Origin of the sequence: Providencia sp. R33, from assembly GCF_019343475.1 — a bacterium.
Classification (GTDB): domain Bacteria; phylum Pseudomonadota; class Gammaproteobacteria; order Enterobacterales; family Enterobacteriaceae; genus Providencia.
In genome coordinates this window covers 57,672-114,328 of the sequence record NZ_CP072453.1, presented here as the reverse complement: position 1 = coordinate 114,328, position 56,657 = coordinate 57,672, and the positions used below count along the sequence as shown (strand labels likewise).

The 56,657-nt window shown below is 42.4% G+C and carries 66 protein-coding genes, 1 tRNA gene, 3 rRNA genes, 1 pseudogene and 1 other annotated feature (1 of these 72 only partly in view); of the genes and pseudogenes, 25 read left to right on the top strand and 46 right to left on the bottom strand.

Annotated features, from left to right (window positions below; translation table 11 throughout):
• Nucleotides 1-356, bottom strand: the 5' portion of a protein-coding gene (locus J6836_RS00645) for a Rha family transcriptional regulator (protein ID WP_219246005.1). Its footprint begins 184 nt before the window's first position; the window shows 356 of its 540 coding nt (coding positions 1-356); the start codon lies at nt 354-356; the stop codon falls past the left edge of the window.
• Nucleotides 357-827: 471 nt separating this feature from the next.
• On the opposite strand from J6836_RS00645, the gene J6836_RS00640 reads away from it, so the two are divergent.
• On the top strand, nt 828-1,043 hold the full coding sequence (locus J6836_RS00640; protein ID WP_219246004.1) for a KTSC domain-containing protein: 216 nt from the start codon (nt 828-830) through the stop codon (nt 1,041-1,043).
• 58 nt (nt 1,044-1,101) lie between these two features.
• Here J6836_RS00640 and J6836_RS00635 read toward each other — a convergent pair whose 3' ends face one another.
• The 19 genes from J6836_RS00635 to J6836_RS00550 form a co-directional block, all read right to left on the bottom strand.
• Nucleotides 1,102-1,551, bottom strand: coding sequence for a lysis protein (locus J6836_RS00635; RefSeq protein WP_219246003.1), 450 nt, complete (start codon nt 1,549-1,551; stop codon nt 1,102-1,104).
• Entirely contained in the window at nt 1,548-1,940 is a 393-nt protein-coding gene (locus J6836_RS00630; RefSeq protein ID WP_349482615.1) for a M15 family metallopeptidase, read from the bottom strand. The genes J6836_RS00635 and J6836_RS00630 overlap by 4 nt, the downstream gene beginning before the upstream one ends.
• On the bottom strand, nt 1,933-2,235 hold the full coding sequence (locus J6836_RS23025; RefSeq protein ID WP_219246001.1) for a hypothetical protein: 303 nt from the start codon (nt 2,233-2,235) through the stop codon (nt 1,933-1,935). Before J6836_RS23025 ends, J6836_RS00630 begins: the two co-directional genes overlap by 8 nt.
• A complete protein-coding gene (locus J6836_RS00620; RefSeq protein ID WP_219246000.1) occupies nt 2,235-2,648 on the bottom strand; it encodes a putative holin in 414 nt (137 codons plus the stop codon). Before J6836_RS00620 ends, J6836_RS23025 begins: the two co-directional genes overlap by 1 nt.
• Nucleotides 2,649-2,965: 317 nt before the next feature.
• Nucleotides 2,966-3,604, bottom strand: a complete 639-nt coding sequence (locus tag J6836_RS00615; RefSeq protein WP_219245999.1) for a DUF1133 family protein — start codon at nt 3,602-3,604, stop codon at nt 2,966-2,968.
• Between the two features lie 211 nt (nt 3,605-3,815).
• A complete protein-coding gene (locus J6836_RS00610; protein ID WP_219245998.1) occupies nt 3,816-4,442 on the bottom strand; it encodes a recombination protein NinG in 627 nt (208 codons plus the stop codon).
• Entirely contained in the window at nt 4,435-4,806 is a 372-nt protein-coding gene (locus J6836_RS00605) for a hypothetical protein (RefSeq protein ID WP_219245997.1), read from the bottom strand. The genes J6836_RS00610 and J6836_RS00605 overlap by 8 nt, the downstream gene beginning before the upstream one ends.
• A gap of 163 nt (nt 4,807-4,969) precedes the next feature.
• Entirely contained in the window at nt 4,970-5,545 is a 576-nt protein-coding gene (locus J6836_RS23020; RefSeq protein ID WP_255586293.1) for an NUMOD4 domain-containing protein, read from the bottom strand.
• Entirely contained in the window at nt 5,538-5,960 is a 423-nt protein-coding gene (locus tag J6836_RS00595) for a recombination protein NinB (protein ID WP_036965318.1), read from the bottom strand. Before J6836_RS00595 ends, J6836_RS23020 begins: the two co-directional genes overlap by 8 nt.
• Nucleotides 5,961-5,969: 9 nt before the next feature.
• Nucleotides 5,970-6,071 (bottom strand): hypothetical protein, encoded by a 102-nt coding sequence (locus J6836_RS23300; RefSeq protein ID WP_442959463.1) that lies wholly within the window; start codon nt 6,069-6,071, stop codon nt 5,970-5,972.
• A gap of 49 nt (nt 6,072-6,120) precedes the next feature.
• Entirely contained in the window at nt 6,121-6,378 is a 258-nt protein-coding gene (locus tag J6836_RS00590) for a Lar family restriction alleviation protein (protein WP_219245996.1), read from the bottom strand.
• A gap of 93 nt (nt 6,379-6,471) precedes the next feature.
• A complete protein-coding gene (locus J6836_RS00585; protein ID WP_180312445.1) occupies nt 6,472-6,699 on the bottom strand; it encodes a hypothetical protein in 228 nt (75 codons plus the stop codon).
• Nucleotides 6,700-7,158: 459 nt separating this feature from the next.
• Nucleotides 7,159-7,383: a hypothetical protein gene (locus J6836_RS00580; RefSeq protein WP_219245995.1), complete on the bottom strand. Its 225-nt coding sequence runs from the start codon at nt 7,381-7,383 to the stop codon at nt 7,159-7,161.
• A 15-nt stretch (nt 7,384-7,398) separates the two neighbouring features.
• Entirely contained in the window at nt 7,399-8,127 is a 729-nt protein-coding gene (locus tag J6836_RS00575; RefSeq protein WP_219245994.1) for an ATP-binding protein, read from the bottom strand.
• Nucleotides 8,127-8,912 carry a hypothetical protein gene (locus J6836_RS23015; protein ID WP_219245993.1) on the bottom strand — a complete coding sequence of 262 codons (786 nt, stop codon included), beginning with the start codon at nt 8,910-8,912 and terminating at the stop codon, nt 8,127-8,129. Before J6836_RS23015 ends, J6836_RS00575 begins: the two co-directional genes overlap by 1 nt.
• Nucleotides 8,890-9,603 (bottom strand): GIY-YIG nuclease family protein, encoded by a 714-nt coding sequence (locus J6836_RS00565; RefSeq protein WP_219245992.1) that lies wholly within the window; start codon nt 9,601-9,603, stop codon nt 8,890-8,892. The genes J6836_RS23015 and J6836_RS00565 overlap by 23 nt, the downstream gene beginning before the upstream one ends.
• Nucleotides 9,604-9,682: 79 nt before the next feature.
• Entirely contained in the window at nt 9,683-9,940 is a 258-nt protein-coding gene (locus tag J6836_RS00560; protein ID WP_210847031.1) for a hypothetical protein, read from the bottom strand.
• On the bottom strand, nt 9,930-10,250 hold the full coding sequence (locus J6836_RS00555; protein WP_219245991.1) for a hypothetical protein: 321 nt from the start codon (nt 10,248-10,250) through the stop codon (nt 9,930-9,932). The genes J6836_RS00560 and J6836_RS00555 overlap by 11 nt, the downstream gene beginning before the upstream one ends.
• 107 nt (nt 10,251-10,357) lie before the next feature.
• Nucleotides 10,358-10,588: a transcriptional regulator gene (locus tag J6836_RS00550; RefSeq protein WP_219245990.1), complete on the bottom strand. Its 231-nt coding sequence runs from the start codon at nt 10,586-10,588 to the stop codon at nt 10,358-10,360.
• Between the two features lie 117 nt (nt 10,589-10,705).
• On the opposite strand from J6836_RS00550, the gene J6836_RS00545 reads away from it, so the two are divergent.
• The 19 genes and pseudogenes from J6836_RS00545 to J6836_RS23295 all read left to right on the top strand — a co-directional run bounded on the left by J6836_RS00545 (nt 10,706) and on the right by J6836_RS23295 (nt 18,781).
• Complete coding sequence (locus tag J6836_RS00545; protein WP_219245989.1) at nt 10,706-11,434, top strand: LexA family transcriptional regulator; 729 nt, start codon at nt 10,706-10,708, stop codon at nt 11,432-11,434.
• A gap of 356 nt (nt 11,435-11,790) precedes the next feature.
• Entirely contained in the window at nt 11,791-11,997 is a 207-nt protein-coding gene (locus J6836_RS00540; RefSeq protein WP_219245988.1) for a hypothetical protein, read from the top strand.
• 2 nt (nt 11,998-11,999) lie between these two features.
• Nucleotides 12,000-12,218 (top strand): hypothetical protein, encoded by a 219-nt coding sequence (locus tag J6836_RS00535; RefSeq protein ID WP_219245987.1) that lies wholly within the window; start codon nt 12,000-12,002, stop codon nt 12,216-12,218.
• Between the two features lie 146 nt (nt 12,219-12,364).
• On the top strand, nt 12,365-13,090 hold the full coding sequence (locus J6836_RS00530; RefSeq protein WP_219245986.1) for a pentapeptide repeat-containing protein: 726 nt from the start codon (nt 12,365-12,367) through the stop codon (nt 13,088-13,090).
• 31 nt (nt 13,091-13,121) lie between these two features.
• Complete coding sequence (locus tag J6836_RS00525; protein WP_063073722.1) at nt 13,122-13,310, top strand: hypothetical protein; 189 nt, start codon at nt 13,122-13,124, stop codon at nt 13,308-13,310.
• 18 nt (nt 13,311-13,328) lie between these two features.
• Nucleotides 13,329-13,949: an Nmad5 family putative nucleotide modification protein gene (locus J6836_RS00520; RefSeq protein WP_219245985.1), complete on the top strand. Its 621-nt coding sequence runs from the start codon at nt 13,329-13,331 to the stop codon at nt 13,947-13,949.
• Between the two features lie 33 nt (nt 13,950-13,982).
• On the top strand, nt 13,983-14,198 hold the full coding sequence (locus J6836_RS00515) for a hypothetical protein (protein WP_109911114.1): 216 nt from the start codon (nt 13,983-13,985) through the stop codon (nt 14,196-14,198).
• A gap of 1 nt (nt 14,199) precedes the next feature.
• Nucleotides 14,200-14,511: a hypothetical protein gene (locus J6836_RS00510; RefSeq protein WP_219245984.1), complete on the top strand. Its 312-nt coding sequence runs from the start codon at nt 14,200-14,202 to the stop codon at nt 14,509-14,511.
• Nucleotides 14,512-14,714: 203 nt separating this feature from the next.
• Nucleotides 14,715-14,891: a hypothetical protein gene (locus J6836_RS00505; protein ID WP_167363358.1), complete on the top strand. Its 177-nt coding sequence runs from the start codon at nt 14,715-14,717 to the stop codon at nt 14,889-14,891.
• Between the two features lie 9 nt (nt 14,892-14,900).
• On the top strand, nt 14,901-15,068 hold the full coding sequence (locus J6836_RS22880; protein WP_219245983.1) for a hypothetical protein: 168 nt from the start codon (nt 14,901-14,903) through the stop codon (nt 15,066-15,068).
• Nucleotides 15,065-15,889: a PD-(D/E)XK nuclease-like domain-containing protein gene (locus J6836_RS00495; protein WP_219245982.1), complete on the top strand. Its 825-nt coding sequence runs from the start codon at nt 15,065-15,067 to the stop codon at nt 15,887-15,889. Before J6836_RS22880 ends, J6836_RS00495 begins: the two co-directional genes overlap by 4 nt.
• The gene (locus J6836_RS00490; RefSeq protein WP_219245981.1) at nt 15,889-16,449 is read left to right on the top strand and encodes a hypothetical protein; all 561 of its coding nucleotides are present in this window, start codon (nt 15,889-15,891) and stop codon (nt 16,447-16,449) included. The genes J6836_RS00495 and J6836_RS00490 overlap by 1 nt, the downstream gene beginning before the upstream one ends.
• Nucleotides 16,442-16,894 carry a single-stranded DNA-binding protein gene (locus J6836_RS00485; RefSeq protein WP_219245980.1) on the top strand — a complete coding sequence of 151 codons (453 nt, stop codon included), beginning with the start codon at nt 16,442-16,444 and terminating at the stop codon, nt 16,892-16,894. Before J6836_RS00490 ends, J6836_RS00485 begins: the two co-directional genes overlap by 8 nt.
• A gap of 12 nt (nt 16,895-16,906) precedes the next feature.
• Nucleotides 16,907-17,461, top strand: coding sequence for a hypothetical protein (locus J6836_RS00480; protein WP_052170000.1), 555 nt, complete (start codon nt 16,907-16,909; stop codon nt 17,459-17,461).
• A gap of 346 nt (nt 17,462-17,807) precedes the next feature.
• Nucleotides 17,808-18,008: a hypothetical protein gene (locus J6836_RS00475; RefSeq protein ID WP_219245979.1), complete on the top strand. Its 201-nt coding sequence runs from the start codon at nt 17,808-17,810 to the stop codon at nt 18,006-18,008.
• 35 nt (nt 18,009-18,043) lie between these two features.
• A complete protein-coding gene (locus J6836_RS00470; protein WP_255586292.1) occupies nt 18,044-18,220 on the top strand; it encodes a hypothetical protein in 177 nt (58 codons plus the stop codon).
• 10 nt (nt 18,221-18,230) lie between these two features.
• Nucleotides 18,231-18,374, top strand: a pseudogene (locus J6836_RS00465) (DNA N-6-adenine-methyltransferase); the annotation flags it as partial.
• Between the two features lie 7 nt (nt 18,375-18,381).
• Nucleotides 18,382-18,609, top strand: coding sequence for a hypothetical protein (locus J6836_RS00460; protein ID WP_123382441.1), 228 nt, complete (start codon nt 18,382-18,384; stop codon nt 18,607-18,609).
• Entirely contained in the window at nt 18,572-18,781 is a 210-nt protein-coding gene (locus tag J6836_RS23295) for a helix-turn-helix transcriptional regulator (protein ID WP_442959462.1), read from the top strand. The genes J6836_RS00460 and J6836_RS23295 overlap by 38 nt, the downstream gene beginning before the upstream one ends.
• On the opposite strand, the gene J6836_RS00450 is transcribed toward J6836_RS23295, so the two are convergent.
• From J6836_RS00450 to cysJ, 12 genes are all read right to left on the bottom strand, one after another.
• The gene (locus tag J6836_RS00450; protein WP_219245977.1) at nt 18,768-19,958 is read right to left on the bottom strand and encodes a tyrosine-type recombinase/integrase; all 1,191 of its coding nucleotides are present in this window, start codon (nt 19,956-19,958) and stop codon (nt 18,768-18,770) included. The two genes, J6836_RS23295 and J6836_RS00450, sit on opposite strands and share 14 nt — an antisense overlap.
• 164 nt (nt 19,959-20,122) lie before the next feature.
• A complete protein-coding gene (truD, locus tag J6836_RS00445; RefSeq protein WP_219245976.1) occupies nt 20,123-21,181 on the bottom strand; it encodes a tRNA pseudouridine(13) synthase TruD in 1,059 nt (352 codons plus the stop codon).
• Entirely contained in the window at nt 21,147-21,659 is a 513-nt protein-coding gene (gene ispF, locus J6836_RS00440) for a 2-C-methyl-D-erythritol 2,4-cyclodiphosphate synthase (RefSeq protein ID WP_206086862.1), read from the bottom strand. The genes truD and ispF overlap by 35 nt, the downstream gene beginning before the upstream one ends.
• Before the next feature lie 9 nt (nt 21,660-21,668).
• Nucleotides 21,669-22,391, bottom strand: a complete 723-nt coding sequence (ispD, locus tag J6836_RS00435) for a 2-C-methyl-D-erythritol 4-phosphate cytidylyltransferase (RefSeq protein WP_219245975.1) — start codon at nt 22,389-22,391, stop codon at nt 21,669-21,671.
• Nucleotides 22,392-22,450: 59 nt separating this feature from the next.
• Complete coding sequence (gene ftsB / locus J6836_RS00430; protein WP_047757167.1) at nt 22,451-22,747, bottom strand: cell division protein FtsB; 297 nt, start codon at nt 22,745-22,747, stop codon at nt 22,451-22,453.
• 170 nt (nt 22,748-22,917) lie between these two features.
• Nucleotides 22,918-23,526 (bottom strand): adenylyl-sulfate kinase, encoded by a 609-nt coding sequence (gene cysC / locus J6836_RS00425; protein ID WP_219245974.1) that lies wholly within the window; start codon nt 23,524-23,526, stop codon nt 22,918-22,920.
• A gap of 4 nt (nt 23,527-23,530) precedes the next feature.
• Nucleotides 23,531-24,973 carry a sulfate adenylyltransferase subunit CysN gene (cysN, locus tag J6836_RS00420; protein WP_219245973.1) on the bottom strand — a complete coding sequence of 481 codons (1,443 nt, stop codon included), beginning with the start codon at nt 24,971-24,973 and terminating at the stop codon, nt 23,531-23,533.
• Between the two features lie 27 nt (nt 24,974-25,000).
• Nucleotides 25,001-25,909, bottom strand: a complete 909-nt coding sequence (gene cysD, locus J6836_RS00415; RefSeq protein ID WP_219245972.1) for a sulfate adenylyltransferase subunit CysD — start codon at nt 25,907-25,909, stop codon at nt 25,001-25,003.
• A 14-nt stretch (nt 25,910-25,923) separates the two neighbouring features.
• The gene (cysG, locus tag J6836_RS00410; protein WP_219245971.1) at nt 25,924-27,336 is read right to left on the bottom strand and encodes a siroheme synthase CysG; all 1,413 of its coding nucleotides are present in this window, start codon (nt 27,334-27,336) and stop codon (nt 25,924-25,926) included.
• A 586-nt stretch (nt 27,337-27,922) separates the two neighbouring features.
• Nucleotides 27,923-28,657 (bottom strand): phosphoadenosine phosphosulfate reductase, encoded by a 735-nt coding sequence (cysH, locus tag J6836_RS00405; protein WP_219245970.1) that lies wholly within the window; start codon nt 28,655-28,657, stop codon nt 27,923-27,925.
• A complete protein-coding gene (gene cysI / locus J6836_RS00400; protein WP_219245969.1) occupies nt 28,654-30,387 on the bottom strand; it encodes an assimilatory sulfite reductase (NADPH) hemoprotein subunit in 1,734 nt (577 codons plus the stop codon). Before cysI ends, cysH begins: the two co-directional genes overlap by 4 nt.
• Entirely contained in the window at nt 30,387-32,192 is a 1,806-nt protein-coding gene (gene cysJ / locus J6836_RS00395; protein WP_219245968.1) for an NADPH-dependent assimilatory sulfite reductase flavoprotein subunit, read from the bottom strand. The genes cysI and cysJ overlap by 1 nt, the downstream gene beginning before the upstream one ends.
• A gap of 364 nt (nt 32,193-32,556) precedes the next feature.
• Between cysJ and queD the strand changes: the two genes are divergently transcribed.
• Nucleotides 32,557-32,922, top strand: a complete 366-nt coding sequence (gene queD, locus J6836_RS00390; protein ID WP_219245967.1) for a 6-carboxytetrahydropterin synthase QueD — start codon at nt 32,557-32,559, stop codon at nt 32,920-32,922.
• 63 nt (nt 32,923-32,985) lie between these two features.
• On the opposite strand, the gene queE is transcribed toward queD, so the two are convergent.
• On the bottom strand, nt 32,986-33,657 hold the full coding sequence (queE, locus tag J6836_RS00385; RefSeq protein ID WP_219245966.1) for a 7-carboxy-7-deazaguanine synthase QueE: 672 nt from the start codon (nt 33,655-33,657) through the stop codon (nt 32,986-32,988).
• Nucleotides 33,658-33,830: 173 nt separating this feature from the next.
• On the opposite strand from queE, the gene J6836_RS00380 reads away from it, so the two are divergent.
• Nucleotides 33,831-35,198: an amino acid permease gene (locus J6836_RS00380; protein ID WP_219245965.1), complete on the top strand. Its 1,368-nt coding sequence runs from the start codon at nt 33,831-33,833 to the stop codon at nt 35,196-35,198.
• A 56-nt stretch (nt 35,199-35,254) separates the two neighbouring features.
• Here the strand turns inward: J6836_RS00380 and megL are convergent, their stop codons facing one another.
• The 12 genes from megL to rluD form a co-directional block, all read right to left on the bottom strand.
• Nucleotides 35,255-36,457, bottom strand: coding sequence for a methionine gamma-lyase (gene megL / locus J6836_RS00375; RefSeq protein ID WP_219245964.1), 1,203 nt, complete (start codon nt 36,455-36,457; stop codon nt 35,255-35,257).
• Nucleotides 36,458-36,472: 15 nt separating this feature from the next.
• Entirely contained in the window at nt 36,473-36,865 is a 393-nt protein-coding gene (locus J6836_RS00370) for a hypothetical protein (protein ID WP_219245963.1), read from the bottom strand.
• Nucleotides 36,866-36,878: 13 nt separating this feature from the next.
• Nucleotides 36,879-38,066, bottom strand: coding sequence for an NAD(P)/FAD-dependent oxidoreductase (locus tag J6836_RS00365; protein WP_219245962.1), 1,188 nt, complete (start codon nt 38,064-38,066; stop codon nt 36,879-36,881).
• A 222-nt stretch (nt 38,067-38,288) separates the two neighbouring features.
• Entirely contained in the window at nt 38,289-38,873 is a 585-nt protein-coding gene (locus J6836_RS00360; protein ID WP_219245961.1) for a DUF1287 domain-containing protein, read from the bottom strand.
• A gap of 60 nt (nt 38,874-38,933) precedes the next feature.
• Entirely contained in the window at nt 38,934-39,725 is a 792-nt protein-coding gene (locus J6836_RS00355; protein WP_219245960.1) for an endonuclease/exonuclease/phosphatase family protein, read from the bottom strand.
• Between the two features lie 1,913 nt (nt 39,726-41,638).
• Nucleotides 41,639-41,754, bottom strand: a 5S ribosomal RNA gene (rrf, locus tag J6836_RS00350).
• Nucleotides 41,755-41,895: 141 nt separating this feature from the next.
• Nucleotides 41,896-44,981, bottom strand: a 23S ribosomal RNA gene (locus J6836_RS00345).
• A gap of 245 nt (nt 44,982-45,226) precedes the next feature.
• Nucleotides 45,227-45,302 (bottom strand) — tRNA-Glu (locus J6836_RS00340).
• A 132-nt stretch (nt 45,303-45,434) separates the two neighbouring features.
• Nucleotides 45,435-46,975 (bottom strand): 16S ribosomal RNA (locus tag J6836_RS00335).
• Together the 16S, 23S and 5S rRNA genes with 1 tRNA gene alongside form the textbook arrangement of a ribosomal RNA operon.
• A gap of 546 nt (nt 46,976-47,521) precedes the next feature.
• On the bottom strand, nt 47,522-50,095 hold the full coding sequence (clpB, locus tag J6836_RS00330) for an ATP-dependent chaperone ClpB (protein ID WP_219245959.1): 2,574 nt from the start codon (nt 50,093-50,095) through the stop codon (nt 47,522-47,524).
• A 124-nt stretch (nt 50,096-50,219) separates the two neighbouring features.
• Nucleotides 50,220-50,954 carry a purine nucleoside phosphorylase YfiH gene (gene yfiH, locus J6836_RS00325; RefSeq protein ID WP_219245958.1) on the bottom strand — a complete coding sequence of 245 codons (735 nt, stop codon included), beginning with the start codon at nt 50,952-50,954 and terminating at the stop codon, nt 50,220-50,222.
• Nucleotides 50,954-51,931, bottom strand: coding sequence for a 23S rRNA pseudouridine(1911/1915/1917) synthase RluD (gene rluD, locus J6836_RS00320; RefSeq protein WP_219245957.1), 978 nt, complete (start codon nt 51,929-51,931; stop codon nt 50,954-50,956). The genes yfiH and rluD overlap by 1 nt, the downstream gene beginning before the upstream one ends.
• A gap of 137 nt (nt 51,932-52,068) precedes the next feature.
• On the opposite strand from rluD, the gene bamD reads away from it, so the two are divergent.
• The 3 genes from bamD (at nt 52,069) to pheA (ending at nt 54,937) form a co-directional block, all read left to right on the top strand.
• Entirely contained in the window at nt 52,069-52,800 is a 732-nt protein-coding gene (gene bamD / locus J6836_RS00315; protein WP_219249321.1) for an outer membrane protein assembly factor BamD, read from the top strand.
• A 349-nt stretch (nt 52,801-53,149) separates the two neighbouring features.
• A complete protein-coding gene (raiA, locus tag J6836_RS00310) occupies nt 53,150-53,479 on the top strand; it encodes a ribosome-associated translation inhibitor RaiA (protein WP_206084780.1) in 330 nt (109 codons plus the stop codon).
• Between the two features lie 141 nt (nt 53,480-53,620).
• Nucleotides 53,621-53,739: a sequence feature (Phe leader region), on the top strand.
• Between the two features lie 25 nt (nt 53,740-53,764).
• Nucleotides 53,765-54,937, top strand: a complete 1,173-nt coding sequence (pheA, locus tag J6836_RS00305) for a bifunctional chorismate mutase/prephenate dehydratase (RefSeq protein WP_219245956.1) — start codon at nt 53,765-53,767, stop codon at nt 54,935-54,937.
• A 48-nt stretch (nt 54,938-54,985) separates the two neighbouring features.
• Here the strand turns inward: pheA and J6836_RS00300 are convergent, their stop codons facing one another.
• A complete protein-coding gene (locus tag J6836_RS00300) occupies nt 54,986-56,551 on the bottom strand; it encodes a methyl-accepting chemotaxis protein (RefSeq protein ID WP_219245955.1) in 1,566 nt (521 codons plus the stop codon).
• Between the last annotated feature and the right edge of the window lie 106 nt (nt 56,552-56,657).

The following is a 56,657-nucleotide window of genomic DNA, read 5'->3' as shown; positions in this document are numbered from 1 at the left end:
TTTTTGGTAATAACATCAGCCATCCAGTTAAATGCATTGATGAATGCTTCTTTAAGCTTTACAGCTTCATCTCCAGTAAAGCCCATTACTAACATCATCCAGCCGTCACGAGTCATCTTGTAAAATGGCTGGGGCTTGCCATTCTGTAAGTTGTTGTTTTCATGGCAAAGCGTAAAATTGCGCTCTGCAAAACTAGGCGAGCACGACCTAATTACTGACCTTGCCTTTCTCAATACATCCTTGTGACTTTTCTTAAATGCTAAAGCCACCTTGAATGTATCTGTTTCTGCATTTGAGCCACTTAGAAATACAAGCTCACGAAAATCAATACCATTAACTACCATTAAATTAGTCATAACGTATTACCTACATTTGAAATGAACCCTCGTTCACATAGAAAATCAGCCCGTCGAAGCTCGCCAGCTATAACTGACTTCCTCGAAGGCTCATATCAAAGTGATTGGATTCGACGTTTTAGAATTGCTCTGTGAATGAGCAGTGAAATGCGTAGAGTTCGCAACCATCATCACGTATCACTACGTTACTTTGGTCACTTACGGCTTACCCGTCAGCAAGATATGGACCACCTCACTTAAGTGCGAAGAAGCCATTAAAAAGCCCCCTAATTGGAGGCTCGTTGTTGTTCAATTTCCCGTATTGCTTTCTTGTCGAGAGTTAAGATTTATTTAACTTTGTGGCAAGAGTCACAAGATCAATGAAGTCCTGACAGAACTCTAGTCGGTGTCCGTGACCGTCAACGAAGTTATATTTATTAAAATGTTCTAATATTTCCTCGGGACTTTTCCCGTTAATAGGAGATTTAGAAATTGAATCGTGTTCCTGTTTCATCTTCAAACCTTCAATCAGTTGGTTATGACCCAGCCACTCATGTGTTAGAAATTGCATTTCACAGCAGTGGCATTTATCAGTATTTAAATGTACCTGCTCATATTCATAGCGGATTAATGAGCGCCCCATCCAAAGGTCAGTATTTTGATGCGCATATCAAAAAGGCTGGCTACCCTTATCGCAAGGTTGGATGATTAAGTTAAAGCGGGGGAATCCTCGCTTTTTCGATTTCTCGAATATCTTTCTTATCGGTTAGCGCTTGCACTCCGCAAAGTACCAATCCCTTAAACCAAGGTATTGCTTTTCGAGAGTTTCAAGCTGTTTAAGGAGATCGAAATAATCTTGCTCAGCGTCTCTCGCCAAGGTGGCGGGTCTGCTAGCATCCACGCTGGAGGTGGAACTGTTTTCGGAGCTTGGACATTCGGCTTTGACCCGCAGGCGCTTAGTGCCATTGCTAACATCAAAACGCAACTGGTCAATTTCAGCTTTTGCATTTGTGAGTTCCGTTGTGTGTTTGGTGTCGAGTTCGTGAAGGGAGTTGATGCGCTTTTCATAGTCTGCGATGATAGCCACTTGCTCGCTGAATTTATCCTTCAATGTTGAGTAATCACCTTTCAGGTCACCGTAACTACCCATTACCCACCAAAGCCAGAAAGCTAGGATAGCGCAAGCACCAGTCAAGACTTTAGTTAGCGTTGTCATGCTGGAATCTCAACATGAGGCGCATCAATGAACTTAGTTTCAATTGGTAGTGACGGGTCATTCTTCCAGTTGATACCAAAGCGCAATTTAACACCTAGCTCATCAGCGGCTTGCTTAACTGCTTTCAATAGCGGCTTAAACTCATCAATCTGCCATTTAGTATTCACGGGGATAATGTCTACTGCATGACCTGTTAAGTGACGACTGTGCATAGTTTGTGATTTCTTTTCTGCAACCAATTGCTTTTGTCGCTCTTGAGTTCGCAGACCTTCAATAACAATGAAATCGACCGGTGTTATTTCCAGAGTGCGACGAATAACTTTCACTAAGTCAGGGTTAACGCCATTAAGGTTATTTTCGCTTCTTTGGCTGAATTTGAAGTTACTCATCATCCACCTTCCTAAATATGTTCACGATATTGCCTTTATGCTTATAAACAAGAAGGCATAAAAACAGGTTGCTCGCTATGCTTGATATGCCCGCTGTTGACCGATAAGGAGGAAGTAACTCCCATATTTTACATACGCATAAAATAATGAAGATGGTCCCCACTACCGAATCTCGGGTGAGCTTGTATTCATGCAAAGCCATTCGAATCGCCATCGAAGCAATGAGCACGATATTGATGTGATTTAAAATATCTTGGTCTGTTAGCGAGTGAAAATAATTAAAGAGAGCGTCCATTATCCACCCCCTTTATTTCGCCAATCTTTAATTGCCTGGGTGATGGAACTGAAGTTTTTATCAATAGAAAGTAAGATTCGACTAAACAGCTTTATCAAATTATCTTTATTGGCAACAATAATAAGAATTGGTATCAATAGTGCCGAAATCGCTATTGCTGTTATCTTTGGACTTACATCCCACTTCCATACTTGAGCAATAAACTCAGAAGCTTCTTTAGCAATTAAAACTCCAGCACCGAAGGCTAAAATAAAATGGAAAATCTTACGTCTGTTATTATCCTTGGAAGCAATTACCGAAGCTGACGCGCCAATAATCGCACCTAGTATCACGTCATAATCAACCCCAACAAGCAGGCCTCCTACAGCACCACCGCCAGTAGCACCAAGGATGATACTTGTTGTTGTGCTCATGTGATTTTTATTCTCTTTGAGTTAATAGATAGCCGCGCACAATCTCTATGCGTCAATTAAGTGTGTGTGATTAGAATTCTGTGGCGGCGTATGAGTGACCATCTTGTTAGTGTTAACAAAATGGTAGAAACAAAAAAGGCCGCACTAGGCGACCTCTTGAATGTGAACTATCCGGAATTTCCGGAGAGTTGAACTTGTAAGGATTACTTACAGGTTGGAATTTTGGCAATAAAAAAGCCCGATATCTCTATCAGGCTTCTGTGCTCTTTGCTTTCATGAGCGAGCATACACTAAATATACAGATTCATAACTTAATTTCAAGTAATTTCCGAAATATTTTTCATTTCAACTCCATACTGTGAGCGCTCTCTCGCTATTTCATCTTGCATGACCATATACAACTTCGCATTAAATAAACTAATACACCAACGTACACGGTCAATGCATTGTTTGATAGTCAGCCAAGGTGCTATTTGTTCCTGCATATAATTTGCGAGAGTTTGCAGAGTATTTCTGCCAAGATAGTAATCAGTGGCGACAGCATAAATAGGATTGGACTTGTCGAACGCTTTCAATATTGCTTTCTCTACAAAATCAGCTTCATCTACATCGTTGGCGCGCTGAAACATGTCGCTGAGAGATTGTTTAGGAAATAATATTGATCTGGCTTTTTCTTCAAGTTCCTGTCCTGTGTAGCCTTCTTTGCTTAACTGGTCGAATACCTTGGTGAATCGCTCTATGTTTTCACCAGACCATCCAGTGATGAAACGCCAGATACCATCACCGCCGCCACCATAACCAAGATAATCACCGCCTTTCATTTCGTCAGCCCATATAGATATGATCGCCCTCGTCCATCTTTCTTGTGGTGGAGTTAATCGCCTTGCTTTGCCTAAATATGACTTCCTTGGCGACTTTGCCAGTTGAAGATAAATATCAGGATTACGCTCTCTCATCTTACCTCCGGCAATACTGTGTGATAGCGGTCTTTTCCTACCGAATACATGATCCTATTACCCAGCCTCTTAGCTGCGCATGTCTCCGTTATTCGCATAATTCCATTGTTAAGCTGAATGACAGAAAGATAGCGCTTCGAATTATTACCAGTTTTTTCAGTTTCAGCACGAAACCTGCACTCTTCAATTGCTGCTACTATGTCAGTGAACATTAAGCTGCCTCCATGAATTGCTTTCGCCTTTTCTCATACCAACGGGCACGCTTCGCAAATATGCGCTTGACCCTTTTTAGGTATTCGATAGTGAATGTTCTTGGTTTATTATCTGACTCAAGGGCTTCTACTTTTTCTATCCCTATCCGCTTTATTAATCGGATCCGATAATCAACAGCATTGCCGCTTAAGTGACGATTGCACCTTGTGCATGATGAATGGACGTTATAAACGTTAAAACTTAGATGTGATGCCGCGCCTCTTGACCTGTAATGACTAGCATCTATCGCACTACCTGTTAGATATCCATCAGAGCCTATTAATCTGCACCCACAGCTAATGCAGAGCTTTCCGTTATCTCTTGCCCTTATGTACTTATTGAAAGCTGCCTGAGCCTCTTTAAGCCAATCAGATTGAGATTTCAGTTTCTCTTTTCTTGCGAGTAGATTCTTGCGATCAATAGACTCTTTCTTCTTGCGTTCTTTCTCTGCAAGCTTATTAGCCTCTTTTGATGCAAATAGTATTGCGCAGGATGTAGAGCAGACTTTTTGAGTTGATAGGTAGGGAGTAAATTCTTTATCGCATTCTTTACAGGTTTTTAGCTTCGGCTTTTTAGCCTTAGCCATATATCGCCGCCTTAAATATCCATGCAGATGCAAATAGACAAGCAAATATGGCAACCATAAATAACTTGGCTCCGAGTGTTACCCTTGATTTCTTTGGTTGAGCTTTCATGATGATTTTACCGTCATCATCAATATCAAATTTATGAATGTTTTCGCGTAATGCCTTTATTAGCCTCTGTTCAGTGGATTGAAGATATATCTCTTCTTCAGGCTTGATAAACGCACCTGCCTTTTGTAGATGGTCGTCGCATTTCTTGCAAACGTTTTGCCATTTCTGCCCAATGAAACTATGTCCGCACCATTTGCATTCAGTGTGGATATATTTGCCTTCTGGATAATCCCTTTCTGATTTTGCAAAACTCACTTTCTCGCCCTCCGCTTCTTGGCTGCTCTGTTTATCTTTGCGTGACCTGTGATGCGCTTAGTTGATGTGGGGTAGCTGTACCAATAGCTATTACGATTGATAGCCCATAAGGCGCTCTGTGATGCTAGTGATGCCATAGCGATTGCCATTTTTGATATGATATTCATCTCTCTTGCTGCTCCTTGAGTTTTATGTATTCCGAATTATTTGCATAACACCACGCCATGCCTCTATGAGACTTCTGCCTTCCTGTAATTGTGTTATGTACTAACGATGGGTTGCAGCCATAAAATCTTGTTGATTGTATGGATGGATACCAGTGCCCAAATCCTTCTCTTGAAATTGATAAGACAGGCGTTTTTTGCTTATCACATAACCCAGTTCTCCATGCATGTTTGTTATTATCCTCATAGGTACACCATTCAAGATTTTCAACGCGATTATTCTTCTTGTTACCATCGATGTGGTTTACTACTGGAAGGTTTTCAGGATTTGGTATGAATGCCAACGCAACTAGTCTATGCACCAATAAGTGTTCGCCTTTTGCTCCAGCGAGCCTGTCGTATTCCCCACTTTTACAAAGACCTAACAATCGCCCTCTCACTTTTCTGTAAGTGAAATTTCTATTTCTACCGCATGTTCTTACATCCATGTCTTTGCTTCTCACTCGTCCCAAGCTACTGACTTGATACTTTTTCTCGAGACTTGGCACATCTCTCCAAATTTCACTTTCACTCATTATCTAGCCTCCTTTTGTGATACTCCGAATTTTCAGGAATTCTTGTTTTTATTCCACGATCAACACACCACACCTCTACTCGCCTTAGATAAAAAGTCATCTCATCAGTAGTTAATAGCTTTGTTGACTTAACTCGCCGCTCCACACCCATTACAGATATTGTTTTTACAGGACAAAAAAGCTCCTTGAGATACTCGTGCATCTCATCCTTGCTTAAATGTTCAGTAGAAATTTCATTTACTGCTTTAGATATGTCATCATTCCACATCCACATGAGCGCATTCTGAGATAGTGAGCGTGTGGACTTCCATGGCTTGATAATGATTCGGTGTGGTTGGTTTGTTGCTAGAACTTCTTTGAGGTGTTGCCATGCTGCGGTTTTGGTTGATTCGTGGAAGAGGAAATCTGCTTCCAAGTTAACCTCCTATGGTCTCCAATTCCACGCCCTTATAGCATCGCGTTTCGTAGCGTAAGTTAGAGTGATAGGCTTTATTCTGCATTCACTACCAGAGCATCCTGCATACACACCCTCCCCATCTGCTACTAGCTCTGCCTTTGCATTACAAAACGGACAATTACTTAGCGTTGCCCAGTTCGGTAACTTCAGGTCGTAAATCACTGTTAGCTCTCCTGTTCCATGCTGCGATTGCTGTTTGCCTTACCGAATCCCAATCAATAGCGTCTGATTCTGCCTCGGATTGCAGCTCAGGCACTCTCTCACCAATCACAGTACAACTACAATCATCATTTTTACACTGAACGTACCATCCTAGACGGTTATCTATTAATTCAGCTTCACTGCCGCAAAACGGGCATTTCTTGAGTTCGTTCATGCTATAACTCCCACCATTGGTATTTTTGCTTAGCTTGTAAAATTAGCTCTTGCCAAATTGCTACGGCTTCTAGTTTTAATTCCCGCTCGTCCATCATTCACCCTCTGGCATTGGTAAATCGCGTAAATACATCCAGTAATCAGCGTCAGGAATTGGTAGCGGCAGCACCGCATCATCAAGAAACCATTGCATTTCGCCTTCTACAGAGTTCCATTCAAGCCTGTAAACACCAGCTAAAACTTCACCGTCACTGATAAGCAAAACTGGCTCGCTATCATCTGGTAATGCCATGTTTGTATTAACCCAATTAGTTCCCTGCATTAGATGCCTCCAATTAACTTATTAAGTTCCAGCCTAAACAACTTTTTAGCTACTCTCATGCAGCGATAAGGCTTGAAAAAGTGTCGGTTATAATCTTTCGTTTGCCTGATGTACTTACACTTTCTTCTGGTTGCCTCGTCCGTGTAAGCCCAGTTCAGCTCCGTTAACGTTGTTCCTTTCATCACTCAACACCTCGCTTAATTGCCCGCCATAAACTCACGCTTACTAACTCGCATGTATGCTTTTCCTCTTGGAAAACACCTGTTCATTTGCCTAATCAATCGCGTTGCTTTTCTTTTGATTGGGTGTTCTGCGGTGTCTACCAGTGGATGGTTTACCCATTGCTGGCTGTCAATTAGCAACTCATAATTTTTGTAGCAGTTATCTAAATCTGAATATGGGTAATCCTTGTGAAATAATATGCTCATCTAGAAGTCCTTATGATTTGGTGTGTTAGGCTTACAAAATAGCCGCGTTCATGAGTTTAATGAGTTGCCTTTTTGATAAGGAAACTTGGAACACCTCTGACAAACCGCGCAGGCAAACCGCATATGCCTTGGCATCTTTCAAGTGATTATCGGGATGGTTTAGGTAATCTATCGCTGATTTTGCTTGTGTCGTGGCTGGAGTATCACTTTGCTTTAGGCGTCTAACGTATGGCTTACCAATTCTGTGTTTAATCATTTTCAATTCCTTTGGTTACTTAACTTGGCTGCGGTAACTTTCCCATCCGAAATTAATCGTTGTCGGGCTACCCATTCTTAAACGGTCAATAACTCGCTCACCGAGAACTTTTGAAAGCTCTGCGAATGCTAGGTTAGTTAGCACCCCAACTGGCTTTTTGTTTGCTAGTCGACGGTCTACAACTTGGAAGATAATTAAATCCTCGTTGAGGTTTCCACGCTGTACACCAACGTCATCAAGCACCAGTAAATCAACTTCGCACAGGTCATCGATTAGTTTCGATTCTGATGTCTTGGCGTCCTTCTGGTAGGTTTCTCGTACTCGCATCATCAGGTCTGGCAATGTAGCGATTAGGATACTCTTACCGTGCTGTATGAGGTGATTTCCGATTGCTGCTGCTAAGTGATTCTTTCCGGTTCCTGCATTGCCGCTAAAGATAAATCCGCCAAAGTTTTTGCCAAAGTTCTCAGCGTAATTTTTGGCTTTGCGTAATGCGGTTTGCTGCTCAGATGTAGTGACTTGGTAGTTATCGAATGTGCAATCGAGGTGAAGCGGGTTAATTCCAGAACGACCCATTATTTTATTCAGTCGAGTAACACGATTTGCATCGGTGATCCGCTTTGAATCAATTTCGCCCTGCTCTCGTTGCCATGCCATGAGTTCTTCAGGCGTTTCAAACTTTGGCTTGATGTGTTCCGGCATCAGTTTTCTAAACCGAGCCAGCGCTTGCATTCCTGTGCTCATCAGAAGTTCTCCGGTATGAATTCTTGGGTTCGACTAGGCGGCATTACTCGCTTAGATGGTGTCCAAGCTGGCTTAGTATTCTTGTTCTGGTAATTCAATTTCTGACTAGCAGTGATAAACCAGTTTTTGGGCTTATCGGCTCTAAACTCAATATCCAGTCGTCTCAACTCGTGTTCGAGGTCGATGTTTGAATACAGACTTTGCCACTCAGTAAAATCTTTTTTGTTTAATCGGATCACCTCACCTTCGAATGCGTACTTGCTAGACATCTGGTGAACACTTGCTGATTTATTTTCAGACCCATCAGGACAAGCCGTGTTTTCGGCTTGGGTGTTTATAGGGTTAAGGGAATCAGGAATCGGGTTAAGGGAATCAGCAGGGATAGTTTGATTCTCTTCTTGTTCTTGCACTGTACTTGTATGATGCTTTTCTGGTGCTCCTTTAATATCAACAGGTTGCGTGTCTTGTTCTGGTATTTCACTAGCCGCTTCTTTCATGTGTGGGTTCTGGTGTTTCTTCCAGTTATTAATCTGGATAAACTCATTTCCATCTACTACATATCTAGTGATAAAGTTTTTGCCATGTAATTGAGCGAGTAATTTGTCACAATCAGCTTCGTCATATGGCAAAACCATAGCTTTAATTTTGCGTGGTTTATCTTCCAGCCGACCTTCTCGATCGGCAACTGTCCATAAGCCTACAAAAAGAATACGAGCCAATGGTTCGCACTCTGCTAAATCATCATTAGTAAAAAAGCCCGGCTTAATATTTCGTGCTCTGGCCATTAATTAACTCCTTAATAAAATCTGGTATCTCACGCTGAGGTCTGTTTTCTACGCTCCTGAAATACTGTTCATCTGCCTGTTCAATAAGGCTAATTTCTCCTTCATTTATATAAAATGAAAAACCTTTGGCTCTTAGCATTAATCGAGCAGATATTCTTAGGAGTATTTCAGCGATTGCATTTTTGTCACCAAAGAAATAGAGACCTTCTTGCTCAAAGATATCTTCAATGTCTAAACGTTTAGATGTATCAGTGCAGATGACATTTGTTAGCATCGCAATTTCTGCTAAATCACTATCTCGACAGTCAAGGCCTGCGTCATTACAGGCCCATTTAATCTTTTCTAGTGGAGCATTAAAAAACTCTCTGGACTCATTAACTCTAAAATCAGAAAGCGTATTATGGATAACGCTCTCATCATCCCTTGGGTTGTGAGAGTAATATGCAGTTTCAACCTTAAAAGGTGTTGGCACCCCTGAGCTTGAGTAAAGCTCTTTAGCTCTTTTCTCAGGGGTTGATGTCGTCATTCCGATTTTATATATGTCTGGCATGCTTGGATTACTCATGACATACACCCAACCGCCAACAGTGAAATCACTCGGTAATTTACCTTGAGTGATCACCTCTTCGTTTGCTATGTATGGGTATGAGTAACGCATTGTTTGGTTCGTTGTTAAAAAATCATCTTCCATGTATAATTACTCCCGTGAATGATTCTTAAATTAATTCTTTGACCGCCTAGTTGGTTGCCGCCTCCTAGGCTTTCGTTTTTTAGAACATTGAAACCTGTTTACTTGCTGGTTTCGCTCTTCGCTTACTTCCTGTTGGCTTCTTGTCGCCATATTTATCTATCCATGTTTTAGCTACGTGATAGCAATCATCAAACATTGCGCCACGTTTACTGGCCTGAGAGCATCTTCTGAAATGAGATAAGCCCTCATCTGCGGCTAATTCCAAAGCCCCCCCCTGATAACCTGAATCAGTGAGTTTTTTAATGATGTTGCTGCGGATAAATTCATCAGGACTCATTGATATTTACCTCCTGTAATGAACCTGTTTTCCATAGCGAAAATTCGGCCATTTGCTTCCACAAAAACCGATATTCTTCTTCGCTAATTTTCTTTTCACCCGGTAAAACAAAATCAGTTACACCTGCCGCTGCTAATGTTTCGCATAGCTCAGGTATCTTTTCAGTTCTACGAGTGATAGTTGAGTCATGTACGCCTAGTGATTTAGCAATGACTGTTTGAGATGTTGTTCTGATAACTTGATGAGCGGTTGCTACCAAGTGATTGCATACAAACCGATTAAACGATTTGCGTGTGTTTGCGTAGTCCATTTGTTAAATTCCTTTTGACGTAGTTAGTCCGTTGCTCACGACCCTGTGAGTTAAGTTTTCTCCCGTTTGCAAGGAGAGCGGATAAGATGTTAAAGAGCGATTACTTTTTAAGCTGCACTAGTTTTTAATTGAGCGAAAACTAGAGCTTCTTTTTTTACTGTTTCGTACTTAAAGTGCTTTGTTGCTTCCTCGATATCCTCAGCTTTTCTAGGGGACGCTCGACGGTTTCCGTAGGCGATAAGATTAAGATATCCAACGCTCGTCCCTGCTAGCTGAGCAAGGAGCTTCCAGTCATCTTGACTGGCTTCTTTTCTCCATCGGAGTAATTCATTGCTCATTGCATTTACCTTTGCCGTTAAAATTAATCAAAGTTTATCTTGATGATAAATATTTATCAATAATTATTTATCATTTTGAGCATTTATCATTTAGATAAAAAATGCAAGTATGGTGATATGGAAAATAAAGACATAAGACGCGCCAACCTGCGCGCCCTGATGAATGAATATATATCTTCAGGTCACACTAAAGCGCAGTTTGCTGACAAGCTGGACATGCCAGCATCACAACTAAGCCAGATAACCAGTGACAGGGCTGTAAGAAATATCGGTGACGCCATTGCTAGAAAAATTGAAACTCTCTTATCTCTTCCTACAGGGTGGCTGGATAGAATCCAAATAGAAAAAGATGATAAAAACACCTCGCCAAGTAGTTTTATATTGCAAAATATATCTAATGATAATACTGTACAAACATACAGGATTGAGCAGTATGATTTGGAATATAGCTGCGGAGGAGGTAGTTTGAACAATGATTACCCTGAGGTTATAAGAGCTGTAGAATTGAATCCTGATGAAGCTAAGCGCATGTTTGGAAACAGAAAAGCCTCATCTCTAGGTATAGTTACTGCTGTTGGGGATAGCATGCTAGGGACTATTGACCCCGGCACATTGGTTATAGTAGATAAAACCGTGAACCGTTTTATCAGTGATGGTATCTATGCGTTTACCTTTATGGACGGATCACATATCAAAAGACTACAACTACTAGGGAATAAGCTAGCTGTAATTAGCGACAATAAAATTTATCAAACTTGGGAAATAAACGAAGAGAATGAAAGCCAACTGAGAATTGAAGGATTTGTCGTTGGTAAATGGGAAATGAATTACACCCGCCTAGGTTAAAATAAACAATCATCAATACATTAACCCGCCTAGTGCGGGTTTTTTCGTTTCTGCAAAAAATAATTTATCAAAATATTATTAAAATAATCAATATGATAAATCCACAACCCACCAGAATGATAAATTATTTATCAAATTGCTATTGACCAAAATTTATCATTGAGATAAATTTAACTCCATCGAAGGCAAGCAACATGAAATATACGCCTTATGCTCTTTAATAATTTAGCTTCCTCCTTGAAAACGGGAGGCCAAAGTGAAGTTAGCTTTGGGATTGGTCATCGCTCCGCTAAGCGTGAATGGTAGATGAGTGCGCTACCACCAATCACCAAAGTTAACTAACTGAGGATTTTATTATGAACTCAAGACAGCGTTATAAATTACGCAGGAAAGAGGAGCGCATGGAACAGCGCAAAGAAGAGTCACGGAAGGTTAATTCATTCGATGTTATGGCGCAGATAATAGTTGAGTTGAAGAAGCTCAAATCAGCACCAGACACACGCAAACAACCACGGCTACGCAAGCCGATTATGAGTGACAGTTCAGTCACAGCAAGGGGATAGATATGAGTTTTCATGATTTATCGAAAGAATCGAAGCAGATAGCAAGAGAAACGCTTGCTGAAATGTTGAAGCTTGAGAGAGCTCAGGCATTTAACCTAAATGATGGCGCAAGTATTGAGCTAGCAAAGTTTGTAAAAGACGCCTTCATTGAATTAGAAACAGAGGTCAATGTGGGCGTTGGTCAAGCACCTATTGAAAGGCACTGGAGCGATTATGGATAGCGATGCAGCCAATAGGTTGAGGAAGAAATGGATGCTTTAGTTAACTAATTACAGTCCATCAAGGTGGGCTGTGGTGAGTTGATTAACGAACAAATCACAAGACCTATCGCAGGTCTTTTTTATTACCTAAATATAGGAAAATAAACATGAATACCGATGAATTAAGAAAGATTCTTGATGAGCACAAAGTGTATGTAGAGTCCTTTGGCGAAAGCGGGTCTAAGGCTAACCTGATAGGCGCTAACCTGATAGACGCTAACCTGATAGGCGCTAACCTGAGAGACGCTGACCTGATAGGCGCTAACCTGAGAGACGCTGACCTGAGAGGCGCTAACCTGAGAGACGCTAACCTGATAGACGCTAACCTGATAGGCGCTAACCTGATAGGCGCTAACCTGAGAGACGCTGACCTGAGAGGCGCTAACCTGAGAGACGCTAACCTGATAGGCGCTAACCTGAGAGACGCTAACCTGATAGGCGCTAACCTGATAGGCGCTAACCTGAGAGACGCTAACCTGATAGGCGCTAACCTGATAGACGCTAACCTGATAGGCGCTAACCTGATAGGCGCTAACCTGAGAGGCGCTAACCTGATAGGCGCTAACCTGAGAGGCGCTGAACTGCCAGATCACACCTACGTAATCATGGGCGAAAAATACCCTATCACTATCACAAACGGTGAATATCTTCGTGCTGGTTGCCAAAATCACACTATTGATGATTGGCGCAAATTCACTAAACGTGAAATAACTGAAATGGACGGTAAGACCGCTCTTAAATTCTACCCCCGCCTGTTGGATATCGCAGATTTTTATCTAGGTAAAGGCAAGCGTCCTGAGTGGTTAAATGCACTATATAGTGAAGAAGAGTGATTGGTGAGTTGATTAATAGATAGGAGCTGCAATGAAATGTAGCAATAAATATTGCCAAGATGGCATTGAGTTTATTACCTGTTGCTCTGGTCGTGAATGTGGCTGCATGGGGCAACCAGTAGCGGCAACCAATTGCAAGGAATGCAATAAAGAGAACAGAGAGCCAACAGACGAGCAAGTTATTCAAGAGATGCAATACCTTGAATGGCTTGGTGATTAATAGATAGGAGATAGAGATATGACACGTTTAACAAATAGCTTGAAAGAAGTTATCACGCAAAACGCATTAGAGAAATCAGGTCTTTTACAGCAGGAAAAAGAGTTAGACCTGAAATATAACAAGTTAGCTTTAGAGGTTCGCATTGAAGCGCTCGGCGGCGAAAGTAAAGCCAAAGAAATGGATGGGCTATATAGCAAGGCTGTTGAGCTTACAGAAAAACTTCGCCAATCAGTAAATGAAGACATTGGTGTTCATTACGTACTAAGACACAGACTTTACGCGTCGTTTGGTGGAATGCGACTTTGGTTGAAGTACGGTAAAAAAGAAAATGGAGATAAGACTTACCTACTCACTCCATGTGATTCTAAGTGCCTGTTTGCAGCCGATCACCCATTAAGCATTAAGTTCTCAGAGTTTGAGGATGAAAAACGAAATATCACCAATAAAGTTAAAGATGTTAAAGCAAATGTAACAGCAGCTTTAAACTCAGTAACTACCGTTAAGCGCCTATTAACCATCTGGCCTGAAGCTAAAGAGCTATTACCGAAAGATGTTGAAAAAGCATCAGTTCAATTACCCGCACTGAAAGTTGAAAAGCTAAATGAAATTATCGGATTACCAACTGAAAAAGCAGCTTAACTAGCATCGTGTTTAGTTAATAACGGAGGGAGTATGACAGAACAATACGAATATGCATCAATTCGCGTAGAAATGGCGAGTGATGCGACTATTAGGGATTATTTTGCCGCTAAGGTTATGCAGGGTGATTTTGCTGCTCAAAGTAATGATGTTGGTATTTATGGTCACCATCTTACTGACGAGCAACTGGCGGATATGTCGAAATTCTACTACCGCATGGCAGATGCAATGTTAAAGGCTAGGGGGTGATATGGAGTTTAAGCACACGCCAGCGCCGTGGCTTATTGAAGAGCGCGACATCAACGGAAAATGGGATGATAAGTATTTTGGCATCCAAACTATGGAGATAGATAGTTGTGAATATATGTATTTACTTGATTCAACAGTTGTTGGATATGAACAATCACTAGCCAACGCTCATCTAATCGCAGCAGCACCAGAGTTATTAGAGGCTTTGATTGAAATGCAACGGAATGGGCGCAAGCAAGGTTGGAATGACATTTACGAGTCATCAATGGAAAAGACACGCTTAGCAATCGCAAAAGCCCTCGGTCAGCAGTAACCCTCCGCACCAACACCAGAGCCTAAATAACAATCGCTATCAATCGATATGTGAGAGTTTCGCACATCCAGAGGTAAGCATGAATATTGATAAGTACAAACTTTGTTTAGCTCAACAGCAAGCATGGCGTGCTCTTTATCTCAAGGATGAGAACGGATGGAGCGAAGCAAACGAAACATTAAAAACAGCATACGGAGTACAGCATGAACGCAAAGCAGAAACACGCAAAACAGCAGATATTCACCCTACTACGTGAGTCTGAAATGACAAATGAGCAAATCGACGACTTAGTTTTCCAGTGGAAAATGAAAGCATCGATGGAGCGTACAAATCTCATTCAGCATGAAATTAATAACCGTGGAGCAAAAGCATTCACGTAAGGGCGCAGCATGAATATTCAACTCAAAGGCCATGACCCCAACTTTGAGATTGGAGAAATGGCTATTGATATTTACAACGAAATTGACGGAGAGGAACTTCGACAATTATCAGAATCAACCAAGGAACGGATATTCAATAAAATACAGGATGTATTGAAAGAAAGGCTAATTCAATGAAAGAAGGAATTATTTACGGGCTGAGTAATGAAGACTATCACAAGGATGATGCGATAGGTTCAACGTCAGTTAAAGCCATTAGTGTTAGCCCTGCAAATCTGTATTTTAACCCATTTAAAGGAAGTAAATCGGCACAGATTGGAACGGCAATTCATGCAGCATTACTGGAGCCTGAAGTATTTGAAAGGGATTTCATACTTGAACCAGAGATAAAAACTCGCTCATCCAAGGAATATAAGGAATTAGCGAGAACCTACAATGCTGACAATATTCTAATAAATGGCGAAGTAGAAACAATCACACGGATGATTGAGTCGGCAAGGATGAATACCGACTTTATGGATTACATGGCGGCAAATGGAAAATCAGAAGTATCGATGTTTGCCACCTGTCCGGTTACTGGGTTAAGACTTAAATGTCGGTTCGATAGATTATCAGACTCCCACCCTTACCCGCTTGATGTCAAAAGTTGCATGGATGCAACTGAGCGAGGTTTTAGTCAGGCATTCGGTAAATATCACTACCATATTCAAGCCGCCTTTTATCTGTACGTTTTAAGGCTAACTACAGGGATTGAGTTAGACCAGTTTTGCTTCTTTGCACTTCAAAATAAACCACCTTATACCAACTGCATGTATTACATCGGCACGGAATCGCTGGAACTTGGTTATAAGCACATGCACGAAGCATTACGCAAAATTAAAGAATGCATTGATGATGAATCACTACGAACTGAAGGAATAGTTCTGCCGCCGAGTGAAATCAATGTTCCTAATTACTTATTCGATGATGAATATTTAGACGATGAGGTGTATCTCTAATGGACTTATCACGCACAATTATTCCAAAATCAGATCAGCTTAACTTTGAAGATGTTCAATCTACCCCAATAACAGCAACTATCAAATCAGTAAGAGAAGGCTCTAAAGACCAGCCGGTATTTATTGACCTCGTTGGTTATGACGGTCGCCCATATAAGCCATCAAAATCAATGCGAAGAGTGTTAATTGGAGCTTGGAGTAGCGACGGTCATTCGTGGGTTGGAAGATCAATAACATTAATTGGAGACCCAACCGTTAAATTCGGTGGCGTTGCAGTTGGTGGTATCAAAATTCACGCAATGAGCCATATAGAAAGCGACCTTTCATTCATGCTCTCAGTCTCACGCGGCAAGCGAGCCGAGCACAGAGTTAAAAAGTTAATGACCAATTTTGATTTGCTATCTGACTTTACTGGTAAGGCGGGTGAAATGACGCCAGAGCAATTAGATAGATCATATAACTGGCTTAAAAACAAATTCTCTGGTGATACCGAAAACTTAGAAAAACTAGAAATAGTTTATCAAAGTACAAAATCTGACATGGAGAAAGCTAATGTCTGATATGAACCAATGCAACTTTACTGGCAGGATTGGCGGGTTGGAATTGCGCTACATTCCTAATGGTTCAGCAATAATGCAGTTTTCAGTAGCTATTGGAGAATCGCGAAAAGATGACAGCGGGCAGTGGATTGATAAAACCACTTGGGTTCGCTGTGAAGCTTGGGGAGGTTCAGCGGAATACATGGATAGAAACGCACAGAAAGGAACTCAGGTGCGTATCACTGCCAAAGTTGAAGTCAAGGAGTGGGAAGATAAGCAAACAGGACAAAAGCGCAGTTCTACTATTTTTAAAACCAAAGAAATCCAAATTCTAGGCAATAGAAAAGAAAGCAACAGCAATCAGGCAGGAAGCCAACAGCCAGCGCGACAACCTCAGCAGCCACAGCAACAAGCGCCGCAGAATGAGCCACCAATGGATTTCGATGACGATATGATCCCGTTCTAGAAGGAATCAAGCATGGATAATACGCAATTATGTATAGAAAGTTACTCTCGGCATAAAAACCTTAAGTTAGTTGGCATGGAGCTAGGTATACCGTGGCAATCGGTATATAGCACGCTAAGGAAGGCGGATTATCCAGTAACTGGTGATAAAGCTAGATATGGGTCAGTTACAGATAGAATAGCGGTTATTGGTGAGCAAAAGTTTAAGAAGGCAGTTCCAATAGCCATAGATAATAATGACTTGAAGTATCAAGCAGATATTGATTTCACCATTGGAAATATAACGATAGATGTTAAAACGTCAAGAATAAGGCGAAAACAGCAAGGGAAAGGCATTAAAAATGCAGCCCCAAGATGGGGTTATTGCATAAACAAACAAAAGGACACCGCTGACTTCTTCGTTCTATACGCCCTTGATGATAACAATGAAACTGAGCATGTTTTTCTGATGCCGAATGAAATTGTAACTGCCGTCTCAATGATTTCAATACCTGAAACACTAGCCAGTAAATGGGCGGATTACAAAATAGAAGAAGGTGAATTATTGCCATTCTTCCAGTCTTTGTGATTCGCCCCTATCGGGCTCCCCTACCCACGCCACGCTATTTATGTGATTTAACCAAAGGATATAACCATGCCTGTAACTACCGAGGTGGTGAAAGTTTATTACTCGCCAACTAGGAATAGGCGATATTTCAGCAAGGAAGCTGCAATAAAAGCCGAAGCCAAAGCGCGAATATTCAAGAAGTACCCGCCTGAGCCGTATGAATCCGACACTGGATATGCTGGCTACAACATTTGGGATGATAGACCTGAATTCTATCAGAGAGCATTACGTTTTCTTTCTTACCTAATTAAGAAAAGTATCAAATAACCAAAGGATATATTTGCAAGGATGCAAACAGGAGATAGATATGACTATTACATTAACAACAAAGCAAATAATAGCTATGGCTGATTTTGCTGGATTAAAGATAGACACACACGGTTTAGACATTGACGACGAAGCGGAATATACACTAGATGATGAGCATAATTTAGACTATTTCGATAAATCCAAGCCTATTTTTTACTGCACTGAATATCCAGAGGAAGGCGCTATTCAGTTGGGTTAATTTAACTCGCAGGGATGCAATGAAGAGGAATGAATATGAAATTAACAGAGCGTCAATTTAGCACATTAAAAAATGTTAAATCAGGGCTTGGGCAGCTAAGTAATAAATTAACAATTAGATCTCTTGAGAAAAAAGGCTTAGTCAAATTACATGCTCCTATTGGCTGGACATTAACTAAATTAGGAATTGATGAATTAAAAAAGGTGGAGTGATGGATAAATCAAGCCAGTTAACGGAAATAACAAAGGCTCAATGCTTTTAATATGGCGACCGTACATTAAACCACGGAAGATAATTAGCACTGTCGATAGAGACGAATTAATAAATATCGGCAATCAAATATTAAATGAATGGAAGATAGCATAGGTGACATATGACACCACAGGAAATGGAGAATGGACGCAGGGCTATTGCAAGGGAATGCAAGCAAGAATTAGAAAATAACAAGCCGCTTAATGATGTAAAACGAAAATCAATTCTCAGCAAGTACCTAAATAAATTCACCACTTGGCTATCTCCAGACCAATTAAAGAAAACGACCGTAAATATATGGTTGAGTGTTTATGTTGAAAAGTTACATAAGGAAGAAAAACATGGATAATAGATATTTAGATATGCGTGGAGTTGAAGAGCTAACCGGATATAAAAAATCATATATCTACAGGGAGATTAAACACGGCAGGTTCCCAAGACAAGTTAAAAACGGCTCATCCTCTAGATGGCCTGCCGAACAAGTTATTCAGTGGCTTAACACTAAGTTTACCCCTCAATGATAGACAGCAATTCAGACTCCCAAAACTCCATCATTTTCCGCCTTTCATCTAAATATTCAGCATGGTTGTACGCAGCAATAGTTCTATTCTGTTCTGCGTGCGCCAGTTGCTTTTCTATCACCTCAGTTCTAAATCCTGCCTCATATAGACGTGTCGAAGCTGTCGCTCTGAAGTCATGACACGTCAATTCACCAGAGCCAAACCCAAGATAAGTAATAGCTCTATTTAATGTCGTGTAGCTAAGTGACTTTGTGCTATTAACAATACTTGGAAATACCAAGCCATTAATATTCTCACCGAATGCCGCTTTCAGCTTAATGAATTCATTAGTGATACCATCAGTCAAAGGCACGCTGTGCGGCCTTCCCATTTTCATTCGTTCTTTTTTTACCACCCATAGATTATTATCTAGGTCGAACTCATCCCATGTGGCATTTCTTAATTCAGCCTGACGAACAAATAAAAACGGAAGTAAATACAAGGCGGATTTTGTTTGCAGATAAACCCTGCTTTTATTTAAATTATCAAAATACTTCTTCAGGTTATCATTGCTTATATTCTTAGAGTGAGTTGTATTAGGTGTAATTATTGCACCTTTTAATAAAGCAGCCGGATCACTTTCTGCTCTGAGCGTAGAAGCTGCATAGCAAAAAATAGATGAGCACCACTGTCTAACCTTTAAAGCTGTTGACGCAGAACCTCTATTCTCCATGCTTTTCATTACTAACAGGATATCATTAGGGGTAACTTCTTTAATTGGCTTATGGCCAAATGCAGGGAAGCAATCTCTCTCCAAGTATTCTCTAACCTGCTTTTTTGTTCCTGCTTTCCAAGTTATGGATTTCTTTTCCATCCACTCCTCAGCAATGAACATAAATGTATTTTTGTTTTCAAGCTCAATCTGGTGTTGCTGGTTTTTCTTTTCAGTTGTCGGATTAAGCCCTTTTCTAGCAATACTTTTAGCCCAATCTCTTTCTTTTCTCGCTTCTGATAATGACACGAACGGATATTCGCCGATGGTGTAACGACCATCTTTTGATGATGAAAGCCAAAACCTATAACGCCAGAATTTACTACCGCTTGGCCTAACTTCAATATACAGGCCATCACTATCAGCTACGTTATACGCTTTGTCTTTTGGTTTGAGGGATTTTATCTTTGTATCAGTAAGAGCCATGGCAGGACAACCTCAGGATAAGATTAAATTGTCCTGTAAGTTGTCCTGTTTTTTCATGGATGTCAATGGATAGATATGGAAAGCTATGGAAAACTAAATCTATCTATCATTGAGTTAAATAAACTTCGCGGAAATCAATGGATGCCTATGGATAAAGATTGTCATTACTCAATAAAATCTTTAGCATCGACATTATCCTGCCCATTTTGATTAATAATTTCTCGTACAACGCTGGTCGCAAAACAACCTGAATTCAAGAAGAACGCCAATTTTACCGTTGAATCATCTAACCATTGCCATGCAAAATTTTGCGGTTTAGCAATAATTGCACGACGAGCTGGCGAAACACGTTCGCGCTGCATCAGTGGCATAAATGCTTGATATTCTGTTAAACATGCCGTTTCGAATGCCAACGCGTCATCTTGTGTACCTAACTCACCATCTCCGGGCAAAGGTGCTGTGACGCTCAACTCGGATGAGTGTAAACGGTTTTGCAATGATGGAAGTTCTTCTTGTGTTGCCACAAACCAACTGCCTCGCCCCGTTAATTGTAAAGCATCACCTAACAGCGCTTGCTGCATAGTTCCTTGGGCAATTCGCTCGCTCGCCACATGATTAAACATGGCGCTACGTGCTGCTGATAGATAAAAACTGCGCTTATTGCGTTCACGAACTTGAATCTCTTGGTTAGCCCAGCGCAAAGCTTGGGTTAAATTCTGCCCATCACGGCCAAAACGCTGCTCACCAAAATAATTTGGCACACCCGAAGTGGCGATTTTTTGCAGGCGTTGCTCAACGTCATTGGCATCTGAAATATCACGCAATGTGATTTCAAATTGATTTCCTTTCAGAGAACCAATACGTAATTTACGCTTTTGTCGCGTCACGGCAAGCACGCGGCAACCATCTAATTGCCACGCGGAGAAATCCGGCGTGTCTTTACCTGGCATTTGCAAGCAAAACCACTGTTCCGTCACCGCATGTCTATCTTTTAAACCAGCATAGCTCACAACACGAGCTGAAATTTTGGCAAATTTGGCAAGTTGCTCTGCCACAAACAGCGTATTACAGCCTGTTTTTTCCACACGCACCATCACGTGCTCGCCTTCGCCATCTAACTCGAAGCCTAGGTCTTCTTTCACGATAAAATCTTCAGGAGTACTTTTTAATGTTCCTGAAGAAAGAGGTTTACCATGCAGGTACTGAACATTCATTGCTTTCATTACTATTATCTTTCACTAAAAGGACAACGGCGGCACACGCGATGCCTTCTTTACGACCGACAAAACCTAATTGCTCTGTTGTTGTCGCTTTCGCATTCACATCATCCATATGACATTCTAAGTCTTCTGCAATATTCACGCGCATTTGGGGAATATGAGGCAGCATTTTCGGGGCTTGCGCCATAATGGTGATATCGATATTACCAATACGATAACCTTTAGCACGCACGTGGCAAAAGGCTTCCCTTAATAAAACACGGCTATCCGCCCCTTTAAATGCAGGGTCAGTATCAGGGAATAATTTACCGATATCCCCCAGTGCCGCAGCACCTAAAATCGCATCCGTTAACGCATGTAACACGACATCACCATCTGAATGAGCCAGTAAACCTTGCTCGTAGGGAATACGCACGCCGCCAATTACGATAGGGCCTTCGCCACCAAACTTGTGTACGTCAAAACCGTGTCCGATTCTCATTATTTTTCCTTAGTTATTCATTCTTGAAAGATAAAACTCCGCCAGTGCGAGGTCTTCAGGCTGCGTCACTTTTAAGTTATCCGCTCGGCCTGCCACGAGAACAGGTTGATAGCCGCAGTACTCCAGTGCTGAAGCTTCATCGGTAATCACGGCGTTCTCTTTCAAGGCTTTACTTAGACAGTTCCGTAAGAGTTCCAACGGAAAAAATTGGGGTGTTAATGCGTGCCATAGTGCCTCGCGTTCAACCGTGTGATCGATTAATACAGAGGTTTTTACACTACGTTTCATGGTGTCACGCACAGGGGCGGCAAGAATACCACCACAGCAACCTTGTTCCGTTGCTAGTTGAATAATATTATTGAGATCGTGTTGGTGGAGACAAGGCCGCGCCGCATCATGCACCAGTACCCAACAATCATGATAATCAGGTTGCGAGCTAAGGTAGTTAAGCCCTGCCAAAACAGAATCGGCTCGCTCTTTTCCACCAGTGACAACGGTCACTCTAGGGTCTTTAGCAATATCAAGTTGTTGAAAATAATCATCATCGGCGCTAAGTGCGATAACCACCGTATTAACGGTGTTATTCGCTAACAATGCATCAATGGTATGTTCGATAATCGTTTTGCCCGCGACGGGTAAATACTGCTTAGGGCAATCAGCATTCATACGACTGCCGATACCTGCTGCTGGGATCAGTGCAACAATTTGTGGGGCAACACTTGGATTTGTCATTATTTGGTTCTTACATCAGAAATTATCAGGCAAATGGGCGCACTATTTTAGGATTCATATTATTGAGCTGATTTCTGGTTGCTACTTTCTTTTACCATGCGATAGAAAGACTCACCCGGTTTAATCATACCGAGTTCACTACGCGCACGCTCTTCAATTGCATCTTGACCATCATTGAGGTCATTAATTTCAGCAAATAGCTGTTCATTACGCATTTTTAAGCGCGAGTTAACAATTTCCTGCGCGGCAACATCGTCTTTGACTTGGACATAATCATGTATGCCATTCTTGCCTAACCATAAGGAATACTGCAACCATGCTAATATCGCGATTAATAGTAGCGTTAATTTACCCATCTTGCCCCCTGAAATGATGTGCTAATCATCCCATAACTCAGCGAATCGCGCTACTGTGACAAAAAATTATATTAAAAAGTCAGAATAAATCGGATTTGTAACCCTTAACTATCACCTAATTTTATCACTAAAAATAAAAAACTGGGATTTAAGATGATAGCTAAGTGGCATTAATAATCCATTTGAATGATATTATTGCGCAGCAATAGTGCAATAATCTGAGAAAGAGAATCGGAGATAGGTAGCTGCCCATCAAGTCGTAATTCAGGGCTTAAGGGTGTTTCATATGGGGAATCAATCCCTGTAAACTGCTTAATTTTACCTTCTCGCGCTTGTTGATATAACCCTTTCGGGTCACGTTGTTCACACACTTCGACGGGCGTATCAACGTATAACTCAAAAAATTGGTTTGGTTCGAATAATTCACGAACACTTTGTCGATCCGATTGAAAAGGCGAAATAAACGCCGTTGCTACTACTAACCCCGCATCCACCATTAATTTAGCAACTTCACCCACTCGCCGAATGTTTTCTTGCCTATCAGCCTCACTAAACCCAAGGTCGCGGCATAACCCATGACGAATATTATCGCCATCCAATAAATAGGTTTTCACGCCAATCGAAGCCAGCTGGTGTTCAACCGCCCCCGCCAGTGTCGATTTACCCGACCCAGATAGCCCAGTAAACCACAATACAGCCCCTTTATGGCCATTATTGCTTTCCCGCAAAGGGCGAGTCACCGCATGCTGGTGCCACACAATATTGTTATCTTGAGTCATTGGTTTATTTCCCACCCAGTACATCCCGAGCGCCCCAATGAGGGAAATGTCGGCGGATCAACTGGTTAAGCTCAATTTCAAATTCGCTAAATTCCCCCGTTGCCTCAAACGTTGGCTCTTGTGCTTCTCGTACAAGCCCAGCGCCCACCGTCACATTCGTCAGCCTGTCGATAAAAATCATGCCACCCGTGTCAGCGTTGCGTTGGTAGTTTTCCAACAACAAAGGTTCATCAAAGGAAAATTCCACCAAACCGATACCATTTAATGGCAATTCCGTAGCGACTTTTTGGGTGAGATTATTCACATCCACTTGGTATTGAATGTTTTCGACTTTCCCACGGCTGCGTTTTCCCGCAATTTTAATATCTAACTGCTGGCCTTGAACAAGGGGTTGTTCCGCCATCCACACCACATCAATCAACGCATGTTGCGTGGTTTGCAAGTTTTCGTTTTCTGCGACGATTAAATCTCCGCGGCTAATGTCGATTTCATCATCCAACACCAACGTGATGGCCTCACCGGGTATAGCGAAATCCTGCAAGCCTGAAAATGTCACTATCTCTTTAATCTTGGCCGTTGCCCCCGATGGCAGCACTTTCACGGCCTGCCCGACTTGGACAATGCCTGACGATAATGTACCGCTATAACCGCGAAAATCTAAATTGGGTCGATTCACATATTGCACAGGGAAACGCAGCGCTTGCTCGGAGGCCTTTTGCTCAACCTGCACGCTTTCTAAAATAGATAATAACGTTTCCCCTTGGTACCAAGGTAATTGCTCGCTCGGGTTAACGATATTGTCACCATCAAGCGCTGAAATTGGTACAAACCACACATTTAATTCAACAGGTAATTCAGTGGCAAACTGTTGGTAATCCTGTTTAATTTTGTCGAATACGGCTTCACTGTATTCCACCAGATCCATTTTATTCACCGCAACAATCAAATGGCGGATCCCCAGTAGTGTACTGATAAAGCTGTGGCGACGTGTTTGCTCTTGTACGCCTTTTCGAGCATCGATCAACAAAATAGAAAGTGAGCAAGTTGATGCACCTGTCGCCATATTGCGGGTATATTGCTCATGTCCTGGGGTATCTGCGATGATAAACTTACGTTTTTCCGTCGAAAAATAGCGATATGCCACATCGATGGTGATCCCTTGCTCACGTTCTGCGGCAAGGCCATCCACCAGCAAGGCGAGATCAAGCTTTTCCCCTTGGGTTCCCAGCCGCTTACTATCACTTTGCAGCGTTGTGAGCTGATCTTGATAGATTTGTCGGGTATCGTGCAATAAACGCCCGATTAATGTACTTTTTCCATCATCCACGTTGCCGCAGGTGAGAAAGCGTAAAAGCCCTTTTTGTTGCTGCGCAAGTAAGTAAGGTTCCACGCCGCCTTGCTGCTCAATTTGCAGCGCGATTGATTCGTTATAAACGACTTGTGCCATAATTTGCTCCCCATCTTATCTTGCGAATTAAAAATAACCTTGGCGCTTTTTTAGCTCCATGGATGCTGACTGGTCACTATCAATCAACCGCCCTTGTCGCTCACTGGTGGTCGAAATCAACATTTCTTCGATGATTTCAGGCAATGTTTGTGCTTGGGACTCAACAGCCCCCGTTAGTGGCCAGCAACCTAACGTTCGAAAACGCACTTGTTGCTTGCTGATCACTTCACCTACTTTTAAGTCAATGCGGTCATCATCCACCATCAACAAAGTGCCATCTCGCTGGATCACTGGGCGCTCTTTCGCAAAATATAGTGGAACAATATCGATATTTTCCAAGTAGATATATTGCCAAATATCCAGCTCTGTCCAATTCGACAGTGGGAATACACGAATGCTTTCCCCTTTATTGATCTGCCCGTTGTAATTGTGCCAAAGTTCAGGTCGTTGGTTTTTCGGATCCCAACGATGAGATCGGTCTCTAAATGAGTAGATCCGCTCTTTTGCACGGGATTTTTCTTCGTCACGCCGTGCTCCGCCAAAAGCTGCATCAAAACCGTATTTATCGAGTGCTTGTTTCAAGCCTTCGGTTTTCATAATATCCGTGTGTTTTGCACTGCCATGCACAAAGGGGTTGATCCCCAACCTTTCCCCTTCAGGGTTACGGTGGATCAATAATTCAAAACCATATTTTTGCGCCGTCGCATCACGAAACTCATACATTTCGCGGAATTTCCACCCTGTATCCACATGCAATAATGGGAACGGTAATTTCCCGGGATAGAAGGCCTTACGCGCTAAATGCAACATCACAGAAGAGTCTTTTCCGATGGAATACAGCATCACAGGGTTCGCAAATTCGGCGGCGACTTCACGAATAATATGAATACTTTCTGCCTCTAACTGCTGTAAGTGGGTCAATTTTTTCTCGTTCACAATAACCTCCATCATTAAGCCAGTTCCAGCACAGCACTACGCCAGCGGATATCTTCTGTTTGCGAACCAAACCATGCGAGTTCGTTGTGTAATGCCGTAACCTCGCCAATGACAATCAACGCAGGTGCAGGGGCTTGTTGAGCAAGTGCGTCGAGATCATGCAATTTGCCCGTTACCACTTTTTGGTCACGCCGCGTCCCACACCCCACAACAGCGACAGGGGTGTCACTCCCACGGCCAAATTTAATCAATTGCTCACTGATATTGGCCGCCTTTACGGTGCCCATATAAATCGCTAACGTTTGCTGACCGCGAGCCAATGCCTGCCAATCCAGATCCGCGCCATTTTCACGGCAATGCCCAGTAATAAACGTGATGCTCTGCGAATGCTCTCGGTGGGTAAGCGGAATACCTGCATAGGCCGTCGCGCCGATTGCGGCTGTTACACCAGGCACCACTTGGAAGGGGATCTCCGCCTTTGCAGCAACTTGCAATTCTTCGCCACCACGACCAAAAACAAACGGGTCACCACCTTTTAACCGCACGACTTTTTTACCCTGCTGAGCAAATTTCACGATCATTTCATTGGTTTCTTCTTGGGAAACGCTGTGGTTCCCCGCCCGTTTACCTACGCAAATTTTGTCTGCATCACGGCGTACCAATTCGAGGATCTCCTCGCTCACCAAATGGTCGTATAAAACCACCTCCGCACTTTGCAATACTCGTAGCCCTTTTAGTGTCAGCAGTCCTGCATCACCGGGACCTGCACCAACTAAAATCAACTCACCGCGGTTGTCTTGTTCATAAAGTTGGCGCTCAAGTTGTTGTTCCGCTTCACTTAACTGCCCTTTTTCCACTAAAGAAGCAAAGCGACCACTAAAACTTTTTTCCCAGAAACGCTTTCTTTCTCGCATATTGCTTAGCGTCTCTTTAACTTTCCCCCGCCAACGCCCTGCAATTTCTGCCATTTTGCCTAACGACAATGGCAGCATGGTTTCCAGTTTTTCTCTGAGTAGACGCGCCAACACAGGAGCAGTGCCCCCAGAGGAAATCGCTACAATTACTGGCGAGCGGTCAATAATAGAAGGGACGATAAACGAGCACAGCGGCTGGTCATCAACCACGTTGACGAAAATTTTGCGCTCATTGGCATCGTAAAACACCGTTTCATTGAGGAGCGCGTCATCCGTTGCTGCAATCACTAAAAAAGCATCATCCAGCAACGAAGAACGGTACTCTTGCGCTAACCACTCAAAGTGGCCTTGCTGGTATTGCGTTTGTAATTGAGGACATAACGACGGGGAGATCACCACAAGTTGAGCCTGTGATTTGATGAGCAATTCGGCCTTGCGCGCAGCCACTACGCCACCGCCAATTAGCACCACTTTGCGCGTACGTACATCAACAAATAACGGTAAATAATCCATCTTGCTCACCCATCGTTATACAAACAAATTATATGAAACATAAAATTGACTATATGGTGTAAAAGTTAAGGTTTGAAATGCTAAAAAAATATGACTTGTAACTGAAAGGAATAAGCCAAATACCCCTTAATCAACAAGAAACCAAGTCAAAAAACACCAAATAACCCAAACTTAACTTAAACTTTGTTTTTATTAATTATTTATAAAAAATAATAGATATCCATTTTTTAAATACAGACATCCCTTTGTAATTAAACAAATATTTTATTAAATCTATAACTATCTAAATTTTAAACTCAAACTATGCTTTAAATCAGGACTAACCCATACTCTAAATAATTCATGTTGTCGCTAGGCAGCAAGTAAATGAGTCGCTAGGAACATACATAAGTATGTGACTAGCGCGAATGCACGTAGCCAACAATCCTGCACCTTGAACAACATGTGGGATCCTCCCCTAAATAGTTCAAATTGCAGCTAGGCGTCAAACGAAGATATCCTTAGGAACATACACAAGTATGTGACTAAGGTAGCTGAGTGCGGACAACAACGCTGCGGTTTGAAATATGACGGGGATGACGAGTATTTAGTTTTCATGAAGCCCACACTCCCTCTTCAAACCAAAAAAACGCGTATCTTCCTCATTCATACCCGCTTCCCATTTGCGAGTTGTATGAGTATCCCCAACGGATAAATAACCCTGCTCCCACAGCGGGTGATATGGCAAGTTATGCTTTGTTAGGTATTCATAGACTTGCTTATTATTCCAATCAATTACAGGTAGGATTTTAAAAATCCCTTTGCCGATGCCAAGCACGGATAAATTTGCACGGCTTGCGGATTGCTCTCGCCTTAACCCTGAAAACCAGCTCTGCGCCTGTAGCTCATTTAAGGCTCTTTCCATGGGCTCCACTTTGTTCAATTGGTTATAACGCTCAATTCCTTCAAGGCCTTGCGTCCAAAGCTGCCCATAGATTGCTTCTTGCCAAGCGGGTGTTTGTTTAGCGCGATACACCTGTAAATTCAGGTGAAGTCTCTGCGTCAATTGCTCAATAAATTGATAGGTTTCAGGGAAAAGATAACCTGTATCGGTCAATATCACGGGTATTTCAGGCAATACCTGCGTCACCATATGCAAGGTGAGCGCCGCTTGAATACCAAAACTGGATGACAAGACAAATTGCGCTGGTAAGTGTTCTACAGCCCATTCAATGCGCTGCTGCGCGGTCTTATTTTCCAGTTGGGTATTCAACTCAGATAAATACGCCGTTTGCTGCGCTTTATCTAACCCCTGTAACGCTGAAAGCTCAAGTCGGCTCATACCGCCTCCTTAACCTCATAGAAATCCACGGCGGAATTTAGCACCGGTTTCACCACCGCAGTGCGGATCAGAAAATCACCAAATCCCTCTTGTGCTAAGCGGTTTTTCGCCCAATCACCAATAAGCTCATCTAGGATGGATAAAATTTCTGCACTGCTAATATTTTCGCGATACATGCGAGGAATACGGGTTCCAATGCGGTTACCACCAAGGTGTAAGTTATACCTATCTAACGCTTTCCCAACTAACCCGACTTCCGCCAGCATCGCCCTTCCACACCCATTTGGGCAGCCAGTAATGCGTAGAACAATGTGCTCATCCGCCACATGGTGCGCCGCCATGATATTTTCAACATGGGTCGTAAATTCAGGTAAAAAGCGTTCAGCTTCTGCCATCGCCAAAGGGCATGTCGGAAAAGAAACACAAGCCATGGAGTTTTCACGTTGCGGTGTAATCGCATCGCTCATTAAACCATGGGCTCTCGCGATGGCTTCTATGGTCGCTTTTTCACTTTCAGGCACACCCGCCACAATAAGATTTTGGTTAGCCGTTAAGCGAAAATCCCCTTGGTGAATACGCGCAATTTCTGCAACGCCTGTTTTCAGCGGCTTATCTTCTAAATCAATCAATCGACCATTTTCAATAAATAACGTTAAGTGCCAACGATTGTCGATCCCTTTAAGCCAACCAATTTTGTCACCGCGCTCAGTAAATTCATAAGGGCGGATCGGTTCAAAACTCACACCTGCGCGCTTTTCAACTTCCACTTTAAATGTATCGACGCCAACACGTTCTAAGGTGTACTTGGTTTTGGCATTTTTGCGTTCAGTACGGTTACCCCAATCACGCTGAGTGGTGACAATCGCTTCCGCGACCGCCAGCGTTTTATCTAATGGAATAAAACCAAATTCACTGGCTAAGCGTGGAAATGTTGCAGTATCACCATGAGTCATCGCTAATCCGCCGCCCACTAACACATTGAAGCCAATCAGCTCGCCATTTTCGGCAATTGCCACAAAGTTCATGTCATTGGCGTGTAAATCTACATCATTCAACGGCGGGATCACCACCGAGGTTTTAAATTTTCGAGGTAAGTAAGTCTGCCCTAGAATTGGCTCTTCATCCGTTGTCACCACTTTTTCTTTATCTAGCCAAATTTCAGCGTAAGCGCTGGTTCGTGGTAATAAATGCTCAGAAATTTTCTTTGCCCATTCATAAGCTTGCTGATGTAGCTCTGATTGCACAGGGTTAGATGTACATAACACATTACGGTTAACATCGTTTGCCGTGGCGAGTGCATCCAATCCGACATGGCTTAACATTTGGTGGGCAGGTTTCACATCCCCTTTAAGGATGCCGTGAAACTGAAATGTTTGCCGATTAGTAATGCGTACGCTGCCATATAACGTGTGCTCTGAGGCGAACTTATCAATATCAAGCCATTGTTTCGGCGTGATAATTCCCCCTGGCAAGCGGCAGCGTAACATCATTGCGTGGCGAGGCTCTAATTTCTGCTCTGCCCGCTCAGCGCGAATATCCCTGTCGTCCTGTTGATACATACCATGAAAGCGGATTAATAAAAAATTGTCCCCATCAAAGCCGCCCGTTAAACCATTTTTTAAGTCTTCCTTAATGGTACCGCGCAAATAGTTACTGTCTTGCTTCATACGTTCGCTATCGGCCAATTTGCCTTCGACGATTAAGGGTTTTTGTTGCTGTTCATTGCTCATTAATAAACATCCCTCTGATAACGGCGCATTACGCGCAGCTCACTTAAAAATTCATCGGCGGCTTCAGCGTCCATGTTGCCGTACTGACCGATGATATCCAATAAAGCCTGTTCAACATCTTTCGCCATTCGGTTTGCATCGCCACAGACGTATATATGTGCGCCCTCTTGCAGCCATTGCCACACCGCTTCCCCTTGCTCGCGCAACTTGTCCTGTACATAGACTTTTTGTTGTTGATCGCGCGACCAAGCCAAAGAAATTTGTGTTAATAAGCCATCTTTCACATAACGCTGCCATTCCACTTGATATAGAAAATCATCAACAAAATGGGGGTTACCGAAAAATAACCAGTTTTTACCCGTTGCACCATCGTTATCCCGCTGCTGTAAAAATGCACGGAATGGGGCGATACCTGTTCCTGGTCCAATCATAATGACAGGCGTTTCTGGGTTCGCAGGTAAACGAAAATTATCATTGTGTTCAATGAAAATACGTAGCTCATCACCTTCATTGAGTCTGTCAGCTAAAAAGCCTGATGCTCCACCGGTACGCGGGCGACCATCAATGTCATAGCGCACTACCCCCACCGTTGCGTGAACCTCATCTTCAGCCTCTGACTGAGAAGATGAAATGGAATACAAACGGGGCGTTAATGGGCGCAGTAAATCAATAAACTCTTGTGCACTTGGCTGAGATGCCGCTTGGCGTACCATGTCCACAATTGGCGTGTTTTGTGCGTAATGCAAAATAGCTGGCTTATCACTGATCAGCGATAACAACGCATCGTCTTTAGAAAGCTGAGCGTATTTTTCCACAATCACAGGGGTATTTTGTGTTAACTCTAATTGGTAAATCAGTGCATCACGCAAAGAGTGGCGTTGAGTCCCAATAAAGACGTCTTCATCGCCCTTCAGCCACAGTAATGCCACCAGCTCATCCACTAAAGCAGGGTCATTATCGAACCACACGCCTAGCGCATCTCCCGGTAGATAACGCAGCCCAGAATCCCCTAAATCAATTTCAATGTGCCGCACGTCTTTTTGTGAATCTCGGCTAGTGATTTTCTGGTTACTGAGCAGCGATGCCGTTAATGGTGCAGTTTTACTGTACGGTGATGTGTGAATTTCGTTCACGCTACCCGTTTGTGCAGACAACAGCTGACTGTCACTTTGTGCTGGTACGCGCGCTTTCAAAACGCTCGTTAGGTTCTCAACCCATTCATCGGCAATGGATTGGTATTCCACATCCGCATCAATTCGCTCAAATAATGATTTCGCGCCCAACACAGCAAGTTGTGAATCAAAATCCTTACCTGCTTGGCAAAATTTTTCATAAGAAGAATCCCCCAGTGCAAATACCGCGTATTGCGTTTGTGATAAATCAGGGGCTTTTTTCGAGAATAGGTATTTATAAAGCGCAACCGCCTCTTCTGCGGGTTCCCCTTCCCCTTGGGTTGATGCCACGATAACCAACAGTTTTTCTTGGTTAATTTGCTTAAATTTATAGTCGCCTGCGTTCACTAAATTGACATTAACTTTTTCGCCAACTAAACGCTCTCTAAGCTGTTCCGATAAACGGCGGGCATTCCCCGTTTGCGATGCAGAAATAATCGTCACGGTTTCTTGAGCCGCAACAGGGGTACCCACAGACATATCTGTGGGTGCTGTTTGGTTTACCATTCCCCATAAATATCCCGACAGCCACGCGAGCTGATGGGATGAAAAATCGTCGACCGCAGTTTGTAGACGCGTTAATTGCTCAGTTGATATTGGCAGCAATGCTAATGGCGGCTGTTTTTTTGTCATTATCCTGTAACCCCAATGTCGCTCATCTTTGAATTTTTCTCACAAACGAGTGTAGTAGGCTAATTGGTACAGCCACTCACTCGGAAAAGATCGACAACCTATCGCTCAATCGCTCCCCTAAATAATTCAGGTAACAAAGCAAAAAATGCCGTGTTACCTCCAATATGCAGGGTATACGATTAGGTTATAACAACCGTCAATAACGGGATAAGAAACGATAGCCATAAATCATAACTAAAAAGCCTAAATGAATTACCCGATGGATCATATTGATAAAACAGGTTAACTATAATTTGGCAAATAACGACAATCTGTGCGAAAAATACAGTACAATGCGCTGTTTATTAACATTAAGGAGCCACTTATGAGCACAACTATCTATAAAGATTTCACCTTTGAAGCTGCACACAAATTACCCCATGTTCCAGAGGGGCATAAGTGTGGGCGCCTTCATGGGCATTCTTTCATGGTGCGTTTGGAAATTACTGGTGAAGTCGATGCACACAGTGGCTGGATCATTGATTTTTCTGATGTCAAAGGGATATTTAAACCGATTTTGGAACAGCTAGATCATCATTATCTGAATGACATTGAAGGTTTAGAGAACCCAACCAGTGAAGTTTTAGCACAGTGGATTTGGCAACAAACTAAACCACGTTTACCATTACTCAGCGCGGTTACGGTAAAGGAAACCTGCACTGCAGGCTGTGTTTATCGCGAGGAAGCCTAAATAATATGATTATTTAGTGCTGTTTTACCCCAGCCATATCACTTTTTATGACTGGGGTATCAATTATTGAATATTCAAATATTTGTGAGTCTGAATGGACAAACGCCAATTACGCTGAATACAAGTCTCAATACACAGTTTAGTGGCGGCCGTTTTTTGGCTGATCGGTTGCAGTGCAACAATTGGCGGGTTATCTGATGTACGCAATGCTAAAATAGCATCGAGTGCCTCAATATCTTTTTCCCGTGCAACCGGGTGCTTCACCTCATTTGCTCTGTTAACTGCCTGAACTAAAACCTCAAGCCCGCCTTTCATGCCCACTTTTGGTGAAACCGTCACCCATGTTTTTTCTGAGCATTGAATAGGGTAAGTCCCGCTGGTTTCAATTTGGCATTGATAACCACTTTGTTCTAATGACTCCGTCAGTGGTGTTAAATCATAAATACAAGGCTCTCCCCCTGTAATCACAATATGCTTTGCGGTAAACCCTTTTGCTTTCATTAACTGGATCAATGCATAGCTATCGGCCATTGCCCATGTATCTGAATCAAGTGTCTTTAATGCAATATCACCCAGAGTGGTTTGTTTATCTTGTTTTTTTTCCCACGTTTGCTTGGTATCGCACCAGCTACACCCTACTGGGCAGCCTTGTAAACGAATAAAAACGGCTGGAACACCTGTAAAAACCCCCTCACCCTGCAATGTTTGGAAGATTTCATTAATTGGGTATTTCATATCACTCCTAAATTAGTTAACTAAGTGGACATTATATTGCAGATATCTATCTCACGAACAAGGGAGTTTGTGATAATGTAGCCACCTTGGGTTCAATAATGTACGTCCAACTTAATAAACAATACCGAAACTATATTCGGAACGATATCTCCTAAGAAAAGACAGGAAAAGACATGCAAAGTAGTCAAACAAACCAACTCAGAAAGGGACTGAGTGTCAGGCACATTCGCTTTATGGCTTTAGGGTCGGCGATTGGGACTGGTTTATTCTATGGTTCCGCATCCGCAATTCAAGCTGCGGGTCCTGCAGTTCTGCTAGCCTATATGGTTGGCGGTGCAGCCGTATTTATGGTCATGCGCGCTTTAGGTGAAATGGCCGTGCATCATCCTGTCCCCGGTTCTTTCTCACACTACGCCAGCCATTATATGGGTCCCCTCGCAGGCTTTTTGACTGGCTGGAACTATGTCTTTGAAATGCTGGTTGTTTGCTTAGCAGATATCACCGCTTTTGGGATGTATATGGGCTTTTGGTTCCCGGATGTTGACCAATGGATATGGGTATTAAGCATTGTGTTATTCATCGGTGCACTGAATCTATGCCACGTTAAAATCTTCGGTGAAATGGAGTTTTGGCTATCCATCATTAAAGTGTCAGCCATTATTGCGATGATTATTGGCGGAACATTCTTAATGTTTTACGGTTTTGGCCAAGAAACAGATCATGCGGTTGGTATCCAAAACTTGTGGGAGCATGGCGGCTTTATGCCAAATGGTATTTCAGGGGTGATTGCCTCCCTTGCCATTGTTATGTTCGCATTCGGTGGTATTGAGGTCATTGGGATCACGGCCAGTGAAGCGCAAAACCCAGAAAAAACCATACCGAAAGCGATTAATGCGGTACCTCTTCGCATCTTATTATTCTATGGATTAACGTTATTTATCCTGATGTGTATCTATCCATGGAACCAAATTGGTCAAAATGGCAGCCCATTTGTGCAAATTTTCTCCAGTTTAAATATTTCATCCGCCGCTAATATTTTAAACGTGGTGGTCATCACCGCGGCAATCTCTGCAATTAACAGTGACATTTTTGGCGCAGGCCGCATGATGTACGGCATGGCGCAAGACAAACAAGCACCGCAAGTCTTTACCAAGCTGACAAAAAATGGTGTGCCATGGGTTACTGTTTTAGTGATGTCCGTCGTGATGTTGCTTGGCGTTTATCTCAACTACCTATTACCTGAGAAAATTTTCGTTATCATTGCCTCAATTGCAACATTTGCAACGGTCTGGGTTTGGTTGATGATTTTACTCTCCCAAGTCGCGATGCGCCGTCAAATGAGCAAAGAAGAGGTTAAAAAACTGAAATTCCCAGTGCCATTTTGGCCTGTAGGCCCTGCAATCACTATCGCCTTTATGGTGTTCGTTATTGCATTGCTGGGCTTTTTTAAAGATACCCAAGTGGCATTGTTAGTTGGCTTTGCGTGGGTTGCGATACTCAGCGTAACATTTTTTATTATGCGTAAATTTCAAACCAAATAGTTTTTAGGTTAGATAGTCAAAAGCCCAATACCATTAATGATATTGGGCTTTGTTCATTATGCTAATGCCTGTTTAAGGTCTTCAATTAAATCTCTTGGGCTTTCTAACCCAATAGATAACCGAATTAATCCATCACTAATACCGTATTGTTGGCGCTCTTCTGCCGTATACGTTGAGTGCGTCATACTTGCAGGGTGCTGAGCCAAAGACTCACAATCCCCCAAACTAACTGCTCGAGCAAACAAGTTTAAACGGTTCAAAAATTGCTTACCAGCGTCTAACCCCCCCTTAAGCTCAAACGCTATCATTCCCCCCGATAATCGCATTTGCTTTTGAGCCAGTTCATATTGAGCAAAACTGGGCAACCCGGGGTACATCACTTGGGCAACTTGTGGGTGTGATTCTAAGTACTCAGCCACTGTTTGCGTACTTTCGACAATACGCTCCATTCTAACAGGCAACGTTTTCATTCCTCGTAATACAAGATTCGCATCGTGTGGAGAAAGACAAGCCCCTGTCATATCCTTTAACCCTACCAATCGAATTTGTTTCGCTAAAACTTCAGTCGTGACTACTGCACCTGCCATTACATCACCATGACCATTCATGTATTTGGTCAGCGAGTGAATAACGATATCAGCCCCTAATTCTAATGGCCTTTGGATATAAGGCGTACAATAGGTATTATCAACTATCGTGAATATTTCCTGTTGATGAGTTTGTTGATATTGATGAACAACATCAACCACCGCCTTAATATCGACCAAACGCATATTTGGGTTCGCTGGTGATTCAAAAAATATAATGCGTGTTTTATCAGTTAACTCACGAGCGATATTCTCTGGTGAACTCATATCAATATGACGAACCTTTACACCAAAGCGTGCCAAGCCATGATGAAAGAAGGCATAAGTACAACCATAGACGGTCATATCGACCAATAACTCATCCCCTGGGCTCAGTAATGTCCAAAGTGTTGATGTTATCGCTCCCATACCTGAAGAAAACACAATCCCAGCTTCCCCTCCCTCTAAATCTGCAATACGTTTTTCTAGTAAACTTAATGTTGGGTTATTGATACGGGTATAAATATAACCATCTGATTCACCACTAAAGCAAGCTGCACCTTCTTCTACGCTCTCAAATACATAAGTTGATGTCTGGTAAATAGGTGCAGTTAATGAGCCTAAATTTTTAGCAGGATCATAATAATTATGTATTATGCGAGTTTCAAAAGAATGCAATTTATCTAAAATCATACCACCTCCGAAATATTACCCCTCCTGGGCTTTATTCAATCGAGAACCAACAATTTGTAAAGTTCGTAAAACGGTACTAATTCCACGTAATGTATCGGGATCTTTTAATAAACTATAAACAGAACGAAAATTATGTGTTTTATCTGAATATTTGGCTTCCATCTTTGCCATATTATAAGCTGTACCTAATTCCCATACTGGCGTTAATGTATCCTCAAAACTATTCGCTAATTTTTCAACCGTCCCCGTATCCATGATATCTACGAGGTCAGATAATAAAGATAATAAATCCACGATATTGTCAAAACGCTGTAAATATAATAATGGGGCTATTTTATCTGCTAAATGATTCGCAGGTTCGCTATTTAGTAAATCAAGAAGTTTTGCTTGTTGATCATTATTTGACATGATTATTCCCCTATTACACTAAACCGCGAATAGCAGCCCAATATATTCCTCGATTAAAACCATTTCTTAATAGTCCGCCCACTTTCGTTGCAGGAGTCGGAATTACATCATGTTTATAATCGTACTGTAATGGCATTCCTGCATTAAGCCCCATCTGTGCCACTGCTTGGACACGCCCATCATAAATTGCTGAAGGGTATCCATATGTGAGCTCCCCGCAAATATTATCGGCAATTATCGCAGCCTGATTATGGCAGCTTCCCCCGGCTTTACTTATCGGCAGGTCAACCGTATCACCAATGACATAAACGCCTTCTGTGCCATACACTTGCATCGTTTCATGATCTGTTGGCAACCAACCTTCGCCATTTTTATGTTCACTTAAATTCGTATTTACTACAGCCTCAACGGCAGTAATTGGCGGTGTGCTAATTAAAATATCAAACGGTTGCTCATCACCTTCTTTCGAATAAGCAATTTTTTTATCTGGATCAACCTTATCTAAAGTAAAACCTCGCTGTGCTTTAATATTTTTAATGTTAAAAATTTCAGGTATCGCTTCACACACAGGTTGTTGCAAAAACAAACAATTTCTAAGTAACTGAGAAACTGTTGGATAGGTATAAACTATTTCGATATTGTCCCGAACTCGTCGTTTACGTAAAAACTCATCAAGCATCAATGTTGTTTCCATTGGTGCTATTCCACATTGGTGAGGTACGTTTGGTGTTTCAGGAAATGAAACTGTAATAAAAATACGCCCTTTTTCAATCTTAGCAATTTGATCCGCTAATTTCCTCGCGGCATCATAAGCATAAAAATTATTTCCTATCTCTTTCAAACCTTCAATTCTATCTGGTCTCGGTACACAGCCTGTGGCGACAACTAAAAAATCATAGTTATATTTTTTTCCGCTTCTAGAGTGTAGTTCTTTATTTTTAAAATCAAATGATTCAATTTTATCAATCTCTAATTGAATTTCAGGGCGCAATAATGCTCCTTGATCTCTCATCAGCTCGTCTTTAAAAAATAGATTAAATGCAACATACATAAAGGCGGGTTTATAATAATGAATTGGGTTATCAGTGATAAGAGTAACTTTTATTTTTTTGGAGAAAATTTCTTTGTTGAGTTTTCGGGATAGTATATTTGCTAACATAGTTCCACCAGTACCGCCACCAACTATCACTATATTTATCATAACATCTCCAAACTAAATAATTAAAATTGATAGCATATTATTAATTAGATTTTCAAATTAATACTTTATAAATATAGTTTAATTTCAATAATTACCAATATAATTAATTGAATATAACCTCATAAACAATAAGAAAAATTAATTACACCTAAGTATAGATTCCTATGAATAAATTAAGGATAAAAACTATCATCACGGTAACCATTTTTCCAAAAAAAAATACTAATAAGAATAATGACCTATGATTTTCCATTTAAATAAAACATCTTCCGCTACTTGACCATAACCAATGTTATGCATAATCAAATAATTTTTTTTATCTATCGCTTTTACTGAAGTTACAATACCAATATGTGGCCTTCCATTGTCTAATCGCCATGTAACAATATCGCCAGGTACATAATCTTTTGTGTCATTAGTAACGGGTTTATTTTTACCTTTACGTGAAAAAAACACTTCTAAATTAGGCACTCTGCGATGATCAATATTAGTATCCGTTTTGCGTAATCCCCAAATACGCTGGCTTGGATATTTACTAAAGTTAGCTTTCATCTCTTCATGAACTAATTGTTGCAGATCGATACCTATTTTCCGGTAACTACGGATCACGACATCAGAGCAAACACCATAGTTTTCAGGAACATCTCCGTTGGGGTAGGCGATTTGTCGATATGCAGGATCATAAATAACTAAACGAGGTAGCTCTTCTGCATGTTTGGCTAAGGCTAAATTAGTACTACTTGCAGCCTGGGGGAGGGACAATAATAAAACAACTAACAGTGTCGTTTTCAAAGAGATATTCTCCATATCAATATATGAATAAAATCTACAATAAAAACAAATAAAAATAAGGTGTGAAAATCTTAATTATCTGGACACATCAAACCGAGTCATAATTGGGTTATGATCAGAAGCTTCTGTAATTAATACTTTACTATCAATAGCTTTGAGCCCTCGATAGAAAATGTAATCTAATGGTCTGCCAAAAGCCTTAGTCCGTAAATCCTCATCAAAGGTAATTTCTTTTAGCCCAACGCTACGAATAAATCGTTTTAATGCATTCACTCGCTGTCGGCTCCATGCATTAAAGTCACCTGCTAAAATAACAGGTCCTACGTGTTTACCAATGTGAATACCAAGCTTATTCAGTTGCCTTGTATAAACATCGACCCCAAAGCTAAAGTTGATAGCATGGACATTTGCTACCATCAATTGCTTTCCATTTGGTAAGGGATAAACCGTAATCAATGCTGATTTAGCCAGTCGAAGTAATGGTTCTTTTTCTCGTAACGGACAGCAGTAAATAGGATGCGCGGTTGCAAGAGTCATTACCCCTGATGGGTGGGGAGAAAAAGGAAGAGCGGGAACCTGATCGGCAATAAGTTGCTGGGAGGCGGCAAAAGAAATCAATTCAGGAGACATTTGAGCTTCTTGTAATAAGATCAACTTGCGATCTTTTACTAACTCGCTTAAAGCTGCTTTCCAATTTGGCCGCTGTTGTTTATAAATGTTCCATATAACAACATCCAGTGTTTCACCAGCTGCAAACAAAGGTAAACCAATTGGGAGTGAGTCCCCTAGCATGTGAACAGGCGTCGGCTGAATACGTTTAGCGGGTTGACCTGCAATATATCGAACAGAATAGGTTCTTTTCGCCAAGTTCAACTTCCTACATTATTTCCAATAAAATGATAAATTCTACGCTTTATAACTTGTACCTGTGATTCAGTATACCAAATCCACCTTATTATGGCTTATCAAATTTAGTAAATGGCATCTCTCACTCAACCATATCATCTCTCAGGCAATTATTCTTATCGTTAGCCCCTTCCCAGCCAGCCTAGACATTCTGTCTGATAACTTTATCTTCACAGGTCCCATCCATCTACAAAATTTTTAATTAACGATCTTCCATGGTTTACCTCACAAAAAATCATTATGAGGCGTATAAGTAGCAATAAAGCTGGGGTTAATAACAACAATACAGGCAAAATATTCTGCAAGAAAGAGCAAAGGGAAAATATGGAGTCGTGAATAAATGGATTAAATACCTTAAGGCACTAGTTAATCGTTAATGGTGAATTAGTGGAAAAGTGTATTACTGGAAGAATAGCACTATCCAAAAGGTATTCAATCTGATAAATAAACGGGATAAGAGCAGTGATAACACCCCAAAGTGAGTCACTTAGAAGACTATTGATACGCTTATCACTTTTTGTATCCTTCACTTTTAGTCACAAAAATCAACAAAAAGAGCAAGCAAATCGCCCCCCCTCTGCGTTATCAAATACGTTGAAATTACAAAAGCGCCATAAACAGATAAATTAGTTGCTGAGTGAATTATTGATTAACAATAAGTGGCATAAATACAGAGGACGATTTTCAATGAGAAAAGGGAGGATAATGGAAGCTAACCTGATAAAAACCGTGATAACCCCTGTTAATTGCTAAGCCGATTATTGATTAACGATGATAAAAAGTGCCATAAATAAACACCTTAATTGCTAAGTGAACTACTGATTGGCTTATGATTAACTAATGAGGGGCTTTGTCTTCTCATCTCCATACTTTACCAGCGTTGAAAAAGACAAAGCCAACAATAGGAATCCCCGCTAATCTTTATCAAATTCACTTACGCAGCACAGTATCATCAACAAACACGTTATTTGTTGAGTGAATTATTGTTCAGCGATGAGAGAAAGTGCCATAAATAAACACTTTAATTGCTAAGTGAACTACTGATTGGCTGATGATTAACTAACGAGGGGCTTTGTCGCGTCATCGCCATACTTTACCAGCGTTGAAAAAGACAGAGCCAACAATAGGAATCCCCGCTAATCTTTATCAAATTCACTTACGCAGCACAGTATCATCAAAAAACACGTTAATTGCTTAGCCTATTATTGATTAACGATGATAAAAAGTGCCATAAATAAACACCTTAATTGCTAAGTGAACTACTGATTGGCTGATGATTAACTAACGAGGGGCTTTGTCGCGTCATCGCCATACTTTACCAGCGTTGAAAAAGACAGAGCCAACAATAGGAATCCCCGCTAATCTTTATCAAATTCACTTACGCAGCACAGTATCATCAAAAAACACGTTAATTGCTTAGCCTATTATTGATTAACGATGATAAAAAGTGCCATAAATAAACACCTTAATTGCTAAGTGAACTACTGATTAGCTTATGATTAACTGACGAGGGGCTTTATCGCTTCATTTCAGGCCTTACCCTCGCTAAAAAGACAGCGCCAACAATAAGAATCCCCGCTAATCTACATCAACTTCACTTACTCAACTACAGTACCATAAACAGATAAGTTAGTTGCTGAGTGGATTATTGAATAACAATGATAAAAACTTCCTAGATAAATAAGTTAATTGCTGAGTGGATCATTGATTAACTTATGGCTTTTGAGTCTCTTCCTCTTTCAACCATAAAAAATAACGGGCAGAGTAAACAAAGCGAAGCATACCGAACAGCTCAACTACCGTAAACTGCGTCATTTTTATTTCCCTCAAACGCAAAAAAGCCACCCATTGGGTGGCTTTCTCACTAATTTAATGTCTGGCAGTTCCCTACTCTCACATGGGGAGACCCCACACTACCATCGGCGCTACGGCGTTTCACTGCTGAGTTCGGCATGGGGTCAGGTGGGACCACCGCGCTATTGCCGCCAGACAAATTCGGTTCGTTCCCGTTTAGCGTTATTTCTCACTAAACCAGAACTTCAATCTTGAACAAGCTGTGTATCCTTCGCCTTTCGGCTTCTCACGTTCTTTGAAAATCAACTCAATCTCTCTAAAACACCTTCGGTGTTGTCAGGTTAAGCCTCACGGTTCATTAGTATTGGTTAGCTCAACGTATCGCTACGCTTACACACCCAACCTATCAACGTCTTAGTCTTAAACGTTCCTTTAGGACCCTTAAAGGGTCAGGGAAGACTCATCTCAAGGCAAGTTTCCCGCTTAGATGCTTTCAGCGGTTATCTTTTCCGCACTTAGCTACCGGGCAATGCCATTGGCATGACAACCCGAACACCAGTGGTGCGTCCACTCCGGTCCTCTCGTACTAGGAGCAGCCCCTTTCAATCTTCCAACGCCCACGGCAGATAGGGACCGAACTGTCTCACGACGTTCTAAACCCAGCTCGCGTACCACTTTAAACGGCGAACAGCCGTACCCTTGGGACCTACTTCAGCCCCAGGATGTGATGAGCCGACATCGAGGTGCCAAACACCGCCGTCGATATGAACTCTTGGGCGGTATCAGCCTGTTATCCCCGGAGTACCTTTTATCCGTTGAGCGATGGCCCTTCCATTCAGAACCACCGGATCACTAAGACCTACTTTCGTACCTGCTCGAGCCGTCACTCTCGCAGTCAAGCTGGCTTATGCCTTTGCACTAACCGCATGATGTCCGACCATGCTTAGCCAACCTTCGTGCTCCTCCGTTACTCTTTGGGAGGAGACCGCCCCAGTCAAACTACCCACCAGACACTGTCCGCACCCCGGATAACGGGGCAACGTTAGAACATCAAACATTAAAGGGTGGTATTTCAAGGTTGGCTCCACGCAGACTGGCGTCCACGCTTCAAAGCCTCCCACCTATCCTACACATCAAGGCTCAATGTTCAGTGTCAAGCTATAGTAAAGGTTCACGGGGTCTTTCCGTCTTGCCGCGGGTACACTGCATCTTCACAGCGAGTTCAATTTCACTGAGTCTCGGGTGGAGACAGCCTGGCCATCATTACGCCATTCGTGCAGGTCGGAACTTACCCGACAAGGAATTTCGCTACCTTAGGACCGTTATAGTTACGGCCGCCGTTTACTGGGGCTTCGATCAAGAGCTTCTCCTTACGGATAACCCCATCAATTAACCTTCCAGCACCGGGCAGGCGTCACACCGTATACGTCCACTTTCGTGTTTGCACAGTGCTGTGTTTTTAATAAACAGTTGCAGCCAGCTGGTATCTGCGACTGGCTTCAGCTCCATGGGTAAACCACTTCACCTAATGCCAGCGTGCCTTCTCCCGAAGTTACGGCACCATTTTGCCTAGTTCCTTCACCCGAGTTCTCTCAAGCGCCTGAGTATTCTCTACCTGACCACCTGTGTCGGTTTGGGGTACGATTAATGATAATCTAGAGCTTAGAGGCTTTTCCTGGAAGCGGGGTATGAGCTACTTCGCCACCGTAGTGACTCGTCATCAGACCTCAGCATATAGTGAACCGGATTTGCCTAATTCACCTGCCTACATCCTTAAACCGGGACAACCGTCGCCCGGCCAGCCTAACCTTCTCCGTCCCCCCATCGCAATTATCACCAGTACGGGAATATTAACCCGTTTCCCATCGACTACGCATTTCTGCCTCGCCTTAGGGGTCGACTCACCCTGCCCCGATTAACGTTGGACAGGAACCCTTGGTCTTCCGGCGTGCGGGTTTTTCACCCGCATTATCGTTACTTATGTCAGCATTCGCACTTCTGATACCTCCAGCATACCTCACAGTACACCTTCACAGGCTTACAGAACGCTCCCCTACCCAACAATATCTAAATATCGCTGCCGCAGCTTCGGTGCATAGTTTAGCCCCGTTACATCTTCCGCGCAGGCCGACTCGACCAGTGAGCTATTACGCTTTCTTTAAATGATGGCTGCTTCTAAGCCAACATCCTGGCTGTCTGAGCCTTCCCACTTCGTTTCCCACTTAACTATGACTTTGGGACCTTAGCTGGCGGTCTGGGTTGTTTCCCTCTTCACGACGAACGTTAGCACCCGCCGTGTGTCTCCCGTGATAACATTCTTCGGTATTCGTAGTTTGCATCGAGTTGGTAAGTCGGGATGACCCCCTAGTCGAAACAGTGCTCTACCCCCGAAGATGAGTTCACGAGGCGCTACCTAAATAGCTTTCGGGGAGAACCAGCTATCTCCCGGTTTGATTGGCCTTTCACCCCCAGCCACAAGTCATCCGCTAATTTTTCAACATTAGTCGGTTCGGTCCTCCAGTTAGTGTTACCCAACCTTCAACCTGCCCATGGCTAGATCACCGGGTTTCGGGTCTATACCCTGCAACTCATTCGCCCAGTTAAGACTCGGTTTCCCTACGGCTCCCCTATACGGTTAACCTTGCTACAGAATATAAGTCGCTGACCCATTATACAAAAGGTACGCAGTCACCCCATCCTCAAATGTCCCGCTTGCCTTTGCTGTCAACCTTGCCCGATTTTTTAACTTCCGTTGCTCATGGACTTAAATGTCCACTGCGCGACGGCTTGAAAAAATCAGCCAATCTTGTTGGCAAATGCTGCGCTGTTCTTGTGGTGGTTGTTTAAACCCTCACTCACTTGCCGAGGCATTTGAGTGATGGGGCTCCCACTGCTTGTACGTACACGGTTTCAGGTTCTATTTCACTCCCCTCGCCGGGGTTCTTTTCGCCTTTCCCTCACGGTACTGGTTCACTATCGGTCAATCAGGAGTATTTAGCCTTGGAGGATGGTCCCCCCATATTCAGACAGGATAACACGTGTCCCGCCCTACTCGTCGAGTTCACAACACTAACACCTTCGGATACGGGGCTATCACCCTTTACTGCCGGCCTTTCCAGACCGTTCTCCTGATGCTAATGCTGATTAAGACTCTGGGCTGCTCCCCGTTCGCTCGCCGCTACTAGGGGAATCTCGGTTGATTTCTTTTCCTCGAGGTACTGAGATGTTTCAGTTCCCTCGGTTCGCCTCGTTTGACTATGTATTCATCAAACGATAGTGCAACGAATTGCACTGGGTTTCCCCATTCGGACATCGTCGGTTATAACGGTTCATATCACCTTACCGACGCTTTTCGCAGATTAGCACGTCCTTCATCGCCTCTGATTGCCTAGGCATCCACCGTGTACGCTTAGTCGCTTAACCTCACAACCCGAAGGTGTCTTTTATGTCGGTCGACGCAAAACCCGACGGTTTCGTGTCTGTTGACAACATCTTCAAGTTGAGATTTTTGAGAGACTCTCACATTGTTTAAGCGATAAACAATGTGCGTTGTTTTCAATTTTCAGCTTGTTCCAGATTGTTAAAGAGCATAATTGTTAAACCAACTATTTACATAATTGGCTTAATCATTATTGGGGACATCGTCTTTCACTCGATATCGGCGCAATTGGCGTCCCCTAGGGGATTCGAACCCCTGTTACCGCCGTGAAAGGGCGGTGTCCTAGGCCTCTAGACGAAGGGGACACAAGATATTGCACAAAACATGCGGTATCTCATGTAAGTCCTATTCTCTCGAATAAGTCTCCCACGTATAGCCTATTGCTCTACTTTCTATCAGACAATCTGTGTGAGCACTTCACAAAAACACTTCAATGGTAAGGAGGTGATCCAACCGCAGGTTCCCCTACGGTTACCTTGTTACGACTTCACCCCAGTCATGAATCACAAAGTGGTAAGCGCCCTCCCGAAGGTTAAGCTACCTACTTCTTTTGCAACCCACTCCCATGGTGTGACGGGCGGTGTGTACAAGGCCCGGGAACGTATTCACCGTAGCATTCTGATCTACGATTACTAGCGATTCCGACTTCATGGAGTCGAGTTGCAGACTCCAATCCGGACTACGACGTACTTTATGAGTTCCGCTTGCTCTCGCGAGGTCGCTTCTCTTTGTATACGCCATTGTAGCACGTGTGTAGCCCTACTCGTAAGGGCCATGATGACTTGACGTCATCCCCACCTTCCTCCGGTTTATCACCGGCAGTCTCCTTTGAGTTCCCACCATGACGTGCTGGCAACAAAGGATAAGGGTTGCGCTCGTTGCGGGACTTAACCCAACATTTCACAACACGAGCTGACGACAGCCATGCAGCACCTGTCTCAGAGTTCCCGAAGGCACTAAAGCATCTCTGCTAAATTCTCTGGATGTCAAGAGTAGGTAAGGTTCTTCGCGTTGCATCGAATTAAACCACATGCTCCACCGCTTGTGCGGGCCCCCGTCAATTCATTTGAGTTTTAACCTTGCGGCCGTACTCCCCAGGCGGTCGATTTAACGCGTTAGCTCCGAAAGCCACTCCTCAAGGGAACAACCTTCAAATCGACATCGTTTACAGCGTGGACTACCAGGGTATCTAATCCTGTTTGCTCCCCACGCTTTCGCACCTGAGCGTCAGTCTTTGTCCAGGGGGCCGCCTTCGCCACCGGTATTCCTCCACATCTCTACGCATTTCACCGCTACACATGGAATTCTACCCCCCTCTACAAGACTCTAGCTAACCAGTTTTAGATGCCATTCCCAGGTTAAGCCCGGGGATTTCACATCTAACTTAATTAACCGCCTGCGTGCGCTTTACGCCCAGTAATTCCGATTAACGCTTGCACCCTCCGTATTACCGCGGCTGCTGGCACGGAGTTAGCCGGTGCTTCTTCTGTCGGTAACGTCAATCGTTGATGATATTAGCATCAACGCCTTCCTCCCGACTGAAAGTACTTTACAACCCTAGGGCCTTCTTCATACACGCGGCATGGCTGCATCAGGCTTGCGCCCATTGTGCAATATTCCCCACTGCTGCCTCCCGTAGGAGTCTGGGCCGTGTCTCAGTCCCAGTGTGGCTGATCATCCTCTCAGACCAGCTAGGGATCGTCGCCTAGGTGAGCCATTACCTCACCTACTAGCTAATCCCATATGGGTTCATCCGATAGCGCAAGGACCGAAGTTCCCCTGCTTTGCTCCTGAGAGATTATGCGGTATTAGCCACCGTTTCCAGTAGTTATCCCCCTCTATCGGGCAGATCCCCATACATTACTCACCCGTCCGCCGCTCGTCAGCGAGAAGCAAGCTTCCCCTGTTACCGCTCGACTTGCATGTGTTAGGCCTGCCGCCAGCGTTCAATCTGAGCCATGATCAAACTCTTCAATTAAAAAGCTTGATGCTCAAAGAATGTTTACTGTCGTATGTCTTCTTGCGAAAACATATTACCTATTAGTTCATATATATGAATTAACGTGTTAGTCACTCTTCAAGACTTAAAATCAAATATTTTTTTGATAGTGTCCTGTGAGTGCCCACACAGATTGTCTGATAAATTGTTAAAGAGCGTTGCGACTTAATCTTTCGATTTTCGACTTCAAGGTCGTTGTCGCGAGGTGACGTATAATACGTTTTCCTCATCGAGAGTCAAGCGATTTTTTGCTTTTTCTTTTCAGAATCTCTCGCTGCCGTTTCAGTGTTCATCGCGCTTTGCGTTGTCTTGTTCCCGGTCAGTGGATGCGCATTATAGGGAGTCAGAAAAATCTGGCAAGTGTTTTTTTGAAAATAATTTTCAATTGATTACCTTTTGCACTTTACGCCCAATTTTAGACCAATATCTGCTATTTTTTCGTCAATTTGATAAGAAAAAGGCGGCATATTGAGTGCCGCCTTTAGGTTTTGCTACTGAATCAATGAACTAAATTACTTTCATTGATTACTGTTTTGCTACGATTTCATTGTTTTCGACATCTAAAACAACGGGTTTACCTGGAAGTAACCGACCAGATAAGATTTCTTGTGCCAGCGGATTTTCAATTTCTTGTTGAATAGCACGTTTCAACGGCCTTGCACCAAAGATTGGGTCAAAACCTGCTTCACCAATTTTCTCAAGTGCTGCTGGTGTTGCTGTAACTTCATAACCGTGCTCTTCAAGACGTTTATACAAACGCGCCAATTGAATATTCGCAATATTCGTAATTTGTTCTTTACCTAATGGGTGGAACACAACCACTTCATCAATACGGTTAATGAACTCAGGTCTGAAACTATGAGATACCACTTCCATCACCATATCTTTCATTTCTGAGTAACCAATCATGCCAAATCTTTCTTGGATTAAATCAGAACCCAAGTTAGACGTCATGATGATGACGGTATTACGGAAATCCACAGTACGACCTTGACCATCCGTTAAACGTCCATCATCTAACACTTGCAATAAGATGTTAAAAACATCAGGGTGTGCTTTTTCAACTTCATCTAACAAAATGACTGAATATGGACGACGTCTGATAGCTTCGGTGAGGTACCCACCTTCTTCATAACCAACATACCCCGGAGGTGCACCCACTAAACGTGATACCGCATGTTTTTCCATAAATTCGGACATGTCGATACGTACCATTGCATCATCACTGTCGAACATAAAATTCGCCAACGCTTTACATAACTCGGTTTTACCGACCCCTGTTGGCCCTAAGAACATAAAGGAACCAATCGGTCGATTTGGATCAGACAACCCTGCGCGGCTACGGCGAATTGCGTTCGATACTGCGACAACTGCTTCGTCTTGACCAATCACACGTTGATGGAGTTGCTGTTCCATACGTAACAGTTTCTCTCTCTCGCTTTCAAGCATTCTTGAAACAGGAATACCTGTCCAGCGCGCCAAAATTTCAGCGATTTCAACATCAGTCACCTTGTTACGTAAAAGCTTCATGCTTTTACCTTCCGCTTTGGTTGCGGCTTCAAGTTGTTTTTCTAACTCTGGAATACGGCCATACTGTAATTCAGACATTTTGGCTAAATCACCCATACGGCGAGCTTTTTCCATTTCAATACGCGTGTTTTCCAGCTCAGCTTTAATATGCTGAGTACCTGTTAACGAAGCTTTTTCCGCTTTCCATTCTTCTTCTAATGCAGAGTATTCACGTTCTTTCTCTATTAGTTCTTCTTCCAACATTTCAAGACGTTTTTTACTCGCATCGTCCGATTCTTTTTTCAGGGCTTGCTGTTCAAGTTTCAGCTGAATAATACGACGTTCTAATCTATCTAAGGATTCAGGTTTTGAATCCATTTGCATACGCAGGCTTGCACCCGCCTCATCAATTAAGTCGATAGCTTTGTCTGGCAGCATACGATCAGTAATATAACGATGCGATAATGTTGCTGCGGCGACAATCGCAGGGTCAGTAATTTGTACGTGGTGATGGAGCTCATAACGCTCTTTTAAACCACGTAAAATTGCAATCGTGTCTTCAACTGAAGGCTCTGCGACATAAACTTTTTGGAAACGACGCTCTAACGCAGGGTCTTTTTCTATATATTGACGGTACTCATCTAACGTCGTCGCACCAACACAGTGCAATTCACCGCGGGCAAGGGCAGGTTTTAACATATTTCCCGCATCCATTGCACCATCGGCTTTACCTGCACCCACCATGGTATGCAGCTCGTCAATAAAGAGAATGACGTTACCTTCTTGTTTTGCAAGGTCATTCAAGACAGCTTTCAAACGTTCTTCAAATTCACCACGATATTTCGCCCCTGCAATCAAGGCGCCCATATCGAGGGATAAAACGCGTTTATTTTTCAGTCCTTCAGGAATTTCACCATTGACAATACGTTGTGCCAACCCTTCAACAATTGCCGTTTTACCTACACCTGGCTCACCGATCAGCACTGGGTTGTTTTTTGTACGACGTTGTAATACTTGGATGGTACGACGAATTTCTTCGTCACGACCAATCACTGGGTCTAATTTGCCTTGTTCTGCGCGTTCAGTTAAGTCTACAGTATATTTTTTCAAGGCTTGGCGCTGGTCTTCAGCGCTTTGGTCATTCACTTTTTCTCCACCACGCATCTGTTCTATTGCCTTTTTTAAATTATCTTTATTAACACCTGCTGCTTTGAGCATGTCTGCTAATGTTGTATTGGCTTCTAAAGCGGCGATAAGAAATAATTCAGAGGAGATAAAGTCATCTCCATGCTTTTGTGCCAATTGATCACATAAGTTTAAGTGACGCATTAAGTCACTTGATGGTTGAACGTCTCCCGCCACACCTTGCACTTGAGGCAAACGCCCTAATGCATCTTCAATCTTTTGCTTAAATTGCACGGCATTAACGCCAAGTGTCGTCAGCAAAGGACGAACAGTGCCACCTTCTTGATTAAATAAGGCACTTAATAGATGAATAGGTTCGATAAATTGGTTTTCGCGCCCAAGGGCTAAAGATTGGGCGTCAGCGAGAGCTTGCTGGAATTTATTAGTTAAACGGTCCAGACGCATAACACCTCCGATAAATGAGATTAAATTTGCTACTGGATACTAGATGAGGTCTATTTTTAAATATTCAAGTTTTGCATTGAATAATTTTTGTTATATCTGTTAATTTAGAGTAAAACTCCAAACGCTAGTTATTTACCCATACCAAGGAAGCCATTCTTCCCGTTTTACCCGCCCGTCGGTAGGAAAAAAATCTGTTTTCATCACTTACCGTGCAAAAATCGCCCCCATAAATGGCATTAATCCCTACTGCATTAAGCTTTTTACGAGCTAATAAATAGATATCAGCAAGGTACTTATCATTATGAGGTGTAAAAGCAGAAGCCAAATCAGATGATTGATTAACAAACGCCTGTTTAACTTCAGCACCCACTTCAAATTTTTTTGCACCAATCGCAGGTCCGAGCCATGCCATTATTTCATTGGCAGGGCTGATAAATTGACGAACGGTATTTTCAAGTACGCCATTGCATAGCCCCCGCCACCCTGCGTGAGCCGCTGCAACTTCTGTTCCATCTTGATTACAAAATAAAACTGGCAAGCAATCCGCCGTCATGATGGCACAAACTTGCCCTACTTGGTTGCTATATACCGCATCCGCTTGTTTGTTTTTGATTTCACTGCCATCAAGATGAAGAACATGCGTACCGTGAACTTGCTCAAGCCACACCGGTTGTTGTGGCAATTGAGCAAGTTCGACAAGACGTTGGCGATTTTCACTGACGGCTTCAGGGCGATCGTCAACATGGTCGCCAAGATTCAAGCTGTCAAAAGGTGGCAGGCTCACACCACCCGCACGGGTTGTGCTACAACTTGATACGCTTTTAGGCTGTGGCCAATCAGGGAAAATCAGTGTGCTCATTACCAATCCATATTGTCTTTATGAAGTTCAGTGTCTGCCTTTAAGGCTTCAATAAGCTTAACCATATCATCAGGTAACGGAGCATGCCACTCCATTTGAATGCCTGAAATTGGGTGATACAAGCGCAGCATTGTTGCATGCAGTGCTTGCCTATCGAAATTACGCATCACTTCTAAAAACTCTTCCGTGGCGCCTTTCAATGGGCGAGGACGGCCACCGTATAATTGATCGCCAATTAATGGATGGTTGATATGTGCCATGTGAACACGAATTTGGTGCGTTCTGCCCGTTTCTAAACGCAAACGTAAACGCGTATGTGCTCTAAAATGCTCCATGATACGGTAGTGTGTGACCGCAGGTTTACCCATTGGGTGCACTGCCATGTGAGTTCTTTTCGTTGGGTGGCGAGAAATTGGCTCTTCAACCATACCACCCGCAGTCATGCGACCTACGGCAACCGCTTCATACTCACGCGTGATTTCTCTTAACTGTAAAGACTCCACTAAATGCGTTTGTGCTGGAACCGTTTTTGCGACCACCATTAGCCCTGTCGTGTCTTTATCAAGACGGTGAACAATCCCCGCTCTTGGAACATCAACAATTTCTGGATAGCGGTATAATAAAGCATTTAAGATTGTTCCGTCTGGGTTGCCGGCACCCGGATGCACGACTAATCCACGCGGTTTATTGATAATTAGGATATCTTCGTCTTCATAAATAACGTTAAGTGGAATATCTTGAGGCTCCCAACGATTATCTTCTTCAATAAGGGCGTCGATTAAAATTTGTTCACTACCTAAAACTTTTTCCTTTGGCTTATTGATAACTTTGCCATTAACCTGCACTCTATCATCTAAAATCCACTCTTTTATACGTGAACGTGAATAATCAGGGAACAATTCGGCCAAAGCCTGATCTAAACGTTGACCGAGCTGTGATTCAGCGATAGTTGCACTAAGTTGTACTTGTTGAGCCATAAATTAATCTACTTTTTGGTGTTTGTATTTTGACGGCGCTGCCGTTTCATTTAAAATATATGCTATTGTAACTCGAATTTTGCCGGGAGCCTTATGGATAGACTCCCTCGAAACACTCAGAGGATAACCTACACGTGATGATACGTATGAAAAATCTGGTGGCTGCAGCCACGTTGAGCCTGGTTTTAGCTGGGTGCTCCAGCAACCCTGAAGTCAGCCCTGATAGTTCCGCAGCTGAAATCTATGCAACGGGTCAGCAAAAACTACAGGACGGTAACTTTAAAGCTGCCATCAAACAGTTTGAAGCCCTTGATAACCGTTATCCGTTTGGCCCATACGCCCAACAAGTTCAATTAGACCTAATTTACGCCTATTATAAATCAGCTGAGCTGCCAATGGCGATAGCCGCGATTGACCGTTTCATGCGTTTAAACCCGACTCATCCAAATATTGACTATGTCCTTTACATGCGCGGTTTAACCGCTATGGCCTTGGACGATAGTTTACTGCAAGGCTTGTTTGGTATCGACCGTTCAGATAGAGACCCTCAACACGCTCGCGTCGCATTTAAAGACTTAAGCCAGCTGGTTCGCTACTATCCTAACAGTATGTATGCAAATGACGCTAGCAAGCGCTTAGTCTACTTAAAAGAACGTTTGGCAAAATTCGACCTTTCTGTGATTGAATATTACAACAAACGGGGTGCTTATGTCGCGGTTGTTAATCGCACAGAACAAATGCTGAAAGATTACCCAGACACTGAAGCAACACGTAATGCCTTGCCATACATGGAAATTGCGTATAAACAAATGGGTTTAAATCAAGAAGCAAATAAAGCCGAAAGTATTATTGTTGCAAACCCACAATAATATCGAGTTTGATCTAAAACAGCAGCCTTGGCTGCTGTTTTTGTTTGTCTGATTGGCTACCAAAGTTACCGTGTTTTCTCACGCGTTTATCTTGATTAATCAATCTTTTAGATTAGCTAAATTTTAGCCCAAAAAAAGATCCGACTATTAACCGTACCGATAGTCAACTTAATCAGTTTCCCCTAATCCATTCATTTTGGCAATGCTTTTCCTTCCTTTTTTTATACAAAATCACACTTCGGATGTGAGTTGTATTCCCCCTGAATTAGATGTGATCTACATCAATTTTTTATTACTGATAACGCGTATTCTGAATTCATCAAAGACGGAAACAATGAGAGGTAACACTATGATAGTGAACATAACTAGCAAACAAATGGATATTACCCCAGCTATTCGTGAACACATTGACAGCCGTCTAACAAAATTGGATAAGTGGCAGGTTTCCCTGATAAATACACACATTGTTTTATCAAAAGAGCCACAAGGTTTCATGGTTGATGCAAATATCAAAACAGCGACAGGTAAATTAGTTGCTAGCGCCAAACATGAAGATATGTACGTTGCAATAAATGAACTGATCAACAAACTCGAAAGACAACTCAATAAAGTGCAACATAAAGGAGAATCAAGAAGAGCCAACAATAGTGTAAAAGAAGCGAACCTCGTTACGTTATAATTTTATATTATCTATCAACTTATCTTGAAACTTTGTAAAACGCGCCTGCAATAGGCGCGTTTTTTATGTTTATGATTCTTTTTTATTGACTTCTTATGGCGTATCGGGTTTATTTAAATCAAGTCTATTTAAAGGTATTCACATGAAACGTAATTTTGTTTTCTTTTTCTTCTTTAGCAACTCCTAATTAGGGGCTTTTGTCGTTCGAGAAAGAAAAGAAGACAAAATTAGAAAGCCCCCAACTAGGGGGCTTTTTTTATATCACGACATTACAGGGTGGGCAGGATGGAAAACAGCACTAATTTACTGAAAGTACGAGAAAAAATAAGCCAGTTAGATAGTGAGCTCCTAAACCTTTTGGCAAAACGCCGTGGGTTTGCAGCAGAAGTTGCAGAAACAAAAATTGATGACAACCGCCCTATTCGTGATAAAGACCGCGAACGCCAGCTTTTGGATGTTCTTATTAATAAAGGCAAGCCACTTGGCCTTGATGGTTTTTATATTACTCGCTTATTTCAGATGATCATCGAAGACTCGGTATTAACCCAACAAGCGATTTTACAAAAGCACTTAAATTTAACGCCGAGTGACACTGCCCGTTTTGCTTTTTTAGGCCCCAAAGGTTCTTATTCACATATCGCAGCGCGCCAATATTCTGCTCGTCATTTTGATCAACTTGTCGAATGTAGCTGTAATAAATTCCAAGATATTTTTTCATTAGTTGAAAGTGGGCAAGCAGAGTACGGTATTTTACCGATTGAAAATACCAGTTCAGGGGCAATTAATGATGTTTACGATTTACTGCAAAATACATCGCTCTCTATTGTGGGAGAAATCCGTTTACCTATTAACCATTGTTTGCTCACCACAGGTAATACTGATTTAAGCCTCATTGATACAGTTTATAGCCACCCTCAACCTTTCCAACAATGCAGTCAATATTTAGCCCAGTTCCCACAGTGGAAAATAAAATATTGCGATAGTACATCAACTGCAATGCAAATGGTTGCTGAGCAAAATACCTCCAATGTGGCTGCTCTTGGTAGTGAAGCAGGCGGAGCGTTATATAACTTACACGTTGTTGAGCACAATTTAGCGAACCAACAAATCAATATGACCCGCTTTATTGTGGTTGCACCGCAATCTATTGAAGTGACTGAACAAGTTCCTGCTAAAACCACGCTATTAATCACCACAGGCCAGCAAGCAGGGGCATTGGTTGATGCATTAGTTATTTTAAAAAATAATAAGATAATTATGAGCAAATTGGAGTCTCGTCCAATTAATGGCAAACCTTGGGAAGAGATGTTTTATATCGATGTTCACGCAAACTTACGTTCAGATAATCTGCAACAAGCACTTAAAGAACTTTCTGCAATTACACGTTCAATAAAAGTGTTAGGCTGCTACCCATCTGAAAATATTGTTCCCGTTGAACCTGAAAAAGTAACACCATAATTAAACGTAAAAAGGCTGCTTAAATAAAAAAGCAGCCTTTAATCAAGGTTACATTGTCGTTTCTGACTGATAGTTAGAATTAACGCGGAAGTAATTCACGAGTTTTTTCAAGTGGAATGCTTGCTCATTTAATGAATCAGCTGCCACAACCGATTCTTCAACTAAGCTGGCATTTTGTTGTGTCGTTAAATCTAATTGCCCCACTGCACTATTAATTTGTGAAATTCCGTCGCTTTCTTCTTGGCTTGCCTGACCAATTTCTTGCAGTAACGCGTTCATTTCTTTTACACTATCAATCATGCCATGAATTTGTTCAGTGGCTTTCTCAACGAGTTCCATGCCTTCTTTGGTTTGCGATGAAGAGTTCTCAATCAGCCCCTTGATATCATTGGCTGATGCCGCACTTTTTTGTGCTAATAAGCGCACTTCACCGGCAACCACCGCAAAACCGCGACCATGTTCACCTGCTCTTGCTGCTTCAACCGAAGCATTTAGTGCCAAAATATTAGTTTGGAATGCAATCGAGTCGATTAAATTAATAATGTCGGTCATTTGTAATGATGATGCATTAATGGCGCGCATTTTATTAGTCAATTGGTTCATCATCTGACCATTGTTTTGCACAACCACTGCCGCTTGTTCCGCTAACATACTGGCTTCATGAGTATGCTCAGTGGTGTTTTTTACGGTTGACGTAATTTGTTCCATAGAACTTGCTGTCTCTTCAACCGAGGCTGCTTGCTCTTCAGTACGTGCAGCTAAGTTCTGGTTACCGGCTACGATTTGCCCTGCTGCTGCGGAAATGCTTTCAGAGCCTTTTTGCACCTCTTGGACAATTTCAACTAACTGGCCTTTCATGTCATTCAGTGCATTCAATAAAATACCCGTTTCATCTTTTGAATCTACTTTAACCTCTTTCGTTAAATCTCCATTGGCAATAGATTGCGCCAAGCCAACAGCACTTTCGAGTGGGCGAGTGATCATCATGGTGATAAACCACCCCATCACACAACCCGCAGCAATGCTGATCACTGAGAGAATTGCCAGTAAAATTTTATTGCTCTCATAATCGGCATTAACGGTACGACCAATGTCCTGCATTTCTAGATCTTGAATAGCCATTAATGTTTGGATGTGGTCTCGATAATCCCGCTGAATACTCGATGTTTTTGCCATCATTTCATCAATGGCTGCTTGGCGATTATTTTCTGAAAGGAATGTATTAATACGCGCAATTGACGAATGGAATTGTTGACGGATAATCCGCAATTCAGAAAGTACCTCTTTTGAGCGATCGTCCGTGACATTTTGTTCTAAGCTCTCCATCAATTCATTAATTTTTAATGTAATTTTGGCTAACTCTTCACGCCGCTTATCGCTCCCTCGGTCATCAAGTAAAATCAATTCTTGAATACCAATAAATGAATAAAAGTTATCCATCATCTGCCCTGCTGTTGAGGCAATAGGGTAACTTTCATACAGAACTTGTTTCATCCCATCATTGGCTCGGTTCATATTGGCCAAAGAAAAGAGTGAGCTCAGGATAATAAGCGTAACAAATCCCCCAAATGCTATCGTTAACTTCATACTAATTTTGAGATTTTTAAAAGACATATATTTACCACGCTAGCCATCGTTGAATGAGTAGTGTTATCGGTAAAATACGTCATACCTTTATCATATAAATCGATCGATTTTAAATTATCAATTTTATAAATCG

Excerpts from the sequence above, each read along its gene's own strand:
- J6836_RS00635 (WP_219246003.1), bottom strand. The coding sequence starts at position 1,551 with ATGACAACGCTAACTAAAGTCTTGACTGGTGCTTGCGCTATCCTAGCT.
- J6836_RS00630 (WP_349482615.1), bottom strand. The coding sequence starts at position 1,940 with ATGAGTAACTTCAAATTCAGCCAAAGAAGCGAAAATAACCTTAATGGC.
- J6836_RS23025 (WP_219246001.1), bottom strand. The coding sequence starts at position 2,235 with ATGGACGCTCTCTTTAATTATTTTCACTCGCTAACAGACCAAGATATT.
- J6836_RS00620 (WP_219246000.1), bottom strand. The coding sequence starts at position 2,648 with ATGAGCACAACAACAAGTATCATCCTTGGTGCTACTGGCGGTGGTGCT.
- J6836_RS00615 (WP_219245999.1), bottom strand. The coding sequence starts at position 3,604 with ATGAGAGAGCGTAATCCTGATATTTATCTTCAACTGGCAAAGTCGCCA.
- J6836_RS00610 (WP_219245998.1), bottom strand. The coding sequence starts at position 4,442 with ATGGCTAAGGCTAAAAAGCCGAAGCTAAAAACCTGTAAAGAATGCGAT.
- J6836_RS23020 (WP_255586293.1), bottom strand. The coding sequence starts at position 5,545 with ATGAGTGAAAGTGAAATTTGGAGAGATGTGCCAAGTCTCGAGAAAAAG.
- J6836_RS00590 (WP_219245996.1), bottom strand. The coding sequence starts at position 6,378 with ATGAACGAACTCAAGAAATGCCCGTTTTGCGGCAGTGAAGCTGAATTA.
- J6836_RS00585 (WP_180312445.1), bottom strand. The coding sequence starts at position 6,699 with ATGCAGGGAACTAATTGGGTTAATACAAACATGGCATTACCAGATGAT.
- J6836_RS00580 (WP_219245995.1), bottom strand. The coding sequence starts at position 7,383 with ATGATTAAACACAGAATTGGTAAGCCATACGTTAGACGCCTAAAGCAA.
- J6836_RS00575 (WP_219245994.1), bottom strand. The coding sequence starts at position 8,127 with ATGAGCACAGGAATGCAAGCGCTGGCTCGGTTTAGAAAACTGATGCCG.
- J6836_RS23015 (WP_219245993.1), bottom strand. The coding sequence starts at position 8,912 with ATGGCCAGAGCACGAAATATTAAGCCGGGCTTTTTTACTAATGATGAT.
- J6836_RS00565 (WP_219245992.1), bottom strand. The coding sequence starts at position 9,603 with ATGGAAGATGATTTTTTAACAACGAACCAAACAATGCGTTACTCATAC.
- J6836_RS00560 (WP_210847031.1), bottom strand. The coding sequence starts at position 9,940 with ATGAGTCCTGATGAATTTATCCGCAGCAACATCATTAAAAAACTCACT.
- J6836_RS00555 (WP_219245991.1), bottom strand. The coding sequence starts at position 10,250 with ATGGACTACGCAAACACACGCAAATCGTTTAATCGGTTTGTATGCAAT.
- J6836_RS00550 (WP_219245990.1), bottom strand. The coding sequence starts at position 10,588 with ATGAGCAATGAATTACTCCGATGGAGAAAAGAAGCCAGTCAAGATGAC.
- J6836_RS00545 (WP_219245989.1), top strand. The coding sequence starts at position 10,706 with ATGGAAAATAAAGACATAAGACGCGCCAACCTGCGCGCCCTGATGAAT.
- J6836_RS00540 (WP_219245988.1), top strand. The coding sequence starts at position 11,791 with ATGAACTCAAGACAGCGTTATAAATTACGCAGGAAAGAGGAGCGCATG.
- J6836_RS00535 (WP_219245987.1), top strand. The coding sequence starts at position 12,000 with ATGAGTTTTCATGATTTATCGAAAGAATCGAAGCAGATAGCAAGAGAA.
- J6836_RS00530 (WP_219245986.1), top strand. The coding sequence starts at position 12,365 with ATGAATACCGATGAATTAAGAAAGATTCTTGATGAGCACAAAGTGTAT.
- J6836_RS00525 (WP_063073722.1), top strand. The coding sequence starts at position 13,122 with ATGAAATGTAGCAATAAATATTGCCAAGATGGCATTGAGTTTATTACC.
- J6836_RS00520 (WP_219245985.1), top strand. The coding sequence starts at position 13,329 with ATGACACGTTTAACAAATAGCTTGAAAGAAGTTATCACGCAAAACGCA.
- J6836_RS00515 (WP_109911114.1), top strand. The coding sequence starts at position 13,983 with ATGACAGAACAATACGAATATGCATCAATTCGCGTAGAAATGGCGAGT.
- J6836_RS00510 (WP_219245984.1), top strand. The coding sequence starts at position 14,200 with ATGGAGTTTAAGCACACGCCAGCGCCGTGGCTTATTGAAGAGCGCGAC.
- J6836_RS00505 (WP_167363358.1), top strand. The coding sequence starts at position 14,715 with ATGAACGCAAAGCAGAAACACGCAAAACAGCAGATATTCACCCTACTA.
- J6836_RS22880 (WP_219245983.1), top strand. The coding sequence starts at position 14,901 with ATGAATATTCAACTCAAAGGCCATGACCCCAACTTTGAGATTGGAGAA.
- J6836_RS00495 (WP_219245982.1), top strand. The coding sequence starts at position 15,065 with ATGAAAGAAGGAATTATTTACGGGCTGAGTAATGAAGACTATCACAAG.
- J6836_RS00490 (WP_219245981.1), top strand. The coding sequence starts at position 15,889 with ATGGACTTATCACGCACAATTATTCCAAAATCAGATCAGCTTAACTTT.
- J6836_RS00485 (WP_219245980.1), top strand. The coding sequence starts at position 16,442 with ATGTCTGATATGAACCAATGCAACTTTACTGGCAGGATTGGCGGGTTG.
- J6836_RS00480 (WP_052170000.1), top strand. The coding sequence starts at position 16,907 with ATGGATAATACGCAATTATGTATAGAAAGTTACTCTCGGCATAAAAAC.
- J6836_RS00475 (WP_219245979.1), top strand. The coding sequence starts at position 17,808 with ATGACTATTACATTAACAACAAAGCAAATAATAGCTATGGCTGATTTT.
- J6836_RS00470 (WP_255586292.1), top strand. The coding sequence starts at position 18,044 with ATGAAATTAACAGAGCGTCAATTTAGCACATTAAAAAATGTTAAATCA.
- J6836_RS00460 (WP_123382441.1), top strand. The coding sequence starts at position 18,382 with ATGACACCACAGGAAATGGAGAATGGACGCAGGGCTATTGCAAGGGAA.
- J6836_RS23295 (WP_442959462.1), top strand. The coding sequence starts at position 18,572 with ATGTTGAAAAGTTACATAAGGAAGAAAAACATGGATAATAGATATTTA.
- J6836_RS00450 (WP_219245977.1), bottom strand. The coding sequence starts at position 19,958 with ATGGCTCTTACTGATACAAAGATAAAATCCCTCAAACCAAAAGACAAA.
- truD (WP_219245976.1), bottom strand. The coding sequence starts at position 21,181 with ATGAAAGCAATGAATGTTCAGTACCTGCATGGTAAACCTCTTTCTTCA.
- ispF (WP_206086862.1), bottom strand. The coding sequence starts at position 21,659 with ATGAGAATCGGACACGGTTTTGACGTACACAAGTTTGGTGGCGAAGGC.
- ispD (WP_219245975.1), bottom strand. The coding sequence starts at position 22,391 with ATGACAAATCCAAGTGTTGCCCCACAAATTGTTGCACTGATCCCAGCA.
- ftsB (WP_047757167.1), bottom strand. The coding sequence starts at position 22,747 with ATGGGTAAATTAACGCTACTATTAATCGCGATATTAGCATGGTTGCAG.
- cysC (WP_219245974.1), bottom strand. The coding sequence starts at position 23,526 with ATGACTCAAGATAACAATATTGTGTGGCACCAGCATGCGGTGACTCGC.
- cysN (WP_219245973.1), bottom strand. The coding sequence starts at position 24,973 with ATGGCACAAGTCGTTTATAACGAATCAATCGCGCTGCAAATTGAGCAG.
- cysG (WP_219245971.1), bottom strand. The coding sequence starts at position 27,336 with ATGGATTATTTACCGTTATTTGTTGATGTACGTACGCGCAAAGTGGTG.
- cysH (WP_219245970.1), bottom strand. The coding sequence starts at position 28,657 with ATGAGCCGACTTGAGCTTTCAGCGTTACAGGGGTTAGATAAAGCGCAG.
- cysI (WP_219245969.1), bottom strand. The coding sequence starts at position 30,387 with ATGAGCAATGAACAGCAACAAAAACCCTTAATCGTCGAAGGCAAATTG.
- cysJ (WP_219245968.1), bottom strand. The coding sequence starts at position 32,192 with ATGACAAAAAAACAGCCGCCATTAGCATTGCTGCCAATATCAACTGAG.
- queD (WP_219245967.1), top strand. The coding sequence starts at position 32,557 with ATGAGCACAACTATCTATAAAGATTTCACCTTTGAAGCTGCACACAAA.
- queE (WP_219245966.1), bottom strand. The coding sequence starts at position 33,657 with ATGAAATACCCAATTAATGAAATCTTCCAAACATTGCAGGGTGAGGGG.
- J6836_RS00380 (WP_219245965.1), top strand. The coding sequence starts at position 33,831 with ATGCAAAGTAGTCAAACAAACCAACTCAGAAAGGGACTGAGTGTCAGG.
- megL (WP_219245964.1), bottom strand. The coding sequence starts at position 36,457 with ATGATTTTAGATAAATTGCATTCTTTTGAAACTCGCATAATACATAAT.
- J6836_RS00370 (WP_219245963.1), bottom strand. The coding sequence starts at position 36,865 with ATGTCAAATAATGATCAACAAGCAAAACTTCTTGATTTACTAAATAGC.
- J6836_RS00365 (WP_219245962.1), bottom strand. The coding sequence starts at position 38,066 with ATGATAAATATAGTGATAGTTGGTGGCGGTACTGGTGGAACTATGTTA.
- J6836_RS00360 (WP_219245961.1), bottom strand. The coding sequence starts at position 38,873 with ATGGAGAATATCTCTTTGAAAACGACACTGTTAGTTGTTTTATTATTG.
- clpB (WP_219245959.1), bottom strand. The coding sequence starts at position 50,095 with ATGCGTCTGGACCGTTTAACTAATAAATTCCAGCAAGCTCTCGCTGAC.
- yfiH (WP_219245958.1), bottom strand. The coding sequence starts at position 50,954 with ATGAGCACACTGATTTTCCCTGATTGGCCACAGCCTAAAAGCGTATCA.
- rluD (WP_219245957.1), bottom strand. The coding sequence starts at position 51,931 with ATGGCTCAACAAGTACAACTTAGTGCAACTATCGCTGAATCACAGCTC.
- bamD (WP_219249321.1), top strand. The coding sequence starts at position 52,069 with ATGATACGTATGAAAAATCTGGTGGCTGCAGCCACGTTGAGCCTGGTT.
- raiA (WP_206084780.1), top strand. The coding sequence starts at position 53,150 with ATGATAGTGAACATAACTAGCAAACAAATGGATATTACCCCAGCTATT.
- pheA (WP_219245956.1), top strand. The coding sequence starts at position 53,765 with ATGGAAAACAGCACTAATTTACTGAAAGTACGAGAAAAAATAAGCCAG.
- J6836_RS00300 (WP_219245955.1), bottom strand. The coding sequence starts at position 56,551 with ATGTCTTTTAAAAATCTCAAAATTAGTATGAAGTTAACGATAGCATTT.